Annotated in this window: 41 protein-coding genes and 1 pseudogene (2 of these 42 cut by a window edge); 14 read left to right on the top strand and 28 right to left on the bottom strand. The window is 71.0% G+C overall.

Annotated elements, in window-relative coordinates; translation table 11 throughout:
• Positions 1-174 carry the 3' end of a 3-hydroxyacyl-CoA dehydrogenase NAD-binding domain-containing protein gene (locus ACIODU_RS17160; RefSeq protein WP_401768263.1) on the top strand. It extends 1,953 nt beyond the left edge of the window, so 174 of the gene's 2,127 nt are visible here — the last part of the coding sequence; its start codon lies beyond the left edge, outside the window; its stop codon occupies positions 172-174.
• Positions 175-325: 151 nt separating this feature from the next.
• On the opposite strand, the gene ACIODU_RS17155 is transcribed toward ACIODU_RS17160, so the two are convergent.
• Entirely contained in the window at positions 326-1,366 is a 1,041-nt protein-coding gene (locus tag ACIODU_RS17155) for a hypothetical protein (RefSeq protein WP_401768261.1), read from the bottom strand.
• Positions 1,367-1,540: 174 nt separating this feature from the next.
• Here ACIODU_RS17155 and ACIODU_RS17150 point away from each other — a divergent pair, with 174 nt between their 5' ends.
• On the top strand, positions 1,541-1,975 hold the full coding sequence (locus ACIODU_RS17150; RefSeq protein ID WP_401768259.1) for an NTP pyrophosphohydrolase: 435 nt from the start codon (positions 1,541-1,543) through the stop codon (positions 1,973-1,975).
• On the opposite strand, the gene ACIODU_RS17145 is transcribed toward ACIODU_RS17150, so the two are convergent.
• From ACIODU_RS17145 to ngcE, 10 genes are all read right to left on the bottom strand, one after another.
• Positions 1,909-3,507, bottom strand: a complete 1,599-nt coding sequence (locus tag ACIODU_RS17145) for a glycosyltransferase family 39 protein (RefSeq protein WP_401768258.1) — start codon at positions 3,505-3,507, stop codon at positions 1,909-1,911. The two genes, ACIODU_RS17150 and ACIODU_RS17145, sit on opposite strands and share 67 nt — an antisense overlap.
• A 17-nt stretch (positions 3,508-3,524) precedes the next feature.
• Positions 3,525-5,045 (bottom strand): amino acid permease, encoded by a 1,521-nt coding sequence (locus ACIODU_RS17140; RefSeq protein WP_401768256.1) that lies wholly within the window; start codon positions 5,043-5,045, stop codon positions 3,525-3,527.
• A 176-nt stretch (positions 5,046-5,221) separates the two neighbouring features.
• Entirely contained in the window at positions 5,222-7,135 is a 1,914-nt protein-coding gene (gene dxs, locus ACIODU_RS17135) for a 1-deoxy-D-xylulose-5-phosphate synthase (protein ID WP_401768254.1), read from the bottom strand.
• A 197-nt stretch (positions 7,136-7,332) separates the two neighbouring features.
• Positions 7,333-8,616: an ABC transporter permease subunit gene (locus ACIODU_RS17130; RefSeq protein WP_356431053.1), complete on the bottom strand. Its 1,284-nt coding sequence runs from the start codon at positions 8,614-8,616 to the stop codon at positions 7,333-7,335.
• Positions 8,613-9,401, bottom strand: a complete 789-nt coding sequence (locus ACIODU_RS17125; protein ID WP_161311885.1) for an ATP-binding cassette domain-containing protein — start codon at positions 9,399-9,401, stop codon at positions 8,613-8,615. Before ACIODU_RS17125 ends, ACIODU_RS17130 begins: the two co-directional genes overlap by 4 nt.
• A 209-nt stretch (positions 9,402-9,610) precedes the next feature.
• Positions 9,611-10,711, bottom strand: a complete 1,101-nt coding sequence (locus ACIODU_RS17120) for a sugar ABC transporter substrate-binding protein (protein ID WP_356431100.1) — start codon at positions 10,709-10,711, stop codon at positions 9,611-9,613.
• Positions 10,712-10,844: 133 nt separating this feature from the next.
• The gene (locus ACIODU_RS17115; protein WP_356431055.1) at positions 10,845-12,044 is read right to left on the bottom strand and encodes an ROK family transcriptional regulator; all 1,200 of its coding nucleotides are present in this window, start codon (positions 12,042-12,044) and stop codon (positions 10,845-10,847) included.
• Positions 12,045-12,512: 468 nt separating this feature from the next.
• A complete protein-coding gene (locus ACIODU_RS17110; RefSeq protein WP_356431057.1) occupies positions 12,513-13,430 on the bottom strand; it encodes a carbohydrate ABC transporter permease in 918 nt (305 codons plus the stop codon).
• Positions 13,430-14,353, bottom strand: a complete 924-nt coding sequence (locus tag ACIODU_RS17105; protein ID WP_356431059.1) for a sugar ABC transporter permease — start codon at positions 14,351-14,353, stop codon at positions 13,430-13,432. Before ACIODU_RS17105 ends, ACIODU_RS17110 begins: the two co-directional genes overlap by 1 nt.
• An 86-nt stretch (positions 14,354-14,439) precedes the next feature.
• Positions 14,440-15,888, bottom strand: coding sequence for an N-acetylglucosamine/diacetylchitobiose ABC transporter substrate-binding protein (gene ngcE / locus ACIODU_RS17100; RefSeq protein ID WP_356431060.1), 1,449 nt, complete (start codon positions 15,886-15,888; stop codon positions 14,440-14,442).
• Positions 15,889-16,390: 502 nt separating this feature from the next.
• On the opposite strand from ngcE, the gene ACIODU_RS17095 reads away from it, so the two are divergent.
• Complete coding sequence (locus tag ACIODU_RS17095; RefSeq protein ID WP_401768250.1) at positions 16,391-20,230, top strand: GH92 family glycosyl hydrolase; 3,840 nt, start codon at positions 16,391-16,393, stop codon at positions 20,228-20,230.
• A gap of 194 nt (positions 20,231-20,424) precedes the next feature.
• Positions 20,425-21,471 carry an alcohol dehydrogenase catalytic domain-containing protein gene (locus ACIODU_RS17090; protein ID WP_401768248.1) on the top strand — a complete coding sequence of 349 codons (1,047 nt, stop codon included), beginning with the start codon at positions 20,425-20,427 and terminating at the stop codon, positions 21,469-21,471.
• Positions 21,472-21,584: 113 nt separating this feature from the next.
• Here ACIODU_RS17090 and acnA read toward each other — a convergent pair whose 3' ends face one another.
• From acnA to ACIODU_RS17075, 3 genes are all read right to left on the bottom strand, one after another.
• On the bottom strand, positions 21,585-24,299 hold the full coding sequence (acnA, locus tag ACIODU_RS17085; protein WP_356431066.1) for an aconitate hydratase AcnA: 2,715 nt from the start codon (positions 24,297-24,299) through the stop codon (positions 21,585-21,587).
• 245 nt (positions 24,300-24,544) lie between these two features.
• Positions 24,545-25,180 carry a histidine phosphatase family protein gene (locus ACIODU_RS17080; protein WP_401768246.1) on the bottom strand — a complete coding sequence of 212 codons (636 nt, stop codon included), beginning with the start codon at positions 25,178-25,180 and terminating at the stop codon, positions 24,545-24,547.
• Positions 25,177-26,685: an FGGY-family carbohydrate kinase gene (locus ACIODU_RS17075; RefSeq protein ID WP_401768244.1), complete on the bottom strand. Its 1,509-nt coding sequence runs from the start codon at positions 26,683-26,685 to the stop codon at positions 25,177-25,179. The genes ACIODU_RS17080 and ACIODU_RS17075 overlap by 4 nt, the downstream gene beginning before the upstream one ends.
• Before the next feature lie 190 nt (positions 26,686-26,875).
• Between ACIODU_RS17075 and ACIODU_RS17070 the strand changes: the two genes are divergently transcribed.
• The 3 genes from ACIODU_RS17070 (at position 26,876) to ACIODU_RS17060 (ending at position 30,344) form a co-directional block, all read left to right on the top strand.
• A complete protein-coding gene (locus ACIODU_RS17070) occupies positions 26,876-27,661 on the top strand; it encodes a DeoR/GlpR family DNA-binding transcription regulator (RefSeq protein WP_356431072.1) in 786 nt (261 codons plus the stop codon).
• 90 nt (positions 27,662-27,751) lie between these two features.
• A complete protein-coding gene (locus ACIODU_RS17065) occupies positions 27,752-28,768 on the top strand; it encodes a 2-hydroxyacid dehydrogenase (protein ID WP_401768242.1) in 1,017 nt (338 codons plus the stop codon).
• A 118-nt stretch (positions 28,769-28,886) separates the two neighbouring features.
• Positions 28,887-30,344, top strand: a complete 1,458-nt coding sequence (locus ACIODU_RS17060) for an FGGY family carbohydrate kinase (protein ID WP_401768240.1) — start codon at positions 28,887-28,889, stop codon at positions 30,342-30,344.
• A 104-nt stretch (positions 30,345-30,448) separates the two neighbouring features.
• Here ACIODU_RS17060 and ACIODU_RS17055 read toward each other — a convergent pair whose 3' ends face one another.
• The 5 genes from ACIODU_RS17055 to ACIODU_RS17035 are packed head-to-tail and all read right to left on the bottom strand — an operon-like array spanning position 30,449 to position 40,946.
• The gene (locus ACIODU_RS17055) at positions 30,449-34,843 is read right to left on the bottom strand and encodes a hypothetical protein (protein ID WP_401768238.1); all 4,395 of its coding nucleotides are present in this window, start codon (positions 34,841-34,843) and stop codon (positions 30,449-30,451) included.
• Positions 34,827-35,705, bottom strand: coding sequence for a carbohydrate ABC transporter permease (locus ACIODU_RS17050; RefSeq protein WP_356431079.1), 879 nt, complete (start codon positions 35,703-35,705; stop codon positions 34,827-34,829). The genes ACIODU_RS17055 and ACIODU_RS17050 overlap by 17 nt, the downstream gene beginning before the upstream one ends.
• Positions 35,702-36,691, bottom strand: a complete 990-nt coding sequence (locus ACIODU_RS17045) for a carbohydrate ABC transporter permease (RefSeq protein WP_401768236.1) — start codon at positions 36,689-36,691, stop codon at positions 35,702-35,704. The genes ACIODU_RS17050 and ACIODU_RS17045 overlap by 4 nt, the downstream gene beginning before the upstream one ends.
• Positions 36,688-37,986: an extracellular solute-binding protein gene (locus ACIODU_RS17040; protein ID WP_401768234.1), complete on the bottom strand. Its 1,299-nt coding sequence runs from the start codon at positions 37,984-37,986 to the stop codon at positions 36,688-36,690. Before ACIODU_RS17040 ends, ACIODU_RS17045 begins: the two co-directional genes overlap by 4 nt.
• On the bottom strand, positions 37,983-40,946 hold the full coding sequence (locus ACIODU_RS17035; protein ID WP_401768232.1) for a family 78 glycoside hydrolase catalytic domain: 2,964 nt from the start codon (positions 40,944-40,946) through the stop codon (positions 37,983-37,985). Before ACIODU_RS17035 ends, ACIODU_RS17040 begins: the two co-directional genes overlap by 4 nt.
• A 363-nt stretch (positions 40,947-41,309) precedes the next feature.
• On the opposite strand from ACIODU_RS17035, the gene ACIODU_RS17030 reads away from it, so the two are divergent.
• Both ACIODU_RS17030 and ACIODU_RS17025 read left to right on the top strand, forming a co-directional pair.
• The gene (locus ACIODU_RS17030) at positions 41,310-41,510 is read left to right on the top strand and encodes a DUF4236 domain-containing protein (RefSeq protein WP_356431086.1); all 201 of its coding nucleotides are present in this window, start codon (positions 41,310-41,312) and stop codon (positions 41,508-41,510) included.
• Between the two features lie 161 nt (positions 41,511-41,671).
• Positions 41,672-43,201 carry a UDP-N-acetylglucosamine 1-carboxyvinyltransferase gene (locus tag ACIODU_RS17025; RefSeq protein WP_356431088.1) on the top strand — a complete coding sequence of 510 codons (1,530 nt, stop codon included), beginning with the start codon at positions 41,672-41,674 and terminating at the stop codon, positions 43,199-43,201.
• A 12-nt stretch (positions 43,202-43,213) separates the two neighbouring features.
• Here the strand turns inward: ACIODU_RS17025 and ACIODU_RS17020 are convergent, their stop codons facing one another.
• Together ACIODU_RS17020 and ACIODU_RS17015 are read right to left on the bottom strand one after the other, a co-directional pair.
• Positions 43,214-43,837 carry a hypothetical protein gene (locus ACIODU_RS17020; RefSeq protein WP_401768230.1) on the bottom strand — a complete coding sequence of 208 codons (624 nt, stop codon included), beginning with the start codon at positions 43,835-43,837 and terminating at the stop codon, positions 43,214-43,216.
• A 120-nt stretch (positions 43,838-43,957) separates the two neighbouring features.
• Complete coding sequence (locus ACIODU_RS17015) at positions 43,958-44,296, bottom strand: MmcQ/YjbR family DNA-binding protein (protein ID WP_356423788.1); 339 nt, start codon at positions 44,294-44,296, stop codon at positions 43,958-43,960.
• Between the two features lie 444 nt (positions 44,297-44,740).
• Here ACIODU_RS17015 and ACIODU_RS17010 point away from each other — a divergent pair, with 444 nt between their 5' ends.
• Together ACIODU_RS17010 and ACIODU_RS17005 are read left to right on the top strand one after the other, a co-directional pair.
• The gene (locus ACIODU_RS17010; protein ID WP_401768228.1) at positions 44,741-46,846 is read left to right on the top strand and encodes a transglycosylase domain-containing protein; all 2,106 of its coding nucleotides are present in this window, start codon (positions 44,741-44,743) and stop codon (positions 46,844-46,846) included.
• A 55-nt stretch (positions 46,847-46,901) separates the two neighbouring features.
• Positions 46,902-48,275: a hypothetical protein gene (locus ACIODU_RS17005; RefSeq protein WP_401768226.1), complete on the top strand. Its 1,374-nt coding sequence runs from the start codon at positions 46,902-46,904 to the stop codon at positions 48,273-48,275.
• 57 nt (positions 48,276-48,332) lie between these two features.
• Here the strand turns inward: ACIODU_RS17005 and ACIODU_RS17000 are convergent, their stop codons facing one another.
• The 3 genes from ACIODU_RS17000 to ACIODU_RS16990 form a co-directional block, all read right to left on the bottom strand.
• Positions 48,333-50,714, bottom strand: coding sequence for a glycoside hydrolase family 65 protein (locus ACIODU_RS17000; RefSeq protein ID WP_401768224.1), 2,382 nt, complete (start codon positions 50,712-50,714; stop codon positions 48,333-48,335).
• Positions 50,711-51,469 (bottom strand): HAD family hydrolase, encoded by a 759-nt coding sequence (locus ACIODU_RS16995; protein ID WP_401768223.1) that lies wholly within the window; start codon positions 51,467-51,469, stop codon positions 50,711-50,713. Before ACIODU_RS16995 ends, ACIODU_RS17000 begins: the two co-directional genes overlap by 4 nt.
• 99 nt (positions 51,470-51,568) lie before the next feature.
• Positions 51,569-51,976 (bottom strand): VOC family protein, encoded by a 408-nt coding sequence (locus tag ACIODU_RS16990; protein WP_356423777.1) that lies wholly within the window; start codon positions 51,974-51,976, stop codon positions 51,569-51,571.
• A 123-nt stretch (positions 51,977-52,099) separates the two neighbouring features.
• On the opposite strand from ACIODU_RS16990, the gene htpX reads away from it, so the two are divergent.
• Together htpX and ACIODU_RS16980 are read left to right on the top strand one after the other, a co-directional pair.
• Positions 52,100-53,008, top strand: coding sequence for a zinc metalloprotease HtpX (gene htpX / locus ACIODU_RS16985; RefSeq protein WP_161313111.1), 909 nt, complete (start codon positions 52,100-52,102; stop codon positions 53,006-53,008).
• 114 nt (positions 53,009-53,122) lie between these two features.
• Complete coding sequence (locus tag ACIODU_RS16980; protein WP_356423771.1) at positions 53,123-53,740, top strand: hypothetical protein; 618 nt, start codon at positions 53,123-53,125, stop codon at positions 53,738-53,740.
• Here the strand turns inward: ACIODU_RS16980 and ACIODU_RS16975 are convergent.
• Positions 53,721-54,113, bottom strand: a complete 393-nt coding sequence (locus ACIODU_RS16975) for a hypothetical protein (RefSeq protein ID WP_356423768.1) — start codon at positions 54,111-54,113, stop codon at positions 53,721-53,723. The two genes, ACIODU_RS16980 and ACIODU_RS16975, sit on opposite strands and share 20 nt — an antisense overlap.
• 237 nt (positions 54,114-54,350) lie before the next feature.
• Between ACIODU_RS16975 and ACIODU_RS16970 the strand changes: the two are divergent.
• Positions 54,351-54,796 (top strand): annotated as a pseudogene (locus ACIODU_RS16970) (ATP-binding protein); the annotation flags it as partial.
• A 125-nt stretch (positions 54,797-54,921) separates the two neighbouring features.
• Here ACIODU_RS16970 and argF read toward each other — a convergent pair.
• The 3 genes from argF to ACIODU_RS16955 all read right to left on the bottom strand — a co-directional run.
• Positions 54,922-55,929, bottom strand: a complete 1,008-nt coding sequence (gene argF, locus ACIODU_RS16965; protein ID WP_161313114.1) for an ornithine carbamoyltransferase — start codon at positions 55,927-55,929, stop codon at positions 54,922-54,924.
• 136 nt (positions 55,930-56,065) lie between these two features.
• Positions 56,066-57,301: an arginine deiminase gene (locus tag ACIODU_RS16960; RefSeq protein ID WP_356423759.1), complete on the bottom strand. Its 1,236-nt coding sequence runs from the start codon at positions 57,299-57,301 to the stop codon at positions 56,066-56,068.
• Positions 57,302-57,390: 89 nt separating this feature from the next.
• A protein-coding gene (locus ACIODU_RS16955) for a polynucleotide kinase-phosphatase (RefSeq protein WP_401768220.1) crosses the window boundary here: on the bottom strand, positions 57,391-57,671 show its 3' portion. 2,017 nt of this gene lie beyond the right edge of the window; the window shows 281 of its 2,298 coding nt (coding positions 2,018-2,298); its start codon lies off the right edge, out of view; the stop codon is at positions 57,391-57,393.

Genomic DNA, 57,671 nt, shown 5'->3' with positions numbered 1-57,671 from the left:
CTGGCCGAGGGTGTCGTCGCGGAGCCCGAGGACATCGACCTGTGCCTGATCACGGGCGCGGGGTGGCCGTTCCATCTGGGCGGCATCACTCCGTACCTGGACCGTGAGGGTGTCTCGGAGCGGGTGAACGGCAAGCGGTTCCTGGCGCCGGGTGTGGCCAGCGTGCCGGTGTAGCGCCGACGCGAACGGGTGAGGGGGCGGGCCGGTACGGGACATCCGTACCGGCCCGCCCGCCGTTTCCCGTGCGGTCCCGCCCGGTGGTCGCTCGGACGGTGGTCGCTCGGACGGTGGTCGCTCGGACGGTGGTCGCTCGGACGGTGGTCGCTCAGACCTGCTTCCAGGCCTCCAGCGCCAGCCCCGGCTCGTCCTTCTGCCGGGTCACCCGCAGCGAGCCGTCCTCGCCCAGGGCCGCCAGGACCACCCGTCCCAGCCCGTCCAGCGCCAGGGCGGGGACGCCGGTGCACGGCTCGCCCGTCGGGGTCCAGTTGAGGCCGGCGTCCTCGGTCTCCGTGGGGTACGCGGCGACCTGCGGGCGGCCGTCCGTGCCCCGCCCGGCCAGGATGGTGCAGTCGAGGCCGTCGATCCGGGTGCGGAGCAGGGCCGGCAGTCCGGTGCCCGCGCCGCCGAGGTCCAGCGGGTCCGTGCCGGGCCGCCAGGCGAGGACCGTGCCGGTGCTGGTGTCGCGCCAGAAGTGGGTCAGCCGGCCGGGCGCCGTGCACAGGCCGGTGACCGCGTCCGCCGACGCCGCCGGCTCGCTGCCCTCCTCGGCCCGCTCCGGCTTCACGTCGAGTTTGGGCCTGCGCCAGTGCGTCATCAGGCCGGGGGCCGCCGCCAGTATCTCGATCTGTCCGTCGTCGGTGATGGCCGCGCCCGCCTCGCCCGTCAGCTTCTCGCCCGTCACCGGGGCGCCGCCCCAGCCGAGCCAGCGGCCGGTGGGCGACTGGTTGCGGTAGGAGAGGTTGCCGTTGCCGTTGCGTACGAACAGGTGCAGCGCGCCCCGCGCGTCGATGACCGCCGTCGGGCGGCCGATCCGCGCGGCGGCCTTCATGTCCTTGGTGTGCGGGGTGCCCAGGGACTGCCAGTCCCGCAGCGCGCGGCCCGTCTGGAACTGCACCGCGTGCACGACGTCCCGGTTCCTCGGCCCGTCGGGGCGCGGGCGTTCCCGTACCCCCAGCAGGTGCACATAGCCCTCGGCGGTCTGGGCGAACGCCAGATGGGGCAACAGGCCCGGGAAGGGCAGCAGTTCGGGACCGGTCCAGCCGGGGCCGCCCGGCAGGGTCTCCGTCCACCGCAGGACGCCGTCCGCCGTCGCGGCGTACGCCGTCAGCCTGTCGTCCTTGCCGCGCAGCAGCCAGCCGGTGGTCATGCCCCGCAGCCGCCTTCCTGGACGCCGATGACACGGATGGGAGCGTTCCGCGGTCGCGGAAAACTCAGTTGGCGACTTTACCCGCCGCCGTCCCCCCGTCCGCCCCCTGGCCCGCGCTCGCCGACGGGTGGTCCGTGACCCGGGCACGGCCCGCGCCTGTGCCAGGCTGCCCGGATGAGGATTCTGCTGGTTGTCGACGCGGCCAACGTGGTCGGTTCGGTCCCCGACGGGTGGTGGCGCGACCGGCGCGGGGCCAACGAACGGCTGCGCGACGCCCTGGTGCCGTACGGCGAGCGGGGGGTGGCCGGCCATCCGGGGCCGGTGGAGACCGTGCTCGTGGTCGAGGGCGCGGCCCGGGGCGTGGAGTCCGTGCCGAGGGTACGGGTCGAGCCGGCGCCGGGCAGCGGCGACGACCGGATCGTGGAGCTGGCGGCGGAGGCCGCGGCGGCGGGCCGCGGCTGTGTGGTCGCCACGGCCGACCGGGAGCTGCGCCGCCGGGTGACGGCGTACGGGGCGTCGTGCGTGGGACCTTCGGCCGTACGTCAGCGGCTTGGTGACGATCCGTCAGAACGCGGCGACGGTACACCGGAAGCCGGTGACGGTACGTAGATCACCGCGCCGTCGACCCGGTCCGGCAGCGGCTCGTAGTGGCGGGCCAGGAAGCGGCGCAGGGTGGGCAGCCGTTCCGGCGCGAAGGGCTTGCCGCGCGAGTCGTCGACGATCAGGGCCGGCGGGTGGGCGCGGAGTTCGGCGGTGAGCGCGGGCCAGGCGCCCGCGACGGCGTACGCCTCGCCGACCCGTGGTCCGTCGCGGCCCCCGCTGTAGTTGGTGAGCAGTCCCGCCGTCAGGTAGCGGCTGGCCGGGGCGCGGTCGGCGAACCAGTACGTCTCGGGGTGTATCCCCCACACCAGCACCCGCTCCGCGGGCGCCGTGCGGGCGCGTACGGCGTCCGCGAGGCGCTGGGCGTGGGCCAGTTCGGGGCGGGGCGCGAGGACGCCCCAGGCGAGGAACAGCGCGCAGGTGCAGGCCGCGGTGGTGAGCGTGGCGGTGAGGCGGTGGCGGGGCAGGAGGTGGAGTCCTTCGGTCGCCAGCAGGACCAGGGGCGGCAGGAGTTGGAGGAAGTAGTGGCCGAAGAAGTGGAAGCCGGTGAGGACGGCGACGGCCGAGGCCGCGAGCCACAGCCACAGGTCGCCGTCGGCGCGCGGGGCCGCCCTGCGCGCGAGGCGCAGCAGGGGCGGGAGCAGGCCCAGGCAGCCGAGGGCGAGGAGGGCGGTGTTGGCCACCGCCCGGAGGAGGACGTGGAGTTCGGAGCCGGTGGGGGTGGCGTACGAGCCGGATCCGGTGACGGTCCAGAAGAGGAGCCCGGACGGGGTGGTGAGCAGGGCGGCGGCGAGGAGGGGCAGGGTGAGTCCGGCCGCGAGGCGGGGCAGCCCGGTGCGGGCGCGCGGGGTGCGGGCGAGCAGCCACAGGACGGGCAGGAGGACGGCTCCGCCGGTCTGTTTCGTGAGCAGCGCCCCGGCGACCGCGAGTCCGGCGGCGCCCCAACGGGCCCTTCCCGCACACCACATGGCGGCCGCGGTGAACGGCAGTATGAAGACCTCGAAGGTGGCGGCCTGGGTGTCCTCGGGGTTGAGGCCGACGGAGACGAGCAGGTACAGCACCCCGGCGGTACGGCCGGCCCGGTCGCCACGGCGGTCGCGCGCGGTGGCGGCGAGGAGCGCGGCGGTGAGCAGGTGGGCGAGGACGGCGAGGGCGCGTACGCCGGTCAGGGTGGAGTCGCCGAGGACGGTGAAGGTGGCTTCGTACAGCCAGGGCAGCAGGGGTGGTTTCCGGTCGACGACGGTGTCGTACAGCACTCCCCCGTCGGCCAGCATCCGGGCCTGGACGGCCAGATAGCCCTCGTCGGGGCTCCACAGCGGGCGGCGGAAGGAGGGCAGCCGGGTGACGAGCGCCAGGAGGGCGAGGAGGGGGAGCAGCCGCCGCCAGTAGCCCGCGGCCCGGTCGCTGGGGTGGTCGGCGCGGGCGCGCGGGCGCGGGACGTTGGGGGTGGCGTCCGGGTCCTGGCCGGTGCGGGGCGGTGGGGGTACGGGGGCGGCGGGCCCCGGGGCTTCCAGGGCGGCGGGCGGCGGCTCGGCGAGCATGCGGGGGCGTACCGCCGTCAGCGGGAGGAGCGGCCGAGGCGGCTGTGCCCTCGTCCGTACACCAGGTAGACCGCGCAACCGACCAGCATCCAGATCCCGAACCGCAGCCACGTCTCGGCGGGCAGGTTGAGCATCAGCCAGAGCGAGGCGAGCACGGACGCGATCGGGACGAACGGCACGAGGGGGGTACGGAACGAGCGGGGCAGGTCGGGCCGTTGGCGGCGCAGCAGGACCACGCCGATCGCGACGACGATGAACGCGAAGAGCGTGCCGATGTTCACCAGGGAGGCCAGTTCGTCGATGGAGGTGAAGCCGGCGACGGCCGCGACGATCGACCCGAGGAGGAGGGTCGAGCGGTAGGGCGTGCCGAAGCGGGGGTGGACGCGGGAGAACGTCATCGGGAGCAGTCCGTCGCGGCTCATGGCGAAGAACACCCGGGTCTGGCCGAGCAGCAGGATCATGCAGACGGAGGTGAGCCCGACGGCGGCGCCGAAGCTGATCAGGCCGGCCCAGAAGGGGTGTCCGACGGATTTGAAGGCGTCGGCGAGGGGCGCGTCGACGGACAGTTCGGTGTACTTCTGCATTCCGGTGACGACGAGCGAGACGGCCACGTACAGCACGGTGCAGATGAGGAGGGAGCCGAGGATGCCGCGCGGGACGTCCCGCTGCGGGTTGCGGGTCTCCTCGGCGGCGGTGGCGACGACGTCGAAGCCGATGAAGGCGAAGAAGACGACGGCCGCGCCGGTGAAGACGCCGAGGACGCCGAAGTCGGTGGGGGTGTAGCCGAAGAGCAGCTGGACGAGGGGCGCCTGGAGGCCGCTGCCGCCACTGGTGCTCTCGGCCGGCGGGACGAACGGCTGGTAGTTGGCGCCCTTGACCAGGAACGCGCCCACGACGATCACGATGAGGACGACGGTGACCTTGACGGCGACGATGACGTTCGTGATGAGCGAGGAGAGCTTCATCCCGGCGACGAGGATGCCGGTCAGGGCGAGCACCAGCAGGCACGCGAGGAGGTCGAAGCCGAAGGTCCCGTCGTGGGTGCCGGACAGGGCGGCGGGGAGGTGGAATCCGGCGGTGTCGAGCAGGGAGCGCAGATAGCCGGACCAGCCGACGGCCACGACCGCGGAGCCCAGGGCCAGTTCGAGGACGAGGTCCCAGCCGATGATCCAGGCGGGCAGTTCGCCGAGGGAGGCGTAGGAGAAGGTGTACGCGGATCCGGCGACCGGCACGGTCGAGGCGAACTCGGCGTAGCAGAGGGCGGCGAGCGCGCACACGACCCCGGCGGTGACGAACGCGAGGGCGGTGGCGGGTCCCGCGGTGTCCCTGGCGACCTTGCCGGTGAGGACGAAGATGCCCGTACCGATGATCACACCGACACCGAAGACGGTGAGGTCCAGGGCGGAGAGGGACTTCTTGAGCGCGAACTCGGGGTCCTCGGTGTCGCGGAAGGACTGCTCGACGGATTTGGTACGGAACATGCCGCTGCCGGCCGGCAGGTCCTTGTTGCCATGCTCCAGATCCTGCTGCGTCCTCATCGGCGTACCTCCGTGCGCGCGTCGCCCCCGGACATGATCGACCCCGGGTACCCCGTAACGGCGTATTTCACACGGGTGGGCCGGTCGGACCGCCTGGATGAGGCGGTCCGACCGGCCCCGGGACCGTCGGATCCGGTACGCGCCCGGCCTGTACGGGCGGGTCCGGGCCGGGTCGCTCAGTCGCGGGCGACCTCGGTGGGCGAGTCCGCCAGCCGGCCGTCCAACTTCGCGACCAGGCCGGTGACCTGACGGGCGATGTCCGGGGCGGTCAGCCCGATCTCGGCGAGGACCTCCTTGCGGGACGCGTGGTCCAGGAAGCGCGGCGGGATGCCGAAGTCCCGCAGCGGTACGTCGACCCCGGCGTCGCGCAGTGCCTGGGCGATCGCCGAACCGACGCCGCCGACGCGGCTGTTGTCCTCGACCGTGACCACCACGCGGTGCTGCTCGGCGAGCGGCACGAGCGCCTCGTCGACGGGCTTGACCCAGCGCGGGTCGACGACCGTCGTCGTGATGCCCTGCTTGTCGAGGAGGCCGGCGATCTCCAGGCACATCGGGGCGAGCGCGCCGACGGAGACCAGCAGCACGTCGGCCGTGCCCTCGTCGGTCGTGCGCAGGAGGTCGATCCCGCCGACCCTGCCGACGGCGGCCACCGCGGGGCCGACCGCGCCCTTCGAGAAGCGGACCACGGTCGGCGCGTCGTCCACGGCGACGGCCTCGCGCAGCTGGGAGCGGACCTGGTCGGCGTCGCGCGGCGCGGCGATGCGCAGGCCGGGGACGCACTGGAGGATCGACATGTCCCACATGCCGTTGTGCGAGGCGCCGTCGGTGCCGGTGACGCCCGCCCGGTCCAGGACGAACGTCACACCGCAGCGGTGCAGGGCGACGTCCATCAGCACCTGGTCGAAGGCGCGGTTGAGGAAGGTCGCGTAGACGGCGAAGACGGGGTGCAGCCCGCCGGTGGCCAGGCCGGCCGCGGAGGTCGCTCCGTGCTGCTCGGCGATGCCGACGTCGTACACCCGGTCGGGGAACGTCTTGGCGAACGCGGCGAGGCCGACCGGCTGGAGCATCGCGGCGGTGATGGCGACGATGTCCTCCCGTTCCGTGCCGAGCTTGACCATCTCCTCGCCGAACACCGAGGTCCAGTCCATCCCCGCGGCGGCGATGGGCAGGCCGGTGTCGGGGTGGATGGGGCCGATGCCGTGGAACCGGTCCGCCTCGTCCTGCTCGGCCGGCTTGTAGCCGCGGCCCTTCTCGGTCAGGCAGTGCACGATGACGGGACCGCCGAAACGCTTCGCCCTCAGGAGCGCGGACTCCAGCGCCTCGATGTCGTGCCCGTCGATCGGGCCGACGTACTTGAGGCCGAGGTCCTCGAACATGCCCTGGGGGGCGATGAAGTCCTTGAGGCCCTTCTTCGCGCCGTGCAGGGTCTCGTACAGCGGCCTGCCGACGACGGGGGTGCGCTCCAGGAGGTCCTTGCCGCGGGCCAGGAAGCGCTCGTAGCCGTCGGTGGTCCGCAGGGTCGCGAGGTGGTTCGCGAGGCCGCCGATGGTCGGCGCGTACGAGCGCTCGTTGTCGTTCACCACGATGACGAGCGGGCGGTCCTTGGCGGCGGCGATGTTGTTCAGCGCCTCCCAGGCCATGCCGCCGGTGAGCGCGCCGTCCCCGATGACGGCGACGACGTGGTCGTCCTTCCTCAGCACCTGGTTGGCCTTGGCGAGTCCGTCCGCCCAGCCCAGCACGGTGGAGGCGTGCGAGTTCTCGATGACGTCGTGGTCGGACTCGGCGCGGGAGGGGTAGCCGGAGAGTCCGCCCTTGCTCTTGAGCCGGGAGAAGTCCTGGCGCCCTGTGAGCAGCTTGTGCACGTAGGACTGGTGGCCCGTGTCGAAGAGGACACGGTCCTTCGGGGACTCGAACACGCGGTGCAGGGCGATGGTCAGCTCGACCACACCGAGGTTGGGTCCGAGGTGGCCACCGGTCTTGGAGACCGCGTCCACGAGAAAGGACCGGATCTCTCCGGCCAACTGCTCCAGCTGCTCCGGGCCGAGCCGGTCCAGATCGCGCGGTCCCCTGATGTGGGTCAGCAACGCCACCCGTGCCTCCTTGGGTTTGAGCTGGTCGAGCTTGCCGATCCGCCGAGTCTAATGTTCCGCTCGCGCACTCCGTGGGCGGGCTGTGCGTTGTATGTCACCCGATCGGCTGTATGTACGTCATATCTGCGGCCCCCGGAACACGGCTGTGCCCGGCACCCAGGGTTCGGGTGCCGGGCACAGGCCCGCGGGAACCGCGGTCAGGCGCGACCCGCGCTCTTCTGGGTCTTACGGGTGACGGCGTCGATGACCACCGTCGCCAGCAGTACCGCGCCGGTGATCATGTACTGGATCGGCGAGGCGATGCCCTGGAGGGCCAGGCCGTACTGGATCGAGACGATGACCAGCACACCGAGCAGTGCGTTCCAGGTGCGGCCACGGCCTCCGAAGAGGCTGGTGCCGCCGATGACGGACGCCGCGATGGCGTTCATCAGGAGGTCGCCCGCGCCGGCGCCCTGGTTCGCCGCCTGGATCTTGGAGGCGAGGAAGAGACCGCCGACGGCCGCGAACGTACCGGCGATCGCGAAGACCGAGATCCGGATCGCCGCGACGTTGATACCGGCGCGCCGCGAGGCCTCGACGCTGCCGCCGAGGGCGAAGACCTTGCGGCCGTACGTGGTGCGGCGCAGGACGAAGTCGGTGACGACCAGCACCACGAGGAAGATCACGACCGCGAGGGGCAGGCCCTTGTTCTGGTTGTAGACGATCGCCACGCCGAAGGCCAGCACCGCGAGCAGCGCCGTACGCAGGACGATCTCGCCGACCGGCCGGGAGGGGACCCCGGCGGCCTCGCGGCGGCGGTTCTCCGTGAACGACGTGAGGAAGAACACCGCCACGGCGACGACGGCGAGGCCGTAGGAGGCCGCCACGTCCGTGAAGTAGTAGGTGGTCATCTTGGCCAGGACACCGTCGTTGGGCAGGTTGATCGTGCCGTCGCTGCCGAGGATCTGGAGCATGAAGCCGTTCCAGAACAGCAGACCGGCCAGCGTCACGGCGAAGGCGGGCACACCGATCTTCGCGAAGACGAAGCCGTGGAGCGCGCCGGCGACCGTACCGGTGACGATGGCGAGCACGAGTGCCAGCCATTCGTTCATGCCGTGGGTGACGCTGAGGACGGCGAAGGCGGCGCCCGCGACACCGCTGACCGAGCCGACCGACAGGTCGATCTCGCCGAGCAGCAGGACGAAGACGATACCGACGGCGATCATGCCCGTGCCGACCATGGCGACGGAGATGTCGGAGAGGTTGCCGGCCGTCAGGAAGTTCGAGTTGAGGCTGGTGAAGATCGCCCAGATGATGATCAGGCCGACGACGACGGGCATGGAGCCCAGGTCGCCCGCGCGGATCTTGCGCTTGAACTCGGAGACGTAACCGCCGAATCCCTGCTCGCGTACGAGGAGCCGCGGGTCGACGACGGTGGACGCGCCCGGCGCGGGCGCCGGGGCGTCGACGGGCGCCGGCGTGGAGGCCTTGTCGATACTCACTTCTGAACCTCCACATTGCGCGACGCACGGCGGGTCACGGCGTTGTCCGTGGCACCGGTGATGGCGGCGATGATCTCTTCCTGCGACGTGGTCTTGACGTCGAAGACGCCGTTGTTCCTGCCGAGCCTGAGCACGGCGACCTTGTCGGCGACGGCCTTGACGTCGGCCATGTTGTGGCTGATGAGGAGGACGGCGAGGCCGCGCTCCCGCAGCCGCTCGACCAGGTCGAGCACCTGGGCCGTCTGCTCGACGCCCAGGGCGGCGGTCGGCTCGTCGAGGATCACGAGCTTGGGCTCGCCGAGCATGGAGCGGGCGATCGCCACGGTCTGGCGCTGGCCGCCGGAGAGGGAGGCGATGGGGATGCGGACGCTGGGTATGCGGATCGACAGCGTGTCGAGGAGCTCGCGTGAGCGGCGCTCCATCTCGACCTCGTTGAGGATGCCCCAGCGGCGGAGTTCCCGGCCGAGGTACAGGTTGCCCACGACGTCGATGTTGTCGGCGAGCGAGAGGTCCTGGTAGACGGTCGCGATGCCCAGGTTCTGGGCGTCGTGCGGCCGGCCGATGGACACCGCGCCGCCTTCCCACTCGATGACGCCGTCATCGATGGGGTGCACACCGGCGATGGTCTTCACCAGCGTTGATTTTCCGGCGCCGTTGTCGCCCACGAGGGCGAGCACCTCACCGGAGTGGACCTCAAGCTCTACATCGGTGAGCGCCTGGACGGCACCGAATCGCTTGGAGACCCCTCGCAACGCCAACACGGGCGTAGCGGTCACATGAACCATCTCCTTCGCCGCCTGACCGGCGGGGATGCCGCACCTGGGGGAGGCGCGGAGGTCGAGCAGAAGAGAACAGACGAAGAGGGCCGCGGGAGCCGGCGGCCTGGGGTGAGGTTCCGTCCGGCACCCCGCCCCGGCTGCGGGGCTGTTGATGGGCGGGGTGCCGGACAGGCTTTTTCACCGGGAGCAGGTCACCGGGCGGACCCGGTACGGACCTACTTCACGCCGGCGGCGTCACAAGCGGCCTTGTACTGCGCGGTGCAGATCTCCTGGACCGAGTACAGGCCGTCCTTGATGACGGTGTCGTTGATGTTGGCCTTGGTCAGCGAGACGACCGGGACCAGCACCGACGGCACGCCCTTGGTGGTGGGGCTGTCGACCGTGGTCTTGGTGACCGAGTCGAGCTTCTCGCCCTTGGCCAGCGCGACCGCCATCTGCGCGGCGATGTCCGCTTCCTGGCCGTACGGCTTGTAGACACTCATGAACTGCGTGCCCGAGACGATGCGCTGCACGCCCGCGAGCTCGGCGTCCTGGCCGGTGACGGGGGGCAGCGGCTTGATGCCGGCGCCGGTGAGGGCGGTGATGATACCGCCGGCCATGCCGTCGTTGGCGGAGTAGACCCCGACGATGTTCTTCTTGCCGAGGGCCGAGATCGCCGCCTCCATGTTGGCGTTGGCGTTCTCCGGCTTCCACTCCTTGGTGTCGTACTCCTTGCCGATCTTCACCTTGCCGTCGAGCACCGAATGGGCGCCCTTCTTGAACAGGGCGGCGTTCGGGTCGGTGACGGCGCCGTTCATCATGACGATGTCGCCCTTGGAGGCCTTGTCGCCCAGCTCGTCCAGGAGCGCCTGGCCCTGGACCTTGCCGACCTCTTCGTTGTCGAAGGAGGTGTAGGCGTCGATCGGGCCCTCGGCCAGACGGTCGTAGGCGACGACGGGGATGCCGGCGTCCTTGGCCTTCTGGACCGAGCCGGCTATGGCCTTGGAGTCCACCGCGTCCACGATCAGCACGTTCACCTTGTTGGTGATCATCGCGTCGACCTGCTGGTTCTGCACCGACGCATCCTGCTTGGCGTTGGCGTAGACGATGCTGGCCTTGCCGTTGGTGAGTTCCTTGATCTTCTTCTCGATCAGCGGCCGGTCGAGCTTCTCGTACCGCGCGGTCTGGTTCTCCGGAAGGAGAAGCCCGACCTTGATCGCGTCCGTCTTGACGGTCTTGGGGGCGTCCGCCTTGTCGCCGGACTCCTTGGCACTACCACAGGCGGCGAGAGACACAGCCATCGCGGTGGCTGCTGCGGCCACGGCGGCACGACGCATATTCGCGTTCACTTCAGAAACCTCCCTGACGAGGCCGCGTCGTTGCGGCCGAGGTGGCTGGAAGTCAACTCGCCCCTGAGGCCGACGTCAAGGAGTAAATCCTTAACGAGATGACAACGGTGCCATTTGTTATCTAAGTGAAGGCAGGCGTGGCGACCGGCAAAGCGTTCTCAATTAGGGACGAATCGCCCATTTCGCTCAGGACCAGGGCCAGCGCGCCCAGCACTTCCGCCCGGCTGCCGAGCGCCCCCGGGAGCACCGAGAGCTGTCGCGCCGCGCTCGGGATCGCGTACCGGGAGACCGACTCCCTTATCGGCCCGAGCACCAGCTCCCCAGCCTCCGCCAGATCACCGCCGAGCACCACCCGGCTGGGGTTCAGGAGGTTGCAGAGATTGGCCACCCCGCTGCCGATGTGACGGCCCACGTCCCCCACCACCCGGCGGCAGCCAGGGTCGCCGTCCCTGGCGAGCTGGACCACCCGTTCCATGGTGAGGTCGGCGCCGTGGCTCGACTGGAGGAGGGGGAGTACGTAACGGGCCGCCGTGAAGGTCTCCAGGCAGCCCCGGTTCCCGCAGCGGCAGACCGGCCCCGACTCGTCCAGCGTGATGTGCCCGATCTCCCCCGCCGTACCGCCGGGCCCCCGGTAGATCTGGCCGTCTATGACCAGTCCCGCGCCGACCCCGCTGGCGACCTTGATGTACGCCAGGTCCCTGACCCCGCGCCCGCTCCCCCACACCAGCTCGCCCAGCGCGCCGAGGTTGGCGTCGTTGTCGACGTACACCGGCACCCCCAGGCGCGCGGCCAGTTCCTCGCTGGGGTTGATCCCCGTCCAGCCCGGCAGGATCGAGGTGGAGCCGAGCGTGCCCGACTCGACGTCGATGGGTCCCGGCACGCCGAGGCCCACGCCGATCACCTTCTGGCGGTTGACGCCGGTGGTCACGATCAGCCGCTCGACCAGTTCCTCGGCCCGGCCGAAACCCTGCGCCGAGGAGGCGTCCACGTCCAGTGGCTCGGACTCCTCCGCGAGCACCTGGTGCGCCAGATTCCCCACGGCCACCCGCAGATGGGTGTGTCCGAAGTCGACTCCGATGACGATGCCGGCGTCCCCGCTGAGCGAGACGCTGCGGGCCCGGCGGCCGCCCGCGGAGGTGGGCGTCACCTCGACGGTGCCGCCGTCCTTCAGCTCCCGGACGATGTTGGAGACGGTCGCCGCCGACAGGCCTGTGCTCCTGGCGATCTCCGCCTGGGTGAGCGCGCCCGCCATGCGTACCGCACGTACGACCCTTTCGAGGTTGGCCCGGTGCAGCGACGACTGCGACCCTGGAGTCTCCACGACTCATCCACTCCCGCCCTTGGCGGACGGCACGACGACCGTCCCCCGGCCGGGGTCGCGCCAATGAGACCCCGACGTATCTCCAACTTGTGAAGCCTAAGCTCAGCCTTTCGGGCGGTCCCCCGTCAAGACCTTGAACGGGGCGGGACCGTCGCCGAGTTCACGGAGCGACCGGGTCCGACCACCTCTGATCCGGCGTCGGATCATGCGGCGCCTGGGCCGCGTGACCTTGGGCCCCGGCCCGCCGGGGAGCGTTTCCCTTCTGTCCTTCCCGGCCCGGTGGCCGGTTCCAGCGGCGATATTCGGACACCGAAGGAGACATATCCCTCACGCGGGGCACGCCTGTACGGGGACAGCGGGAAGGGCCCCGGCGTCTGCCGGGGCCCTTCCACCGCGTCACGGGTACGGATGCTGTACGGATGCGGAACCGTTATCTCCGCCCTCGGAACCGTTACTTGAGCGTGACCGCTACTTGAGCGCGCCCGCCGTCAGCCCGGCCACCACCTGGCGCTGGAAGATGATGTAGGCCCCCAGCACCGGGAGCATCGCCATCACGAGGCCGGCGAAGAGACCGGACCAGTCCCCCTTGTAGCCCTGGCTGCTCGCGAGCTGGACGAGCCCCTGGGTGAGGACCTTCTTGTCCGGGTCGGTGTTGAGCACCGTCGGCAGCAGGTACTGGTTCCACTGGCCGAGGAAGTTGAAGATGCCGACGCTGATCAGGCCGGGCTTGGCCATCGGCAGCATCACCTGGAAGAACGTCCGCGTGTGCGAGGCCCCGTCGATGATCGCCGCTTCCGCGACCGACGTGGGCAGCGTCTTGAAGAACGACGTCAGGAAGAACACCGTGAACGGCAGCGAGTAGGCGATGTACACCAGGATCAGGCCGTGGATGGTGTTCAGCAGGCCCAGGTTGTTCATGACGTAGAACAGCGGCACGAGCGCCAGGATGACCGGGAAACTCATCCCGCCCACGAACAGGAAGTAGATGAAGCGGTTGCCCGGGAACTCGAAGCGTGCCAGGACGTACGCGGCCATCGAGCCGAGCAGCAGCGTGCCGACGAGCGAACCGGCCACCACCAGGATGGTGTTGAGGAAGTAGTCGCTCATGTGCGCCTGGGTCCAGGCCCGCGACCAGTTCTCGAAGTGCAGCTTGTCCGGCAGCGCCCACGGCGAGGTCAGGATCGACTTGTCGTCCTTGAAGGACGTCATCACCGCCCAGAGCAGCGGCAGCACGACCAGCACGGCCCAGATGACCAGGACGCCGTGCGAGAAGACGTTGAGGACGCCGCCGCTGCGGTCCTTGCCGGACGGGGCCGCCAGCTTCTTGACGACCGGCCGCGCCTCGACGGTCTCGGCGGGAGGAGGAGGGGTGTCAGTGGTCTTCATCAGAACTCCAGCCGCTCACGCCGACCCAGCCGCATCACGACGGCGGAGAAGATCAGTGTGACGATGAGAAGGGCGACGCCGATCGTGGTCGCGTATCCGGCCTGACCGTCACGGAACGCCTTCTGGTAGACGAGCAACGTCAGCACACTGGTGGAACCGTCCGGCCCGCCCGGGCCGACGGTGATGATCTGGACGACGGCGAACGACTCCGCGCCCAGGGCGAGGATGCCCATGTAGACCCAGCCCGACTGCACGGTGTCCCAGAGCAGCGGCAGGGTGATGCGGAAGAACGTGGTGACCCGGCTGGCGCCGTCCAGCAGCGCCGCCTCGTAGAAGTCCTTCGGGATGGAGGCCATGCCCGCGGAGAACAGGACGACGAAGAAGCCGACCTGGCTCCAGACCAGGACGGCCATCACGCACCACAGCGCGAGATCCGGGTCGCCCAGCCACTCCGGCTGGACACTGCCCAGGCCCACCCCGCTGAGGGCGGAGTTGATCAGGCCGCTGTTCGGGTTGTACGCGAACTGGAAGAGCAGCGCGACGATCGCGATCGAGAGCACCTGCGGGAAGAAGTAGACGATCTTGTAGAAGGCGGAGCCCTGGACCCCGGCGATCGCCGCTCCCTTTTTACGGCGTCCTCCCACGTTCAGCATGAACGAGAAGAACAGCGCGAGACCCAGCACGACGACGGGCAGCAGCAGCGCCAGGAGAACGCTGTGCTGCAACGACTTCCAGAAGGTGTCGTCGTCCAGCAGACGGGAATAGTTCCCGAAGCCGACCATCTTGAAGTCGGGGCTCAGACCGGTCCAGTCCGTGAACGAATAGTAGATGGACTGAATGAATGGCCAAATGACGAAAATGGTGTACATCGCCAAGGGGACCACCAAAAATCCCACGATGAACCGGTACTTGCCGTGTTGCATGTCTCCCGACCCCGAATCCTCGGCGGGTGCCGCCGTACTGCTTGGGGAACCGGAAGCCCCGGTGGGGCTTCCGGTCACGTCCGCTCCTACTGGTGCTTGTAGTGCTTGATCGAGGTGTCCTTGGCGGCTTCGTCGGCGAAGCCCTGGGCCTTCTTGACGGCCTCGGCCGGCGTGATGCGGCCGGCCATCAGCTCACCGAGGACGCCGGTACCGATCTTCTCCTTCTGGAGAGCCACGTACCAGTCCTGGAGCCGCGGGTTGAGCACGTTGTCACCCGCGAGCTTCAACGCGTCGACACCCGACTGCATCGCGGTCGAGAGGGTCAGCCCGTCCGTGCCGCCGTTGTACGCGCTCAGGGACTTCACCTTGGTGGTGAAGTTCTTCGACGCGGCCTCGCTCAGCATGACGCGCAGCTGCTCCATGCCACCCTGCGGGTTCGCGGCCTTCGCCGGTACGATGAACGGCTCACCGCCGCCCGCCCAGATGGTGCCGAACGGCAGCTTGTCCGAGCTGTCCAGGCTGGACGGCGCGGCCACCTTCATCTGGAAGTCCTTCGGCGTGGTCTTCGCCGCCTCGTTCTCCACCCAGGAGCCGTTCGGGATGAACAGCGCCTTGCCCTCGGTCCACGCGGTCTGCGACTGGATGTGGTCGATACCGGGGGTGCCCTTGAGGATGTAGCCCTTCTTGTACAGCTCGTAGTACGCCTCGAAGGCGGACTTCACGGCCGGGTTCTTCCAGGCGTTGGGCTCGAGGTTGTCGATCGCGTCGAGGACCTCGCGGCCACCGATCTTGCCGATGAACGGGTACAGCGAGAACGGGATGTAGTACGGGTACTTGCCCGCGTACGTCCAGCCGGCGATGCCCTTCTTCTTGGCCTTCGCGCAGAGGGCCAGCATCGCGTCCCAGTCCTGGGGGTACTCCGCGTCGAGGTTGTCGAGCGCGGTCTGCGAGTACCACACGCCGTACACGGTGTAGGCGTAGTTCATGATCCAGACGGGCTCGCCGTCGTACTGGCCCATCTCGACGATGCCGGGCCGCAGGGTGTCGCGGACCTTCTTCGCCGGGTCGTCGATCGACGGCGCGTCGAGCAGCGGCGTGAGGTCGGTCAGCTGCTTCTTGCCGACCAGGACGCCCATGTCCATCTGCTCGGCGCCCGAGTTGTCGATCAGGTCCGGCGGGGTGCCGCCGTTGAACCGGGGCGACAGCTCGGACTGGATCTTCTGCGTCGAAGAAAACTTGACCTTCGCCTTCGGGTACGCCTTCTCGAACAGCGCGACCGAGTCCTTCGCGTACTCCGTACCGAACCCTCCGTCGAACAGGACGAAGTCGAGCGGCGCCGTCTCGTTCACCCCGAGCGGGTTCTGCGCGGACGTCTTGCCCTTCTCGACCTTCTTGTCGGTCCCGCTGTCGCTGCTCGCGCACGAAGCCAGGAAGCCCATCGTCGGGACCGTGATCAGGCCGATCGCCGCGGATCGCTTGATCACGTCTCGACGGCCGAGGCCCTCGTTGGTGTGCTGAGCGGAGGTGGATCCCATGCTCAAGTCCTCGCCTTCTCCAGGACTCAGGCGGTGTACCGGTCGCCCGTCCTTCTCGTCTGAGGCGAAGGGCCCCGCCACCGCGGTCAAATGAAGCTGGGTCGTGCAGGATTGTGATGCTCGAATACAGAGAGAACGGCCTGAATGGCCGGTCGGATGCGGGCAGAGCCCTCCCCGCCGTCCCCGGTTCCCCCTGATCCGCCCGCCGCTTGAAACCTCGCGGGCCGGTGTCCGACAGGTATAGTCCACTTGCCGCCGGGGGAGCAAGATCGAAAGCAGGTTTGGACGGGAGTCTTTCCCTAGTTGAGACCTCGCGGATATGTGAGCCGGTGGTGTCCTCATTCGACCACGACGGCGTCTTCGAAATGACCGAGTCTCAGCCACTCCCGTCACCGACACACCTCCAACACCCTTGACACCACCCCGCAGTTGCCTCCTACTGGACCGCGCGCGTCTTGTTTGACAACGTTGTCCGGCATGGTTTCGCAGGAGGAAACTCGGTATGCAGGAGAGATCCGCCCCCCGGCGCAGGCGATGGCATGCGGCCGCCCTCGTGGCGACCGCGTCGCTGCTCGTCATGACGGCTCCGGCCGCCGCCACCGCCCAGACCGCCCGGCCGACTCCGGCGGAAAGGGAATTCACCTCCTCTTTCGAGGCGGACGAATCCCAGCCGGACTGGCGCAACACCGTAGAAGTCGGACCCGGCGGCGAGAAACGGGCATCGGGGGTCGACGGCGGCTTCAACGCCGGTATCCCCGGAAATGTCACGGACCAGGTGACCGAGGTCCGCGCCAGCGCCGAGAACACGGGCGGGGGCGAGACCAAGGAGAACCTGGTCGACGTCACCCCTGGCACGAAGTGGCTCGCCTTTGAGTCGACCGCCTGGCTCGAATTCGACCTGGCGGAACCGGTCAAGGTCGTCACGTACGCCCTGACCTCGGCGAACGACCACGCGGAGCGCGATCCCGCGGACTGGACGCTCCAGGGTTCGGCCGACGGCAAGGAGTGGAAGGACCTTGACGCCCGTACCGGCGAGACCTTCGCGGAACGCTTCCAGACCAAATCATACGAATTCGACAATCCCACCGCCTACGCGCACTACCGGCTGAACATCGCCGCGAACGACGGCGGTTCCGGCATCACCCAGCTGGCGGACGTCCAGTTCTCCGACGGGGACACCACCCCGCCGGCTCCCGCCGAGATGCGCACGCAGGTCGACCGCGGCCCGTCCGGCTCCCCGACCGCCAAGTCCGGCGCCGGGTTCACCGGCACCCGGGCGCTCAAGTACGCCGGTACGCACCAGCCCGAGGGCCGCGCGTACTCGTACAACAAGGTCTTCGACGTCAACACGGCGGTACGGCGCGACACCGCGCTCTCGTACCGGATCTACCCGTCCCTCCCGGAGACGGACCTCAACTACCCGGCGACCAACGTCGCCGTGGACCTGGCCTTCACGGACGGCACGTACCTCAGCGACCTCAAGGCGCTCGACTCGCACGGCGGGCTGCTGACGCCGCAGGGCCAGGGCGCCGCCAAACGCCTGTACGTCAACCAGTGGAACCAGGTCGACGCCCGGATCGGCTCGGTCGCCGCCGGCAAGACCGTCGACCGCGTGCTGGTGGCGTACGACGCCCCCAAGGGCCCCGGGAAGTTCCAGGGCTGGATCGACGACATCACCCTGGCGCCCAAGGCGCCGGAGAAGCGGCTCGCGCACCTGTCGGACTACGCGTCCACGGTCCGCGGGACCAACTCCAGCGGGTCGTTCTCGCGCGGCAACACCTTCCCGGCGACCGCCGTGCCCAACGGCTTCAACTTCTGGACGCCGGTGACCAACGCCGGTTCGGACAGCTGGCTGTACGAATACGCCCGCGCGAACAACGCCGACAACCTGCCCACGCTCCAGGCGTTCAGCGCCAGCCACGAGCCGAGCCCCTGGATGGGCGACCGGCAGACCTTCCAGCTGATGCCGTCCGTCGCGGCCGGCGTCCCGGACCCGGACCGCGCCGAGCGGGCGCTGCCCTTCCGGCACGAGAACGAGACCGCGAAGCCGCACTACTACGGCGTCACGTTCGAGAACGGCCTCAAGGCCGAGATGACCCCGACCGACCACGCGGCCATGATGCGCTTCACGTACCCCGGTGACGACGCCGGCATCGTGTTCGACAATATTTCGAACGCGGGTGGGCTGACCCTCGATCCGGCGACCGACTCCTTCACCGGCTTCTCGGACGTCAAGAGCGGTCTGTCGACCGGCGCCACCCGGCTTTTCGTATACGGCGTCTTCGACGCACCCGTCACGGCGAGCGGCAAGCTCACCGGCGGCGGGCGTGACGACGTCACCGGCTACCTGCGCTTCGACGCGGGAGCGGACCGTACCGTCGGACTGCGCCTCGCCACCTCGCTGATCAGCGTCGACCAGGCGAAGAAGAACCTCGCCGACGAGATCCCCGCCGGCACCCGCTTCGAGAAGGTCGAGAGCGGCGCACAGCGGGCGTGGGACTCCCTGCTGGGCCGGATCGAGGTGGAGGGCGCGGACCACGACCAGCTGACGTCCCTGTACTCCAGCCTCTACCGGCTCTACCTGTACCCGAACTCGGGCTTCGAGAACACCGGTACGAAGTCCCGGCCGAAGCAGCAGTACGCCAGCCCCTTCTCGCCGCAGACCGGTCCCGACACGCCGACGCAGACCGGCGCGAAGATCGTGGACGGCGAGGTCTACGTCAACAACGGCTTCTGGGACACCTACCGGACGACGTGGCCCGCGTACTCCTTCCTCACCCCGAAGAAGGCCGGGAAGCTGGTCGACGGCTTCGTCCAGCAGTACAAGGACGGCGGCTGGATCTCCCGCTGGTCCTCCCCCGGGTACGCCGACCTGATGACCGGCACCAGCTCGGACGTGGCCTTCGCCGACGCGTACGTCAAGGGCGTCGACTTCGACGCGGAGACGGCGTACGAGGCGGCGCTCAAGAACGCGACCGTGGCGCCCCCCATGTCGGGGGTGGGCCGCAAGGGCATGGAGACGTCGCCGTTCCTCGGCTACGCGTCCACGGAGACCCACGAGGGCCTGTCCTGGTCGCTGGAGGGCTACCTCAACGACTACGGCCTGGCGGAGATGGGCCAGGCGCTCTACAAGAAGACGAAGAAGGCGCGCTACAAGGAGGAGTCCGCGTACTTCCTCAACCGCGCCCAGAACTACGTCTCGCTCTTCGACACCCAGGCCGGCTTCTTCCAGGGCCGTAACCTCAAGGGCGACTGGCGGGTGCCGTCGGCCACCTACGACCCGCGGATCTGGGGGTACGACTACACCGAGACGAACGGCTGGGGCTACGCCTTCACCGCGCCGCAGGACAGCCGCGGTCTGGCCAACCTGTACGGCGGCCGGGCCGGGCTCGGCGAAAAGCTCGACACGTACTTCTCGACGCCGGAGACGGCCGGCGCCGAGTTCGTCGGCTCGTACGGCGGGGTCATCCACGAGATGACGGAGGCGCGCGACGTCCGGATGGGCATGTACGGCCACTCCAACCAGGTCGCCCACCACGTCACGTACATGTACAACGCGGCCTCGCAGCCGTGGAAGACGCAGGAGAAGGTCCGCGAGGTCCTTTCCCGGCTCTACACCGGCAGCGAGATCGGCCAGGGCTACCACGGCGACGAGGACAACGGCGAGCAGTCGGCGTGGTACCTCTTCTCCTCCCTCGGCTTCTACCCGCTGGTGATGGGCAGCGGGGAGTACGCGATCGGCTCGCCGCTCTTCACGAAGACGACGGTGCACCTGGACAACGGCCGCGACCTGGTCGTCAAGGCGCCGAAGAACAGCGCCAAGAACATCTACGTACAGGGGCTGAAGGTCAACGGCAAGACCTGGAACTCCACGTCCCTGCCGCACGACGTGCTGGAAAAGGGCGGCGTGCTGGAGTTCGCCATGGGCTCCAGGCCCTCCACGTGGGGCACGGGCGCGAACGCGGCGCCGGTCTCGATCACGAAGGACGACAAGGTGCCGGCGCCCCGCACGGACGCGCTGACCGCGTCGGGCCCGCTCTTCGACAACTCCTCCCGCACGGAGGCCCCCGTCGAGTCGGTGGACCTGCCGGTGGCCACGTCCACCCGGGCCGTGCAGTACACGCTGACCTCGGCGAAGGCCCGGACGGCGCCGACCGGCTGGCGGCTGGAGGGCTCGGCCGACGGCACGACGTGGACGACGCTGGACACGCGGGCGGGTGAGACCTTCACGTGGGACAAGCAGACGCGGGCGTTCACGGTGCCGCGTCCGGGGGCGTACGCGCACTACCGGCTGGTGACGGACGGCCAGGCGGCGCTGGCGGAGGTGGAGCTGCTGCGCTGACGCGCGGGAGGACGGAGCCTCCGGGCCAGGACGGGCCATCGGCACACGCCGGTGGCCCGTCCGGCGTTTTCGGGGGGGGCCTTGTCGTCGGCGGCCCTTCGGGTGGCGGGCGGCTCCCGTCCGGCGCAGGCTGGAAGTGGTGTGCTTCCACACAGAGCTGGAAGTCGTGTGCTTCCACGCAGAGGGGACTCGCGATGGCCCTCACCGGCCGGACTGTGAACCGTGTGGTGCTCGTGTCGGAGCCGGGCGGCCCGTTCAGCGTCACCGAGACCGCCGTACCCGAGCCCGGCCCGGGCGAGGTCCGGGTCGCCGTGGAGGCGTGCGGGATCTGCCACTCGGACGTGTCGATCATCGAGGGGTGGCTGCCGGGCACGGCCTTCCCCCTCACACCGGGCCACGAGATCGCCGGGCGGATCGAGGCGGTGGGTGACGGAGTCACCGGCGTACGGACGGGGCAGCGCGTCGCGTGCGGCTACATCGCGGGCACCTGCGGTCACTGCGAGGCGTGCCGGTCGGGGGACTCGGTGAACTGTGTGGAGGCGAAGACCCCGGGCCTCTCGTACCCCGGCGGTTTCGCCGACACGGTGGTGCTCCCGGTGAGCGCCCTCTCCGTGATCCCCGACGGGCTGGCGTCGGCGGACGCGGCCGCGCTGGCGTGCGCGGGCCTGAGCGCCTTCAACGCGCTGCGCAACAGCGCGGCCAGGCCGGGGGACCTGGTCGCGGTGCAGGGGCTCGGCGGGGTGGGACACCTGGCGGTGCAGATCGCCGCCCGGATGGGCTTCGAGACGGTGGCGGTCGCGCGGGGCAGGGAGAAGGCGCGGCTCGCGGTCGATCTGGGCTCCGACCACTACATCGACAGTACGGAACAGGACGTCGCGGAGACGCTGACGGAGTACGGCGGCGGGTACGGCGGCGCCAAGGTCGTCGTCTCGACGGTCACCGACGCGGCGGCCACGACGTCGGCCCTGGGCGGGCTGGGCCGCCGGGGCGAGCTGGTCCTCGTCGGGATCTCCGCGGACGAGCTGCGGATCAGCGGCTGGGAGCTGATCGGCGGGACGAAGAAGATCTACGGTCTGATCTCGGGGACGACGCTGGACCGCGAGGAGATGTTCCGCTTCGCGGTGAGGACGGGCATCAGGCCGTGGACGGAGCCGCTGCCCCTGGAAGAGGTGAGCACGGCGTACGCGCGGATGCTGGCGGGCGAGGCGCGCTTCCGCATGGTGCTGACGACCGGGAGCTGATCACCGGGATCTGATCACCGGCACCTGGAGACAGGACAGGGCCCCGGCGCCTCGGCGCGGGGGCCCTGCCTGGTCTTGCTGGTCCTGCTTGGTCCTGCCCGGACCGCCGCGTCCTACTTGCGGATCAGGCTGCGCAGCACGTACTGCATGATGCCGCCGTTGCGGTAGTAGTCCGCCTCGCCGGGGGTGTCGATACGGACGACCGCGTCGAACTCGACGCCCGTGTCCGTGGTGACCTTGACCGTGCGCGGGGTGGTGCCGTTGTTCAGCTCGGTCACGCCGGTGAAGGAGAAGGTCTCCTCACCGGTCAGCCCGAGGGTCAGCGCCGAGGCGCCCTCCGGGTACTGGAGCGGGAGCACGCCCATGCCGATCAGGTTCGAGCGGTGGATGCGCTCGTACGACTCGGCGATGACGGCCTTCACGCCGAGCAGCGCGGTGCCCTTCGCGGCCCAGTCGCGGGACGAGCCCGAGCCGTACTCCTTGCCCGCCAGGACGACCAGCGGAACGCCGGCGGCCTGGTAGTTCTGGGAGGCGTCGTAGATGAAGGAGACCGGGCCGCCCTCGGCGGTGAAGTCGCGGGTGTAGCCGCCCTCGGTGCCCGGCGCGATCTGGTTGCGCAGGCGGATGTTGGCGAACGTGCCGCGGATCATGACCTCGTGGTTGCCCCGTCGGGAGCCGTACGAGTTGAAGTCGCGGCGCTCGACGCTGTGTTCCGTGAGGTACTTGCCGGCCGGGGTGTCGGCCTTGATCGCGCCGGCCGGGGAGATGTGGTCGGTGGTGACCGAGTCGCCCAGCTTGGCGAGCACCCGCGCGCCCGCGATGTCGGCGACCGGGGTCGTCTCCATCGTCATGCCCTCGAAGTAGGGGGGCTTGCGGACGTACGTGGACTGCGGGTCCCACTCGAAGGTGTTGCCGGTGGGGATGGACAGTGCCTTCCACTGCTCGTCGCCCGCGAAGACGTCCTTGTACGAGTCGGTGAACATGTCCTGGCCGATCGCGGAGGCCACGACCTCGTTGACCTCGGCCTCGGTGGGCCAGATGTCCTCCAGGTGGACCGGCTTGCCGTCCTGGTCGGTGCCGATCGCGTCCCGGGTGATGTCCACCTTCATGGAGCCCGCGATGGCGTAGGCGACGACCAGCGGCGGGGAGGCCAGGTAGTTCATCTTCACGTCGGGGTTGATGCGCCCCTCGAAGTTGCGGTTGCCCGAGAGCACGGCCGCGACGGCGAGGTCGGCCTCGTTGACCGCCTTCGAGATCTCCTCGTCCAGCGGGCCCGAGTTGCCGATGCAGGTGGTGCAGCCGTAACCGACCAGGTTGAAGCCGAGCTTGTCGAGGTACGGCGTGAGGCCGGCCTTGTCGAAGTAGTCGGTGACGACCTTGGAGCCGGGGGCGAGGGTGGTCTTGACCCACGGCTTGCGGGTCAGGCCCTTCTCGACGGCCTTCTTGGCGACGAGCGCGGCGGCGACCATCACGTACGGGTTGGACGTGTTGGTGCAGGAGGTGATCGCGGCGACGGTGACCGCGCCGTGGTCGATCTCGTACGTCGAGCCGTCCGGGGTGGTGACCAGGGTCGGCTTGGTGGGCACGCCGTTGCTGCTGGCCGGGGAGTCGGAGGCCGGGAAGGACTCCTTGCCCGCCTCCTCGTCGTCCGTGACGTAGTTCTTCACGTCGTGGGCGAACTGCGCCTTGGCGTCGGCGAGGACGATGCGGTCCTGCGGACGCTTCGGGCCGGCGATCGAGGGGACGACCGTGGAGAGGTCGAGTTCAAGGCGCTCGGAGAAGTCGGGCTCGGCGGCCGGGTCCAGCCAGAGGCCCTGCTCCTTGGCGTACGCCTCGACCAGCGCGACCTGCTGGTCGGAACGGCCGGTGAGCTTCAGGTACTTGATGGTCTCGTCGTCGATCGGGAAGATCGCGGCGGTGGAGCCGAACTCCGGCGACATGTTGCCGATGGTGGCGCGGTTGGCCAGCGAGGTGGCGGCGACGCCCTCCCCGTAGAACTCGACGAACTTGCCGACCACGCCGTGCTTGCGCAGCATCTCGGTGATGGTGAGGACGAGGTCCGTGGCGGTGGTGCCCGGGGTCAGCTCGCCGGTCAGCTTGAAGCCGACGACACGCGGGATGAGCATCGAGACGGGCTGGCCGAGCATGGCCGCCTCGGCCTCGATCCCGCCGACGCCCCAGCCCAGCACACCGAGGCCGTTGACCATGGTGGTGTGCGAGTCGGTGCCGACGAGGGTGTCGGGGTACGCCTGGCCGCCCCGGACCATGACCGTACGGGCCAGGTGCTCGATGTTGACCTGGTGGACGATGCCGGTGCCGGGCGGGACGACCTTGAACTCGTCGAACGCGGTCTGGCCCCAGCGCAGGAACTGGTAGCGCTCCTTGTTGCGGCCGTACTCCAGCTCCACGTTCTGCGCGAACGAGTCCGGCGTACCGAACTTGTCGGCGATCACGGAGTGGTCGATGACCAGCTCGGCCGGGGCCAGCGGATTGATCTTCGCCGGGTCACCGCCCAGCTCCTTGACGGCCTCGCGCATGGTGGCGAGGTCGACCACGCAGGGCACTCCGGTGAAGTCCTGCATGATCACGCGGGCCGGCGTGAACTGGATCTCCTGGCTCGGCTGGGCCTGCGAGTCCCAGGCCCCGACGGAGCGGATGTGGTCGGCGGTGATGTTCGCGCCGTCCTCGGTGCGGAGCAGGTTCTCCAGCAGCACCTTCAGGCTGTACGGGAGGCGCTCGGAGCCCTCGACCTTGTCCAGCTTGAAGATCTCGTACGACTCGTCACCCACGCGCAGCGTGCTGCGGGCGTCGAAGCTGTTCGCCGACACGACAGTCTCCTTCATCAATGTGCGCGTTCTACCGCGCCGTACCTCAGGTGCGGCAACCGCCGCGTGATGCCGCCACGACCCCTCGCCGATCCGCTAAGGTAACTTACTAAGGTAACCCTCACCGATCGAGCGACTCCGGTACGTCTTCGGCATATATCTCGATGTCGAGATAACTCTAGTACATGAGCACGGCAGGGTCATGCCCGGACCCGCTGACGGCGGCTGTCTTCTCCGGTCGGCTGTCGTTACGTCGGGACGTTGTAGGAGATCAAGGACGTCTGGTCGGCTGTGACGCGGAGTTCGGTGACGGCGCAGTTGCGGAGGCCCGGGAGGGTTCGGCGGTAGTTCGTCTTCGGGATGGACAGCAGGTGGCAGAGGACCAGGCGGAAGAGCGTGTTGTGGGCCACCACCAGGATCCGGTCGCCCGGGTGGGTGGCCGCGAGGTGGAGGAGTGCTGTCGCGCCCCGGGTCGCGGCGGCCTCGGGGGCTTCTCCGCCCGGTAGCGGGTGCGCGGCCGGGTCGCGGCGGAAGGCCTCGACCTCGTGGGGGTGGGAGGCTTCCAGTTCGGTGAGGGTCCGGCCCTCCGCGATGCCGAAGTCGATTTCGGTGAGGGCCGCTTCGACTGCCGGTCGCAGTCCGGTCGTGCGGGCCGCCGGGGCCGCCGTGCGGCGGGCGCGGGAGAGCGGGGACGTGACGATCGCGTCGAGGCGCGCGTCGGCGGCCCAGCGGGCCAGGGCCTCGGCCTGCTCGGCCCCCAGAGGGGTCAGGTCGATGTCGCTGATCCCCGCGTAGCGGTTCTCCGCGTGCCAGACCGTCTCGCCGTGGCGGGACAGGAAGAGCGTGGTGGGGGTGGGGGTGTCCGTCGGTGCGTGGGGGGTCATCCCTCTGTCCTCGCGTACGTCGCCGTTTCGTGCGGGAGCCAGCCCCGGCGTTCCAGTTCGTCCACCAGCGTCACGAACGGGGCCGTGAAACGGTCGTGGTGGTCCTGGCGCGGCTCCAGCGTCGTACGGATACGGACCATGCCCCGGGGGGCCCGGCCGCCGCCCCGTACCCCGTACGCCGCCAGCACCGCCATGCCGAGCGCCGGGTCGGTGTGTTCGGGGATCGCGGCGGGGCGGCCGAGGACGTCCGCGCGCAGCTGGTTCCAGTAGGCGCTGCGGGTCGCGCCGCCGGTGAGGGTCACCGGGCCCTCGACCGGCGCGCCGAGCATCCGTACGTACGCGAGGCAGAGCCGTTCGGCCAGGGCGACGCCCTGGAGCAGCGCCGCGTGGTGGTCCGCCTCGTCGGCCGGCGTGCCGAGCACGAACGCCTCGGCGTCGGGCGCCACGAAGGGGAAGCGCTCACCGCGGGAGACCAGGGGGTACGCCACCGTGCTCGCCGGCTCGCGCACGGCGGCGCGCAGGTCGAGCCGCCCGAGGTCGGCGCCGGGGAACGTCCGGGTCAGGATGCCGGCCCCGACGCTGGAGGCGCCGCCGGGCAGCCAGTTCCCGTCCGGGGAGCGGTGGTTGTAGACGACGCCCGCGGGGTCGTGGAGAGGAGAGGCGGTGACGCCCTTGAGGACGAGGGTGGTGCCGAGGACGGAGTTCCACCGCCCGACCTCCCAGGCCCCGGAGCCCAGTTGGGCCGCGCAGCCGTCCGTCATCCCGGCGAGGACGGGCGTGCCCTCGGCGAGGCCCGTCGCCCCGGCCGCCTCGCGGCCCACCGTGCCGAGCGGGGTGCCGGGCGCCACGACATCGGGGAAGTCGAGGCCGGAGAGCCCGAGCCGGTCGTGGACGGCGGTGGGCCACGTACGGGAGTACAGGTCGTATCCGGTCTTGAGGGCGTGGCTGGAGTCGGTCGCCACGCGGTGGCCTACGAGCCGGCCGGTGACGAAGTCGGCCTGGTGGCAGACGCGGGCGCCGCGCAGCCGGGCGGGGGCGGCGGGTTCCGCGCCGGGCGCGCCGTCGTGGTGCGCGCCCGTGAGCCACAGGAGTTTGGCGAGGGCCCAGCTGGGCTGGATACGGATCCCCAGGTCGCGCCATACGTCGGCGCAGGTCTCCTGGGCGTACCGCGCCTCGGCCGCCGCCCGGCCGTCGTCGTACATGAGGGCGGCGGTGAGGGGGGTGCCGTGGGCGTCGGTGAGCAGGACGGTGCCCGACGTGCCGCACACGGCGATCCCCCGCACCCGGGTGGCGGGGACCGTGCGGAGGGTACGGCGGAGGGCGGCGGTCGCGGCCGTCCACCAGTCGGCGGGGAGCTGTTCGTGGCGGCCGCCGTGGCGGTGGCCGGTGAGGGGGGCGGAGCCCCGGCCCCGTACCCGCCCGTCGTCGGTGACGGCCAGGGCGCGGACGCCCTGCGTCCCGAGGTCGAGACCGAGCCACACGTCGTCGTGGTGTGCGTCCGTCACCCCTGCCTGCCTTCCTGCTCTGTTCGGGCCGCCGGTCTCCGGAGAGCAGCGTGCAGTGCGCTGTGTCTGTGCGCTGTGTCTGCGTCCTGTGTCCTCACCGACGCTTTTCACACCGCGACCACGGCGGACCTCAACAATCTATGTTATATCCTCAGAGCTTCATGTTATTGGTGAGGAACAGGACCGGGGTATGTCACAGGACAAGAGCCAGCTCGGCCCCGCACAGCGCCGCCGCGAGATCTCCGATCACGTACTGACCGAGGGATCGGCGTCCGCGGCGGACCTGGCGGAGCGGTTCGGCGTGAGTCCGATGACCATCTACCGCGACATCGACGAGCTGGAGCGGGAAGGGGTCCTGCGCAAGTTCCGCGGGGGTGTCACCGCCCAGCCCTCCGGGGTGTTCGAGAGCAACGTGGCGTACCGCAAGAAGTCCATGCGGCCGGAGAAGGAAGCCCTCGCCGCGAAGGCGGCCACCCTGGTCGAGCCCGGCATGTCGGTGATGATCGACGACTCGACCACCGCGCTGGAACTGGCGAGGCTCCTCCCCCGGTTCGAACCGCTCACCGTCGTCACCAACTTCCTGGAGGCGCTGAACCTCCTCTCCGGGGAGCGCGGGGTGCACCTGATGGCCCTGGGCGGCGACTACGACCCGCTGCACGACTCCTTCCTCGGCGTCCCGTGCGTCGAGGCCGTCGAGGCGCTGCGCGTCGATCTGTGTTTCGTGTCCACGTCGTCGGTGTTCGGCGACCACGCCTTCCACCAGGAACAGCGCATAGTCGCCGTCAAACGCGCGATGCTCGCGGCCTCCGGCCGTAAGGTGCTGATGATCGACCATTCCAAGATCGGCAGGACCGCGCTGTACCGGCTGGCGCCGCTCTCCGCGTTCGACCTCGTCCTGGTCGACGACCGCACCCCGCCGGACGTCCTGCGCTCGCTGGACGAGAGCGGGGTCCGGTACGAGATCGCCCCGACCTGAGCCGTCGTCAGAGCCGACCGTCCGACCGGTCACTTGAGCCCCGATCCGCCCCCGTTCCGACGGGACCGCCACGACCAGGGAGAGTCCACGATGAAGATCCTCGCCGCCGGCGACCATTTTGTCGCCCCCGACCTGTTCGCCCGGGAACTGACCGCCGAGATCGGTGACGGTCATACGATCGGCGAACTGCTCCTCCCCTGGCCCCTCACCCCCTTCGGCCCGGTCTCCGAGGTCGTCGAGGCGTCGGGCGACGAGGCCACGCTCCTGGCCGCGCTCAACGGCGTACGGATCTGTGTCACCCAGATGGCCCCGGTGACCAGGAAGGTGCTGGAGGGCGCCCCCGACCTGCGGCTGGTGGTCGTCGGCCGGGGCGGGCCCGTGAACGTCAACCTCGACGCGGCGAAGGAACGCGGCGTCCAGGTCTGCAACACCCCGGGACGCAACGCCGCCGCCACCGCCGAGTACACGGTCGGCCTGCTGCTGGCCACGATGCGCCGTATCCCCGAGACGTCCGCCGCGCTCGCCGCAGGCCGGTGGGCGGGTGAATTCTACACGTACGACAACTGCGGTCCCGGTCTGGACGGCGCGCGGGTCGGGCTCATCGGCTGCGGCGCGGTCGGCAGCCGGGTGGCGCGGGCGCTGGGCGCGTTCGGCGCGCGCGTCCAGGTGTACGACCCGTACGCGGACCCGGAGTCGCTGCGCGAGGTGGGCACGCCCGTCGCCGACCTGGACGAGCTGCTCCGTACCTCCGACGTGGTGTCGCTGCACGCCCGGCTCACCCCGGAGACCCGGGGGCTGCTCGGCGCCCGCGAACTGGCGCTGCTGCCCGAGGGCGCGGTGGTGGTGAACTGCGCGCGGGGCGCGCTGCTGGACGAGGACGCGCTGTGCGACGCGCTGGAGTCGGGGCGGCTGGCGGCGGCCGGGCTCGACGTGTTCGCGGTGGAGCCGCCGCCGGCCGGCTCGCGGCTGCGGTCGGCGCCCCGGCTGGTGATGACCCCTCACCTGGCGGGCGCGAACACGGCGGTCGCGCACAACGCGGCCAGGACGGCCGCCGCCGAAGTGGGCCGGTTCCTGCGCGGCGAGCCTCTCGCCCACCGCGTCGTCTGAGGCTTGACTGGTCATCAGGAGACAGGGACCTGACTGGTCGTCAGGGACACACGGACACAGGGGCCGGGGCGTCTCGGGACGGGCCTCGGGTTCCGCGGGTCACGACAGAGGAGGCACGGTGTTCGTCGGACTGGACATGGGAACCTCGGTCGCCAAGGCGGCGGCCTTCGCGGAGGACGGCACCGCGCTGCGGGTCGAGTCGGCACCGATCTCGCTCGGCGGCCGGGGCGAGCGGGTCGAGCAGGACCTCGAAGAGGTGGTACGGGCAGCCGCCCACGTCCTCGCGGCGGTGACCGACGGCGGGGCGCCGGAGCTGGTCGCGATGACCGGTCAGGGCGACGGCCTGTGGCTGGTGGACGCCGGGGGACGGGCCGTGCGCCCCGCGATGTCGTGGATGGACGGCCGGGCCGGTGACCTGGTGGCGGGGTGGATGGAGGACGGTACGGCGGAGCGGGTGTACCGGCGGACGGGGAACGTCCTGTTCCCCGGCTCCCCGGGACCGCTCCTGGCCTGGCTGGACCGCAACGAGCCGGAGTCCCTGGACGCGGCCACGACCGCCGCGTGCTGCAAGGACGTTCTCCACCTGCGGCTGACGGGCGAGCGCGGGACGGATCTCTCGGACGCGTCGGTCCCCTTCCTCGACCCGCGCACCCGCACGTACTCCCCGGAGGCGCTGGCGGCCCTGGGGGTGGCGCACCGCGCGGACCTGTTGCCGCCGATCGCGGCGACCCTGCCGTACGGGACGGCCGATGGCCGCACGCCGGGCCTGCCCGCCGGGACGCCGGTGACGTCGGGACCGTACGACCTGCCCGCGACCGCGATCGGCGCGGGGGTGACCGAGCCGGGTGACGGACTGCTGATCGTCGGTACGACGCTGGCGTGCCAAGTGGTCGTGGAGAGCGTCGCGTTCGACGCGGAGCCGGTGGGCTTCCACCTCGCCACGGCCCGGCCCGACCGCCACATGAGGGCCCTGCCCGCGATGACCGGGACGGTCGCGCTCGACTGGGTGCTGGGGCTGGTGGGCGCCACGCACGACCAGGTGTCGGGGATGCTGGACGAGTCGCCGCGCGGCGCGAACGGCGTGGCCGCGCTGCCGTACCTCTCGCCGTCCGGCGAGCGCGCCCCCTTCGTGGACCCCACCGCACGCGCGGAGTTCACCGGTCTCGACCTGCGGGCGTCCCGCGCGGATCTGGTACGGGGCATGTGCGAGGCGATCGCCCTCGCGGCGCGCCACTGCCTGGACGCGGCGGGGCTCACCGGCGAGCTGGCCATCTCCGGCGGCGGCACCCGCAGTCTGGCGTGGCTGCGGCTGTTCGCCGACGTCCTGGGCCGCCCGCTGCGGGTGGCCCGCGGCCCGGAACCGGGCGCGCGGGGCGCCGTCCTGGCCGGGGTCGCGGCGCGGGGAGGCGAGGGGGGCCACGCCCTCGACGTGGCGGCGTGGACGGCGCCGGAGCGGGTGGTGGACCCGGACCCGGCGGCTGTGGAGTTCTACGACATGGCGTACGTGGACTACCTGTTCCGGGTCGCGAACGCGCGGGAACGCTGGCGGGGACCGGCCGACGGGCGGCGGGGGTGAGGGTCGGGGGCTGAGCGTGCTCTTCGGCCGGCTCGTCCTCGCTCGGGCCGCTGACGGACGCTTGTTGTACGGGCCCCTGCCGGCCGCGCCGTCCCCATGCGTGGTCAGCGTGGCGAACGGAGGAGCCGGACCGGGCCCAGCAGGCCCGTGACGCGTTGGCCGGGGAAGACGAAGTGGGTGGGGCTGGTGGCGTCCAGGTGGGGGGCCAGGGTGCCGTAGACCGTGATCTCGATCGTGTGGGGGCCGGAGGCGGTCGCGTCCGGCACGTCGAACTCGTACGGGGAGCAGATCCGTACGCCCGCGGGCACACCGTCGATCCGGACCTCGGCCGTGCCCCGCACCCGTCCGAGGTCCAGGATCGTCCGGCCGTCCTTCGCACGGCCGGCGGGCAGGGTCACCTCGCGGGTGTAGCGCACACCGCCGCTGTACTCCGCGAGGCCCTGCGTCTCCCAGTCGCCGGTACGGATCAGGCCCGGGCCGACCGCGCAGCGTACGGGGCCGGCGAGCGCGGCGCCGCCCCGGTGGCCCGGGCGGGTTTCCAGGCGCAGGGCGAGGGTCCTGGGGTGGGGTGGTGCGGAGGCGGTGGGAGGTTGCCGGGTCAGGGCCACGGTCAGGGTGCGAACGCCGTCGGCGTCGGGGGCCGCCTCCTCCACCGGGTGCTCGCGGCCGTCGACAAAGACCCGCGTCCCGGGGGTGTGTACGGCGAGGGTCAACTTTGCCGCCCCGGAGGGTAGTTCGCACCACAGCCACTCCACCGCTCCCCGCTCGCCCGGGACTCCGAACCTGAGGGGTACGACCGTGCCGTCGTCCGCGTCCGGGTCCAGCCAGGCGGCGCCGGGCAGGGGGTGCGGGCGGCGGCGCAGGCACAGTGCGGCCGGGTCGCCCGACTGCTCGCGCCGTACCACGACCGGGAAGCGCGGACCGGCCGCGTGCCCGGACCACCAACCGGCGTGGCTGTAAAGGCCGGTGGTCCGGCCGTCACCGTGGTCGAGCGTCGCGTCCACCAGTACGGGGGAACCGGCGGCGGTCGATTCCACGACGACGGTGTTGTCGCCGACGCGCAGGGCCGGGGCGATGTCGTGCCGGCGCACCCTCGGGACGGTGTGATCGGTGTACGGGTCGAACCCGCCCTGCCTGCCGACCACGTGGCCGTTGACGCGCAGGACGCAGGAGCCGTGGGAGGCGATCTGGATCGTCGCCCGGGTGGGAACGGCGGTGAGGGTGAGGGTGGTTCCCACGCTGTTCCGGCCGGTGTGGGGGGCGATCCACTCGGGGCGGCGGTATCGGTCCGGGTCGCGGACCAGCGCGACGTGCGCCCGCAGGTCGGTTTCCCGGTCAGGTGTCAGGGTGAGTTCGAGGAGGTGCGGGCCCGGCCGCACGCGAACCGCTCCCAGGGCGAGGTGCCCCTCGTCGTCCAGGGCGACCGTCCGGCCGTCCAGGCGCGCGGACTTGGCCGCGGCGGCTCCCACCGCCAGGTGGCCGTCGAAGGCGTGGTCCAGGTGGAGTGCGGCCTCGACGCGGACGGCGGTGCCCGCCGCCGTCGCTCCGAGGTGCAGGAATTCCTCCGGGACATGGCCCTTGGGGCCGAGCACGGCACGGTGGACCGGATCCTTGTGGATGCCGAGGGTGTCGGACCAGACGAGCGGGGTACGGTCGCCGTCCGCGCCGACCAGGACGGCACGCGGCCCGAAGGTGGCGTGGGCGGTCGCCTCCGCCCCGCTGTCCGCGTCCGCACGCCGCGACCCGGCCCATCCGTCCCGTACGCCGTCCTCGCCCGGCCCTTCCACGCGGTGGCGGAAGGTGCGGTATGTCGTGACGTGGAGGGGAGGAGGGGTGGTGGTGGGGTACGGGCCCGTGGCCGGGCGGGCGAAGTCGCCCCAGGTGTTGTCGAGGGTCGGGACGAGCGTCATGTGCCACGGCGCGTCCTGCGGGATCTCCACTGACACGGCGGCCCCCCTGGCCGACCCGGTGGGCGGGTCGGCCGTCCCGGCGGTGGTCTCCGAACCCGCCGGGAAGACGAGCAGCGCCGCCGGTCCCGTGTCGAAGGGCACCTCGACCTCCCCGCACCGGACGTCGTCCTCGGCCGCGCGGACCGGCAGGGTGCGGGGCGCGCCGCCGAACGGATCGAGCAGGACGGCCGGGCCCGCGACGTCCCGTACCCGCACCCGGGCCGTACGGGCGTAGCGGGCCGGGTCGAAGTCATAACGGGCGTCGAGCCAGCCCAGAGCGGCGCCGCGCTCGTCGGGCGCGGCGACGGCGGCCTGGGTCGCGCGGGGCGCCCCGGCGGTCAGGAACACGACGGTGGCCCCGTCCACGCGCCGCCCGAGCACGGGGACGGTGGCCCGCACGGCGGGCACGAAGGCGGCCTCGGTCCCGGCCGGTACGGGCTGGTCCGGCTGGCCCGGCTGCTCACGCTGGTCCGACTGGCCCGACTGGCCCGACTGGCCCGGCTGGTCCGACTGGTCCGACTGACCCGACTGACCCGGCTGGCCCGGCTGGCCCGGCCGCTCCGACTGCTCCGGCTGGCCCGGCCGCTCCCGCCGCTCGGTGCTTGACGCGGGCAACTCCGGCAGCAGGCCGGTGAGTTCGGTCCGCAGGTCGTCCGTCGCGGGCAGGAACGTCGCCCGGCCGTCCTTGAAGCACGCCCTCATCTCCTCCAGCGCCGCCGCCCCCTCCGGCCCGAGGATCAGCTCCGGGACGGCCCCCAGCGCGATCAACCGCCCTCCCGCCGTGGCGAAATCGATCAGCCGGCGTGCCGTCTCCTCCTCCAGGACCGTGCACGCGGGCAGGACCACCGCCGCGTACGCCTCGTCCGCCATATGGAGGCGCGCGACCGTGGCGGCGGGGACCGGCCGCCGGACCTGGGCGCCCGCCAGCGACGCGTCGTCGACGACGTCCGCGTCCAGGCCCAGCCGGTCCAGGAGGCCGGGGCGGGTCCTGAACCAGGACATGTCGCCGACCAGTTCGAGGTACGTCGACTGCGCCCGTACCGCCTCCGCCGAGACGCCGTCCAGCGCGGAACCGGCCTGGGCGGTCGTCGTCGGCAGCAGGACCGCCACGTCGCAGAGGTGGCTGCCGAGGCTCAGGATCGCGCACAGCCGCGTCACGGCGTCGGCGAAGACGCGGTGGTGCCGCCAGTAGGGCTGACGCCAGTCGGTGCCGGGCGGCGCCCACTCCCACCAGCCGCCCTTGGTCGTGTAGTAGACGGCGTGCGGGTTGTAGAGGGTCACGCCGGCGCGGAGCCAGGGCAGGAGCCAGTCGTACGTCTCCTCCAGCGTGCCGCCCCAGCCGGTGGAGTGGAACGCCTCGATCCAGGTGCGCGCCCTGCCGTACAGGTGGGCGAGCGAGGAGTGGATACGGGCGTCGCCGTGGTGGTCGGAGCCGGGGGCGGAGAACCAGCGGTGGGTACGGGCGTAGTCGGCGTACAACTCGACCCCGGCGAGCGGGTGTCCGGCGCGGGCGGGGTCCTGCTGGTCGCAGCCGACGAGCAGGCCGTGGCGCTCGTGCCAGGCGGCGAGGGGCCGGAAGAAGGCCTCTTCGGCGAGTTCGGCGCGGGTCAGGTGGTAGTCGCGGCGGGTGGACAGGACGGCGGGGTCCGAGGTGCCGCCGCCCTCGTCGTCGTACAGCACGTCCAGCAGGGTGGTCAGGTCGTAGCCGCGCCGCCGCAGGAACGCGTCCGCGAAGCCGGCGGACCAGGTGGGCAGCGCGGGGAGTTCGTCCTGGAACGAGCCGACCACGACCGTGCCCAGCCGCTCCCCCAGGCGCCGTTCGAAGGAGCCGTGCACCGCGTCCAGGAGCGCGGCGCACGCGTCCGCGCCGAGGTAGTCGAAGCCCTGCGGCACGTGATGATGGATCGTCAGGAGCCAGCGGCCCGGACCGTCCGGGGCCCGGACGACCACCGCGCCGCCGGACCCGGGGGCCGGGTGGGAGAAGGACAGGGGGATCGGCGGGCCCGCGGCCCGGTCCTCCGCGTCCACGGGTCGCGCGGACGCCGCGAGCGGCTCGCCCGGTGGCGGCAGGCGCAGCTCTCCCCCGCCGTCGACCACGGCCCGTACGCGGGCGAGGCGGCGGCCGGCGAACGCGGGCCGTTCGTCCACCAGCCGGGCCTGGAGATCGGCCCCGGAGAAGCCCAGTTGGTCGTAGAACCAGAGGCTGACCCCGAGCGCGCGGGCGTCGTCGCAGACCCCTTCGAGCAGGGTCCACCAGGCGTCGGAGAGGAACGGCGGGTCGTCGGCGTCGGAGCCGAACAGCGGCCCCGTCGGGGCCAGGTTGAGCAGGACGAGCTGGAACACCCCGCCCTCGACGAAGCGTTCGAGCTGCGCCCGCAGCCGCGCCCGGTCGAGCGGTTCGCCGCTCCACCACCAGATGGCGGTGGGCGAGAAGGCGCGCGGCGGGTCGGCGAGGATGTCCGCGACCCGCGCGGGAAGCCCTGCGGGCGGACGCTCCCGCCCGGGCGGGCCGGGGAGCGGGCCGGCCGCCCCCTCAGCCCTTGAGGCCACCCGCGAACCCCTTGATCACAAAGCGCTGGAGGACGAGGAAGACCAGCAGGATCGGCAGCGCCGCCAGGACAAGGCCGGCGAAGACGAGCCCGTAGTCGGAGACGTACTGGCCCACGAAGGAGAAGACACCGACCGGCACGGTCTCCTTCCCCGAGCCGCCCAGGTAGAGCAGCGGGGTGAAGAAGTCGTTCCAGACGAACACCGCGTTCAGGATGATCACGGTCCCGGTGATGGGCCGCAGCAGCGGGAAGACGATCCGGGTGAACGCCTGCCGGTGATCGCAGCCGTCGATGAGCGCCGCCTGCGCGTAGTCCGCGGGCAGTGCGCGGATGAAACCGGTGTAGAGGAAGATCGTGAACGGCAGCTGGATGCCGGTGTAGAAGAGGACCATGCCGTGGTACGTCCCGAGCCAGCCCAGGTTGTCGACCAGCTTGTACAGCGGGATCATCCCGAGCTGGAAGGGCAGGACGATCCCCAGCAGGAACAGGACGTACAGCCCGTAGCCGAGTCCCTTCGCCGTGCGGGCCAGGTAGTAGGCGCCCGTGGAGCCGAGGACGATGAGCAGCAGCAGGCTGAACCCGGTGATGACCGCGCTGTTCACCAGGGCGGAGGCGAGGGACGCGGACGTCCAGGCGTCGCCGAAGTTGGCCAGGGTGGGCGGGGCCGGCAGGGACAGGGGCGAATCGGCGATCTGCTGCGGGTCCTTGAGGGCCAGGGTCAGCAGCGCGTACACCGGGAAGAGGAAGACGACGGCGGCGGCGGCCATGCCCAGTTCGAGGGCGTAACTCCCGTACCGGGGACGGCGTTTGCGCTTCTCCTCCGCCCGTCGTTCGGGCCTTCCCGCGAGCGTGGTGGCGCTCACGCGGTCACCTCCCGGGCGCGTAGGTAACGGAGTTGGACGAGGGAGACGGCGGCGACGAAGAGCGCGAGGACCAGGGCGACGGCGGTGCTGTAGCCGAACTTCCCGAACACGAAGGCTTCCTTGTACAGGACCGTCGACAGCGTCTCGCTCGACGTGCCGGGGCCGCCGTTGGTGGCCGCGTACACCTGGTCGAAGAGCTTCAGCCCGCCGATGGTCGACAGCATCAGGTTGATGGTCAGCGCCGGGGCGAGCAGCGGCCACGTGACGTACCGGAAGCGCTGCCACGTCCCCGCGCCGTCGATCCGGGCCGCCTCGTGGAGTTCGACGGGTACGCCCTGGAGCCCGGCGAGGAAGACGACCATCGAGTAGCCCGCGTACTGCCAGATCACCATCGCGGCGACGGACCACAGGGCGAGGGACGGGTTGCCGAGCCAGTCCTGGCGCAGCCCGCCGAGGCCGATCGCGCCGAGGACCCCGTTGATTCCGGCGCCGTTGTCCGGGTTGTAGACGTACTTCCAGAGGAACGCGACCATCACGGGGCTGACGACGGCGGGGGCGAAGAAGATGACCCGCAGCAGCGACCGGGAGTGGATGTTCGTGTTCACACCGAGCGCGAGGAGCAGGCCGATGGCGTTCTGGACCACCACCACCGCGACGGTGAGCATCAGTGTGTTCCCGACGGACTCCAGCGCGCGGTCGTCGTCCAGCAGGGTGCGGAAGTTGTCCAGCCCGATGAAGGAGAAGCCGCCGATGCCGGACCAGTCGGTGAAGGCGTACACGACCCCCGCGAGGCTCGGGTAGAGCACCACGACGGCGTACACGACGAGGGCCGGGACGACGAAGGCCCACGGCGGTACGGTCTGGTCGCGGCGGACCCGTCTGCGGCGGCCCGGGTCCGGGGTGCCGCGCCGGGCGGCCGTGCCGGAGGGGTCCGGGTCCTGCGGCCTGTTGCCGTCCGACGTGGTCGTCCCGGGAAGGGAGTTCACGAGTCCATCCCGTAGGCCTTGTCCATCTGGCCGAGCGCTCCCTTGACGTCGGTCTCCCCCGCGAGCAGGTCCTGTACGGCCGCGAAGTGGGCGGGCTGCACCTCGGCGTTGGGCCAGCGCTGGTCCATGAAGGGGACGGCGCGCTCGGCGTCGACGATGGGCAGGAAGTCGGCCAGTATCGGGTCGATCTTCGTGGTGGCGTCCCGGGTGAGGGGGATCGCCGAGACGGCGGCGGCCCAGCGGTTGAGGTTCCGCTGCTCGCCGAGGAACGCGATCAGCGACTTCGCCTTCTCCTTGTTGTCGGCGCGGGCGGCGACGCCGAGGCCGACGACGATCCCGGCGGGGATCCAGGCCCTCGCCGGGTCCTCGCCGCCGGGGAAGGGGAACATGCCGAGGTCCGCGGGTGTCCGGGTGGCCTCGCGGTACATGGCCAGCACGGCGGAGACCTGGACGGCCATGGCGGCCTTCCCGGCGGCGACCATCGCGGTCTGCTGCTCGAAGGTGGTGCCGTTGGGGTTGTCGTTGAAGAAGCCGCGGCGCTGGAGTTCCTGGTACTTGCCCATCGCGTCGGCCCAGCCCGACTCGGCGAAGGTCGTGCGCCCGGCGGCCATGTCGTCGTCGAAGCGCGGGTTGTCGGCGTAGACGGCGTCGGGCACCAGCGCGTAGGTGATCAGCTGGGTGACCCAGGGGGTCTGGGCACCGAGCGCCAGGGGGACGATGCCCTTCGCCTTCAACCTGGCGCAGACGGTCAGGAGTTCGCTCCAGGTACGGGGCGGGGACACCCCGGCCTTCGCGAAGGCCTTCTTGTTGTAGACGGCGCCGATGACACTGCTGCCCGCCGAGTACAGGTAGGTCTTGCCGTCGTGGCGGTACGCGGCGTCGAAGCTGTCCGGGATGCCCTTGGTCCACTCCTGGTCGGAGAGATCGGTGAGGAGTCCGCCCTTCGCCAGCTCGACCATGGACATGGCGCTGCCGCTGCCGGGGAACAGGACGTGCGCGTCGGGCGCGTTGCCGCCGGCGAGTTGGGTCCGTACGACGGTCTGCACCTGGTCGGTGGGGGCGTAGGAGGTGGAGAACTCCGTGTCCGGGTGGCTCTTGAGGTAGACGGGGAGGAGTTCGTCGAGGGGCTTCTGCTGGTCGGTGACCCCGACGATCCGTACGCGTCCGGAGCCGGAGCCCGAGCAGGCCGCGAGGCCGGGGAGCGCGGTGGCGGCGGCGGCCCCGCCGCCGATGCGGAGGAATCCCCGGCGGCTGACCGTACGCCGGGCGGGGCGGGCGCGGGAGCCGGTGCTCATGGTGTGTCCTCCTCGTGGGTGCCGGCGAACGAGGCCGCCGCCGGGCTCGGTCGGCGCCGGTCCTGGCGGAGCGCGTGCGGGAGCCGGGCCGTCGGGGACGTGTCGGCGTACACACTGGTGAAGCGGTACGCGCCGGAGGCGACCCGGTACAGGGCGTGGTCGCGGCCGGTGGTGAGCGGGGTGACGTGCGGGGCGTCGTCGGCCGGCGTGTCCGACTCGCGGACCGACGCGGGGTCGGTGGTGGGGACGCGGACGTCGGCGGTGGCGCCCGGGGGTACCTGGACCCGCAGTTCGAAGCGGTCGCCGTCCCGGGTCCAGCGGACCTCGACCGCGCCGCGTACGGATTCGTGCCGGGCGCCGGCGTGGGCGAGTCCGCCGGGGTGGGGCCGGACGCTCAGGTGCCGGTAGCCGGTGGAGTCCGGGTGCTGGCCGAGCCCGGCGACCCCGCGGTAGAGCCATTCGCCGACGGAGCCGAGCGCGTAGTGGTTGAAGGAGTTCATGGACGCCGCCTGGAAGCCGCCCTCGGGGGTCCAGCCGTCCCAGCGCTCCCACACGGTGGTGGCGCCGTGGCGCAGGGGGAAGAGCCAGGAGGGGTGGTCCGTACGGCGCAGGAGCGCGTGCGCGAGGTCGGCCCTGCCGTGCGCGTCCAGGACGGGGGCGGCGAGGGCGACGCCGAGGAAGCCGGTGGTGAGGGCGGGTCCGGCCTGTTCGACCAGTTCGGCGAGGCGGCGGGCGGCGGCGTCCGCGAGGTCGGCGGGGAGGAGTCCGAAGGCGAGGGCGACGAGGTAGCCGGTCTGGGTGTCGCCTTCGATGCGTACGGAGGTCTCGTCGGCGGTCCCGTTGGCGCTCGCGTCGGCGGTGACGTCGGTCGTGACGAACTGTTCGGCGAAGACGGCCTCGATGGCGTCGGCCAGCTTCCCGTACCGCCGCGCTGTCTCCCGCTCCCCCAGGACGTCCGCCGCCAGGGAGGTGATCCTGGCGCTGTGCGCGAAGTACGCGGTGGCGATGACGTCGCGCGGGGTGGGGGTGCCGGGTGCGAGCCAGTCGGAGAAGTGCGGTCCGACCCTCTTCCGCCAGACCAGGTCAGGGTTGTGACGGTGGATCAGGTCGACCCAGGCGCGCATTCCGTCCAGCGCGCGGGCGAGGAAGCGCGGGTCGTCGTACGTACGGTAGAGGTGCCACGGGATGATCACCCCGGCGTCGCCCCACCCGGGCGCCCCTTCGTCGTCCACCCCCGCGAGGCGGGGGGCGACGTTGGTGAAGCCGCCGTCGGGGGTGCGCGCGTCGTCCACGTCCCGCAGCCACTTGGTGAAGAACGCGGCGACGTCGGCGTTGAGGGCGGCGGTGGGCAGGAACACCTGGGCGTCGGCGAGCCAGCCGAGGCGTTCGTCGCGCTGCGGGCAGTCCGTCGGGACGCTGACGAAGTTGGAGCGCTGCCCCCAGGAGACGCAGTCGTGCAGGCGGCGGATGCCGGGGTCCGAGCAGTCGAACGCGCCGGCCCACGGGGTGTCGCTGTGCAGGACGACGGCGACGACGTCCGACGGGTCGACGTCGGGGAGGCCGCTGATCTCGGCGTAGCGGAAGCCGTGGTAGGTGAAGCGGGGTTCGAACATGACGTTCGCGCGTCCGTCGCCGACGAGGGTGTCGGTCGCGGCGGCCGTCCTGAGGTTGGCGGTGTACAACCGCTCGGTCCCGTCGAGGACTTCGGCGTGCCGGACGACCACCCGGCCACCCGCCGGGAGGGCGGGGACGCGCAGCCGTACCCGCCCCGCGAGGTTCTGGCCGAAGTCGACCAGGTGGACGTCGGGCGCGACGCGGGTGATCGTACGGGGCAGCAGGGTGGTGGTGGCCCGGACCGGCTCGTCGGGTGAGGCCACCAGCAGCCGGTGGTCGGTGTCCGTGACGACGGCGGGCGACCAGTGGGAATCGTCGAAGCCGGGCAGGTCCCAGCCGTCGGCCGCGTACCGCAGGTCGTGGCACTCGCCCATGAGCAGGTCGGCGTGGCGGGTCGCGCCGGTGGCGGTGCGCCAGGCGGGATCGGTGACGACCTTGGTCGTACGGCCGTCGGCGCCGGTGAGGTGCAGTTCGGCGATCAGCTGCGGGAACGTGCCGTAGTGGGCGCCGGCCCTGCGCGGCTCGAAGCCGACGAACCCGCTCCACCAGCCGTCGGCGAGGGTCGCGGCGAGGACGTTCTCGCCGGCCCGGAGGAGGTCGGTGACGTCGTACGTCTGGTACTGGACGCGGTGGTGGTAGTCGGTCCAGCCGGGGGCGAGTTCGGCGTCGCCGACGCGGGCGCCGTTGATCCTCACCTCGTACAGGCCCCGGGCGCTGACGTAGAGGCGGGCGCGCGCCGGGCGCGGCGCGGAGAAGGCCCGGCGCAGGAGGGGGCAGGGGGCGAGGCCGTGGTGGTCGAGGGCGACGACGCCGTCGGTGGGGGCGTCCACGACGTCGACGGGGCGGGGGTCGTGGGCGATCCAGGAGGCGCGCCACGGGTCGGCGCCGGTTGCCGTGCGGTCGGTCGTCGTGCTGTGGTTCGTCGTGCTGTCGTTCGCCCTGTTGCCGGTCATCCCGGTCTCGAACCACGACGTGGCCTCGGCGGGGCGCAGGGGCGAGGGTCCCGCGGGCCACACGGTGACACGCCAGTGGTAGCGCGTACGGGCCGTCAGGGCGGGCCCGCCGTAGACCACCCTGACGGCGTCCGGGTCCGCGACCCGCCCGGTGTCCCAGAGCGGCCGTCCCCCGCCCGCCAGGTCCCGGGGATCCTCGGCGACCCTGACCCGGTAGGCGACGGGGTCGTCGCCGCGCCGGTCCGACTCCAGCCGCCAGGAGAGCAGGGGCGCGGGCTCGTCCGTACCGAGGGGGGTGGTGCGGTGGTCGCACCGCAGCGCGTAGGGCCGCGGGCCCGGCGGCGGGGCGGTGGGTCTCGGGGTCCGTGCGTCCGCTGCCGGGGATCCGGACACGAGCACGTCCTTCCTTGGCGCCGCGACAGCGCACACGACCACGTCGAATGTGAAATCTGACGTGAATCTAACGTGAATTCCGTGGCGTGGAGACTATGAGCCGCCCACAGGGGTGTCAAGAGTGCCGACCGGGTGTCAACTCGGCGGCAGATAAAGGGTCCAAACGCCTCATACGGACACGCACCTCAGGGCGTGGCGCGCCGCCCCACGGGATATGCGGTGTGATTACCACATGAGAGAGCGTTAAAACGATGGTCGACAGGTGACGCGATGTCATCCTCCCCGCGGCCGGAACGCGTTGGGTGGCATGGATCGGCGCGGACGGGACACCCGTACGCCAGACAGAGACAGAGGAGGCGCACGATGCCGATCACGTTCCGCAAGAGTTTCCGGATCCTGCCTGGGGTGCGGCTCAACATCAACCGCCGCTCCTGGTCCGTCACCACGGGCGGCGGCAAGCACGGGCCGCGCCACACGTCGAGCAGCACGGGACGCCAGACGACGTCGATGGACCTGCCGGGTCCGTTCGGCTGGCGCAAGACCACCAGGACCAAGAAGAGCTGACACGCGGGGCGGCGCGGAGACGCGGCGGAGACACACCCGTACGGCGGACCCCGGTGGCGGGGCGGGGCCGGGGCGGCGACCATCGGACATGCACCTGGTGCATCACTCCAACGGCCCACCCCGGCCCCGTTCCTATCTCACAGCTGATATAGCCTGCCTCTATGGCAGACGACTACCTCGCACGCATCGGCAAGCTCATCCGCGTCGCCCGGCAGCACAGGGGCTGGACCCAGACCCAGCTCGCCGAGGCACTGGCCACCAGCCAGAGCGCCGTGAACCGCATCGAGCGCGGCAACCAGAACATCAGCCTTGAGATGATCGCGCGCATCGGTGAGGCGCTCGACAGCGAGATCGTGTCGCTCGGGTACGCCGGACCGATGCATCTGCGGGTCGTCGGCGGGCGCCGGCTGTCCGGTGCCATCGACGTCAAGACGAGCAAGAACGCGTGTGTGGCGCTGCTCTGCGGTTCGCTGCTCAACAAGGGGCGTACGGTCCTGCGCCGGGTGGCCAGGATCGAGGAGGTCTTCCGGCTGCTGGAGGTGCTGAACTCCATCGGGGTGCGCACCCGCTGGATCAACGACGGCGTGGACCTGGAGATCGTGCCGGCCGCCGAGCTGGACATGGAGGCGATCGACGCCGAGGCGGCCCGCCGTACCCGCTCCATCATCATGTTCCTCGGCCCGCTGCTGCACCGCCTGGACACCTTCCGGCTGCCGTACGCCGGCGGCTGCGACCTCGGTACGCGCACGATCGAGCCGCACATGATCGCGCTGCGCCGCTTCGGCCTCGACATCGCCGCGACCGAGGGGCTCTACCACGCGCAGGTGGACCGTACGGTGGCGCCGGACCGCCCGATCGTCCTGACCGAGCGCGGTGACACGGTGACCGAGAACGCGCTGCTGGCCGCCGCCCGCCACGACGGCACGACCGTCATCCGCAACGCCTCGTCCAACTACATGGTCCAGGACCTGTGCTTCTTCCTGGAGGCGCTGGGGGTACGGGTAGACGGCATCGGTACGACGACCCTCACCGTGCACGGCACGCCGAACATCGACGTGGACGTCGACTACTCCCCCTCCGAGGACCCGGTCGAGGCGATGAGCCTGATCGCGGCGGCGGTGGTCACCGAGTCGCGGCTGACGATCCGCCGGGTGCCGATCGAGTTCCTGGAGATCGAGCTGGCGGTGCTGGAGGAGATGGGGCTCGACCACGACCGTACGACGGAGTACGCGGCGGACAACGGCCGTACCCGCCTGGTCGACCTGACCGTACGGCCTTCCAAGCTGGAGGCGCCGATCGACAAGATCCACCCGATGCCCTTCCCCGGCCTGAACATCGACAACGTGCCGTTCTTCGCGGCGATCGCGGCGGTGGCCCAGGGCAAGACGCTGATCCACGACTGGGTGTACGACAACCGCGCGATCTACCTCACGGACCTCAACCGCCTGGGCGGCCGCCTCCAACTCCTCGACCCGCACCGGGTCCTGGTAGAGGGCCCCACCCGCTGGCGCGCCGCAGAAATGATGTGCCCCCCGGCCCTGCGCCCCGCGGTGGTGGTCCTGCTGGCGATGATGGCGGCGGAGGGCACGTCGGTCCTGCGCAACGTCTACGTCATCAACCGGGGCTACGAGGACCTGGCGGAACGCCTCAACTCGGTGGGCGCGCAGATCGAGATCTTCAGGGACATCTGAGAAGTAACCCGTCTACTGTGCTGAGACGAGGAAGTAGTTGATGGCCACGTCGATGCCGAAGGCCGTCCCTGCCGGGAGTGTGCCGTCCGTCACTGACCCCATCGTGTTCAGGCGGCTGCACACGATCTCGCGTGCGGTGTCGGCCAGGTCGGTGGCGCTTCGCCCGCACAAGGAACGGGCTATCTCTGGGCCGTACTTGACCACTGGTGTGAGCTGGACGGGTGCGCTCGCCGGATGGGTCAGCAGCAGGAGAGCGAAGACTCGCGTGCGGCTGCCGCCGGCGGCACGAGCCTTGGCCAGGTCATCTGCCACGTATCGCATGTATTTGTCGACCGTTTGCCGGCCCTCCTGCGCAAAGTCGAAGGTGTAGGCGGCCTTCGTCTCCACCAGCGCCAGTGCTTCATGGGTGCTTTCGTCGAGGATCGCGAGGTCAGTGCGTGCGCGGTCCCCGTGGGGACTCCACTCGCGGGCAGCGATGCATCCCGGTAGGCCGGTGTGCAGGACCCACGCCATGCGGTCGCGGAGCGGGTGCTCCGGTTTCGACGTGAGAGCGAGGTAGGCGAGCTCGTTGGGAGCGAAGGACTCGCCTGCCTTGTGGAGCGCCCGCGTGAGCAGCTGGGCGGTGATGTCGACCATCCAAGTAGTGTCGCAACACAGCGCGGTCACGTCTGTCGGTCAGGCGAAGTCGGCCGTACGAGCGACCGGCGGCCCTGGTCGGTTCGGCCACCGTCGCCTTCTCCGGCCCGGCGGACGGGGTCAGGGGCGGAAGGTTTCCCGTAGGCGGTCGGGGGCTGCCTGTTTCCAGGAGTCGGTCAGGATGTCGCGCAGTTCGTCCGCGTCGTCCAGTGCGCCGAGTCGTACCCGTACCCACGCCGAACTCGCCTCGTGCGGCGGCACCCAGAACTTCTCCGGTTCGGCCGCGATCAGTTCCGTGCGCTCGTGCCGCGGGCAGCGGACCGCGAACGACGACTGGTCGTCGGGGATGGTGACGAACATCTTCCCCGCCACCCGGAACGTGGGCATGCGCCACGCCTCCTTCTCCACCGTTTCCGGGAGGGAGAGGGCGATACGGCGGACATCGTCGGCGTCGGTCACGGCGACCACTCTAGACGGACGGGACGGGCGGCGCGGCCGCCGGAAATTCACAGCTTCTTCGCGGAACGCGCGGACGCGCGCACGCGTCTTCCCCCTCGGCGCGGGGCCCTGGTGAAACATCGGGCCGGGTCCGGCGCGTCAATGAGCTGAGGGCCGGCGCAGAGAAGGGCTGTTCATGACCACGACCGGGGCCTGTCGTCCCGGCCGCGCCGCGAGCCGCGCGAAGCGCGGCCGTCGCGGGGCCATCGTCGGACCGCACGCGCCAACCCGACCGCACGCGTCAACCCGGCGGCCCGGCACGCCGGTTGCCCGGCCACGTACTCCCGTGAGGAATCCCGCAGGTATGCAGCACATACTCCGCCACGCCTGTCGCACGCCGCTCCCCGCCGGGGAGGTGGCAGCCAGATCTCGCGGTCGCTCCGGCGGACGCGAAGGAGCCCGCGCGTGACGTCGGAGCCGGAGGACGCGAAGGGCCGGCGCGGGGGCGCGCGCCGGAGACCGGCGGCGGGGCGGAGAGCGGGGCGGGGAGCGGGGCGGGGAGCGGGGCGGGCCGCGACCGCCGGGGCGTGGCAGCTCCTGTGGCGGATCGGTGAACGGGCCGCGCGGCTCCGGCGCCCCGACTATCCGCGGACGGGCCGCTCCGGGGTCCGCCGATGGCTGCCGTCGTGGCGTCAGTCCCTCTCCCTGTTCGGGTTGGCCCTCGCCGGCCTCAGTGGTTTTGTCGCCTACGCGTACGCCGAGACGCGCATCCCGGAGAAGCTCAACTCCTTCGCCACCCAGCAGGACAACGTCTACTACTGGGCGGACGGCACGGAGTTGGCGCGCAGCGGGTGGGTCCAGCGGCAGGAGATGCCGCTGTCGAAGGTTCCCGACCACGTCCGGGGAGCCGTACTGGCCGCCGAGAACGCGAACTTCTACTCGGACCCCGGGGTGTCCCTCTCGGGAATGGCCCGCGCCGTGGGCCGGATGATCACGGGCGGGGAGACCCAGGGCGGCTCGACCATCACCCAGCAGTACGTGAAGAACGCCTATCTGACTCATGATCAGACCGCGTCGAGGAAGTTCGACGAGCTGCTGCTCGCGGTCAAGGTCGACAACCGGCTGAGCAAGGACCAGATCCTGGAGGGCTACCTCAACACCAGTTGGTTCGGGCGGGGAACGTACGGCATCCAGCGCGCCGCCCAGGCCTATTACGGCAAGGAGGTGAGCGAACTCGACCCGAGCGAGGCGGCGTTCCTCGCCTCGCTCCTCAAGGGTGCTTCCCTGTACGACCCGGCGCTGGGCGCGAAGAGCCGGGCGCGGGCGCTGGACCGGTGGAGCTGGATCCTCGACCGCATGGTGACGACGGGGGTGCTCTCGGCGGAGCAGCGGGCCGCCTACACGCACTTCCCCGAACCCAAGGCCCCGCCCCGCACCTCCACCGAGAGCGGGCAGCCGGGCTATCTGGTCGGGCTGGCGAAGACGTACCTCCAGAAGGCCGGGAAGATCTCCGACGCCGCCTTCGACCTGGGCGGCTACCAGATCTACACCACGTTCGACCGGCGGCGCACGACGGCCCTCGCGAGCGCGGTGGGCGAGGTCCGGAAGGGCTTCGACCCGAAGAAGCCCAAGGACAGATACGCCCGCACCGGCGCCGCGTCCGTCGCGCCCGACGGGCGGATCCTCGCGGTGTACGGGGGTCCCGACTTCCTCACCCAGGGGTTCAACGAGGCCAACGCCGTGACGGTGCGGGCGGGTTCGGCGTTCACGCCGTTCGTGTACGCCGCCGCGCTGCGGGACGGGATACGGCGTGAGCGCGGCGCGCCCCGTACGCCGGTGTCCCCCGACTCCGTGTACGACGCCGACAACGATCTGCCCGTCCTCACCCCCGAGGGCCCGTACTGGGACCGCAACGGCAAGGTGGTGAAGGGGAAGAACGACGGCGGCCTGTCGTGGGGGCGGTTGAGTCTGCACGACGCGATGGCCCGGTCCGCGAACACCCCCTTCCTCCAGCTGGGGATGGACGTCGGACTCGACCGGGTGGCGCGGGCCGCCCAGGACGCCGGGCTGCTCGGCGCCGGTCTGGGACCGCGCGTCCCGGCCTTCTCCCTCGGCAACTCCACCCCGAGCGCGATCCGGATGGCGAGCGCGTACGGCACCTTCGCCGCGGGCGGTGTGCACGCGGAGCCGTACTCGGTGGTACGGGTGACCCGCAACGGCGAGCCGGTGAAGCTGGCCTCCCCCCGGAAGGACCGGGTGTTCGGCGCCGAGGTGAGCGGGCAGGTCACGGACGCCCTGCGGGCCGCGTACCAGAGGACCGCGGCCGCGTCCGGCGAGGAACCGGTGCCGGACACCGCCGGCAAGGTGGGCACCACCGAGGACCGCACGGCGGGCTGGTTCACCGGCTACACCGCCCGGGAGGCGACGGCCGTCGTCGTCTACCGGATGGATCTGAGGAATGTCACCCCGCTGCCCGTCACGGGCCTCGGCGGGGCCGAGGACGCCGATCTGACGTACCCGGGCCTGATCTGGTCCGACTACCTGAAGTCCGTTGCCGGGCGCGGGGAATGACGGGACGCCGTCCCCCGCGCAGCCGTGCCGAATCCCCCAGGAAGTGAAGGCCGCCGTGAGCCGCACCGACCGTAGCGACCGAACCGAGAGCCCGGACAACTCCGGGAGCCGCGGGAGCCGCCGGAGCCGTGACCGCGCCGCCCGGCGCGCGGCGCGGCCCCGCACCGCCTTCCGCGCCAAGGTGTTCCTCGGTGTGGTCCTGGCCTGCGCGGCGGCCGCCGCGGCGGCCCCGCTCGTCAGCGGTGGCTCCGCCGACTCCCCCGCCGCGCGGGCCGACGACGCCTCGCGCGCCGGGGCCCAGGCCGGTTCCGCGCCGGAGAACGGCAGGGGGAAGAAGGCCGGGGACGAGGACGAGTGGGACGGGAAGACCGAGGTGCTCGGGGACGGTTCCACCTCCTACACCGGCCCCCAGCCGGGCCAGTTGAAGCCCGAGCGCCTGGAACCCGGTGAAAAACCGCCCCAGTTCGTGGTGTTCTCCTGGGACGGCGCGCTCCAGGGCGACGACAAGCTGTTCTCCCGCTTCCGCCAGGTCGCGAAGGAGAGCGACGCGCACATGACCCTCTTCCTCACCGGCATCTACCTGCTGCCGGAGTCCAAGAGGCAGCTCTACAAGCCGCCGCGGCACGCGACGGGCGCGTCCGCCATCTCGTACCCGACCCCCCAGCACATCCGCGACACCCTGGACCAGCTCGGGAAGGCGTGGACCGAGGGCAACGAGATCGGCTCGCACTTCAACGGGCACTTCTGCGGCACGAAGGGCGGCGGCGACTGGTCGAGCGCCGAGTGGACGAGCGAGATCGACCAGGCGGTGTCCTTCGTCAAGAAGTGGAAGACGAACACCGGCTTCACCGATCTGCCACCCCTGCCCTTCGACCCGGACCGGGAGTTCACGGGCGGGCGCGCGCCGTGCCTGGAGGGGCAGAAGACCCTGCTGCCCGCCGCGAAGGGCGCCGGCTGGCGCTACGACGCCAGTTCGGCCGGGGACTTCCAGATCTGGCCCGCCAAGAAGAACGGGGTCTGGGACTTCCCGCTCCAGCTCCTGCCGTGGCCCCAGGGCGACTTCCAGGTGCTGTCCATGGACTTCAACCTGCTCTACAACCAGTCGGACGGCAGCACCGACGGCGATCCGGCGCAGTGGGCCACCTGGCGCCAGCAGGCCCAGGACGCCTATAAGAACGGCTTCGAGCGGGTCTACAACGGCAGCCGGGCCCCGCTGTTCATCGGCAACCACTTCGAGGAGTGGAACGGCGGCATCTACATGGACGCCGTGGAGAACGTCATGCGTGACGTGTGCCCGCGCGAGGGGGTGCGGTGTGTGTCCTTCCGTGAGCTGGCGGACTGGATGGACGCCCAGGACCCCGCTGTCCTGGCCCAGTTGAGGAATCTGGACCCGGCGCAGGAGCCGCTGTGGAAGTCGATCGTCCGCTGAGGCGGGTGAGGCGGGCGAGGCGGGTGAGGGGCGCCGCGAACGGACAGGCGCCCCGGGTCAGTCGGCGACCGGCCTGGGCTCGGGCCGCCCGCCGCGCGGGGCGGGCCGCCGGCCGGCCGGCTGCTGCGGCTCGGGGCGCTCCACCCGTTTCGGCACGTCCCGCGTCTGCGGTGACGTGGGCGAGACCGTCAGAGGCGTGCCGTAGTGGCTGATCTCCAGGGCCTCGCCGTCGGACTCCGGCATCGAGTACACCGCTTTCGACCCGCTGATCTCCACCCGCAGATGGCGTTTCTGGATCTGTACGTTGAAGGCGAGGCGGCTGAGCTGTTCGGGCAGCCGGGGGGCGAACGCGAGGGTGTCGCCGTGGTGGCGCATCCCGCCGAAGCCGGAGACGAGCGCGATCCAGGTGCCGGCCAGGGACGCGATGTGCAGACCGTCCCGGGTGTTGTGTTCCAGGTCGGCGAGGTCCATCAGCGCGGCCTCCCCCAAGTAGTCGTAGGCCAGCTGCACATGACCCGTCTCGGCGGCCATGACGGCCTGCGTGCAGGCCGACAGTGACGAGTCCCGTACGGTGATCGCCTCGTAGTAGGCGAAGTTGCGGGCCTTCTCCTCGGCGGTGAAGGCGGCGCCGCGCACGTGCAGGGCGAGCACCAGGTCCGCCTGCTTCACCACCTGCTTGCGGTAGAGGTCGAAGTACGGGAAGCGCAGCAGGAGGGGGTAGTCGTCCTCCCCCGTCGAGGCGAAGTCCCACATCTGGTGGGCGGTGAAGCCCGCCGACTGTTCGTGGACGCCCAGGTCCTGGTTGTACGGGAGGGCCATGCGGGTCGCCGCGTCGCGCCACGAGGCGCTCTCCTCGGTGTCCACGGAGAGCCGTACGGCGTCCTCCGGATACCGGTCGCAGGCGTCGGCGGCGGCGCGCAGGTTCTCCTGCGCCATCAGGTTCGTGTACGTGTTGTCGTCCGCGACGGCGCTGTACTCGTCGGGTCCCGTGACCCCGTCGATGTGGAACACGCCGGTGTGGTCGTGGTGGCCGAGCGAGCGCCACAACCGGGCGGTCTCGACCAGCAGTTCCACCCCGACCTCCCGGTCGAACATCTCGTCGTGGGAGGCGGCGGAGTAGCGCGCGACGGCGTCGGCGATGTCGGCGTTGATGTGGAAGGCGGCGGTCCCGGCCGGCCAGTAGCCCGAGCACTCACCGCCGTTGATGGTCCGCCAGGGGAACGCCGCCCCCTTCAGGCCCAGTTGGGCGGCCCGTTCCCGCGCGGCGGGCAGGGTGGAGAACCGCCATCTGAGGGCCTGGTCGACGGCCTTGGGGGCGGTGTAGGTCAGCGAGGGGAGGACGAAGCTCTCGGTGTCCCAGAAGCTGTGGCCGTCGTAGCCGGGGCCGGTCAGCCCCTTGGCGGGGATGGCCCGGCTCTCCGCGCGGGCGCCGGCCTGGAGCGTGTGGAACATCCCGAACCGTACGGCCTGCTGGATCTCGGTGTCCCCCTCCACCACGACGTCCGCCTGCCGCCAGAACCGGTCAAGGTAGGCGCGCTGCTCGGCGACCAGGCCCGCCCAGCCGGTCCCCATGGCGGCGGCGAGGGCGCCGTCCACCTGGTCGTGCACGGCGGGCAGCGAGCGGTTGCCCGACCAGCCGTACGCCACGAACTTCTCCAGCCGCAGCCGCTCGCCGGGGCCCACGTCGCCGGTGAAGGTGACCCGGCTCAGGTTGTCGCCGCTCTCGCAGAAGACACCGGTCTCGCGGGGCCCCTCCACGACGTGGTCGGCGGACGCGGCCACCCGCAGCCCGCTGCGCTCGGTGCGGTGCACCAGCCGCAGCCGCCGCCCGTCCGAGTAGTGCTCCTCGGGGACGAGGGGTGACTCCAGGGCGGCCGCCGCCCGGGGGTCCCCGCCGGCCGCCGGCAGCTGTTCGTTGGCGACCAGTTCCGACTGGAGGACGATGCTGACCTCGGCGCCGACCGCCTCGACCTCGAAGGCGATCGCGGCGATGGCCCGCTGGGTGAACGAGACGAGGCGCGTGGACCGTACCCGTACGGTACGGCCCGCCGGGGACGTCCACTCGACCGTGCGGTGCAGCAGCCCCGACCGCAGGTCGAGAACCCGTTCGTGGTGGCCCAGGCGGCCGTAGCGCAGGTCGAAGGGCTCGTCGTCCACCAACAGCCGGATGATCTTGCCGTTGATGGTGTTGATGACGGTCTGGCTGGACTCCGGGTAGCCGTAGCCGGCCTCCGCGTACGGCAGCGGGCGCAGCTCGTACACCCCGTTCAGGTACGTCCCCGGCAGGCCGTGCGGTTCGCCCTCGTCCAGGTTCCCGCGCCAGCCGACGTGCCCGTTGGAGAGGGCGAAGAGGGACTCGCTCTGCGGCAGGGCGTCCAGGTCGAGGGCCGTCTCGCGCAGGCACCACGGCTCGACGGCGTACAGCGGATGACTGATCACGCCCGCTCTCCCAACAGGTCGGCGAGGTCGTCCACGACGACGCTCGCGCCATGGCTCTTGAGGGCTTCGGCCTGGCCGGTGCGGTTCACGCCGATGACGAAGCCGAAGCCGCCGGTGCGGCCGGCGTCCATGCCGGCCAGGGCGTCCTCGAAGACGGCCGCGTGTTCCGGGGCGACGCCGAGGGCGCGGGCGGCGGCGAGGAAGGTGTCGGGGTGGGGCTTGCCCGCGAGGTGCTGCTCCTGGGCGACGCCCGCGTCGATCCGTACCTCGAACAGGTCCTCGATGCCGGCGCCGATCAGGACGTCACGGCAGTTGGCGCTGGACGAGACGACGGCGCGGTGGATCCCGGCGTCCTTGACGGCGCGGACGAACCGGACCGAGCCCGGGTACGCCTCGACGCCCTTGGTCCTGATGTCCTGGAGGAGGAGGTCGTTCTTCCGCTCGCCGAGACTGCGGACGGTGTCGCGGTCCGGCGGGTCGTCCGCGCTCCCCTCGGGCAGTTCGATCCCGCGCGAGGCGAGGAAGGAGCGGACCCCGTCGGCCCTGGGGAGGCCGTCCACGTACTCGTCGTAGTCGGCGACCTTGTCGAAGGGCCGGTAACCGGGCCCGTCCCGCCGTTCCAGGAAGCCGTCGAACGTGGTCTTCCAGGCGGTCGCGTGCAGGGCCGCGGTGGGTGTCAGGACGCCGTCGAGGTCGAAGAGGCACGCCTGGATGTGCGCGGGGATTCCGAGGTCGGGGGATTCTTCTCCGGTCATGGTCCTGCCCTTCACACGAATCACACGGATCATATGAATCACACGAAGCGATCACCCGCCGCGTCACCAGCCGGATCACCAGCCGTGTCACCAGTGAGGTCACCAGGCGTAAATGCGGGTGATGATCTCCTGCCGGGGCACCTCGTCGGGGCCCGGGTGGCTGACCATCACCGGTACGTCGCTGGGATCACGCCCTTCCACCCAGTCGAACCCCTCGGCGTGCCCTGTGGTCACGTGGGCCTCCCGCTTCCTGAGGACCTCCTCGCAGCGCCGCAGCTCCCCGGCGTCGGACGCCGTCCAGATCATGCACTGGAGCCCGATACCGCCGAGCGTGTGAGGAGCGTTGGATCCGAGGGCCCGCAGATACAGCTGACAGCCCGACGACGCGTCGACCATCAGGGCCGCCGTGGTGGTCCGCAGGGAGACCTCGAGCCCCAGCAGGTCGCGGTAGAAGCTCGCGGACTCGTCGAGGTCGAACACGTACAGCACGCAGGACGCCAGCTTCATGAGAACCAAGCTACGCCGGGCCCACCGGTCCCGCTCGACCCTTGCACCCGCTTATGCGCCCCTTATTCGGTTTCGGCGCGGAAGGAGCAGAATGAGGAGAGGACAGCCCCTTGGAGGCGCACGATGACCCGTACCCGCTCCCGCTACTCTCCGGACCGCGGGCTGACCACGCGCATGGTGACGACCATGTTCCTGATCGGTCTGCTCTATGTGGTCCTCGTGGGGGTCCTGATCGCGCTGCTGAAGGGCGCGTGGCCGATCATCCTGATCGTCGCGGGCGCCCTGTTCGTCGCGCAGTTCTGGTTCAGCGACCGCATAGCCGCCTTCGGGATGGGGGCGCACGAGGTCACCCCCGAGGAGGCTCCCGAGCTGCACGGTGCCATCGACCGGATCTGCGCGCTGGCCGACATGCCGAAGCCCCGGGTGGCCATCTCGCGCAGCGACATCCCGAACGCCTTCGCCACCGGCCGCAGCGAGCGCACGGCACTGGTGTGCGCCACCACCGGGCTGCTGCGCAGGCTGGAGCCCGAGGAGCTGGAGGGGGTGCTGGCGCACGAGATGTCGCACGTGGCGCACCGCGACGTGGCCGTCATGACCATCGCCTCGTTCCTGGGGGTGCTGGCCGGTGTCATCACCCGGATCGCGCTGTGGAGCGGGGTGAGCCGGAGCAGCCGTGACGCCGGCCCGGCCGGCCTGGCGATCATGCTGATCCCGCTGGCCAGCGCGGTGGTGTACGTGCTCGGCTTCCTGCTGACCCGGATGCTGTCCCGCTACCGCGAGCTGTCCGCCGACCGTACGGCCGCACTGCTCACCGGACGTCCCTCGGCCCTGGCCTCCGCCCTCACGAAGGTGAGCGGCACCATGGCGCGGATCCCGACGGAGGACCTGCGAAAGGCGGAGCCGTACAACGCGTTCTTCTTCGCTCCCGCCTTCTCCTCCAAGGCCAGCCTGGGGCGGCTGTTCTCGTCGCACCCGACGCTGGAACAGCGCCTGGAGCAGCTGGCCAGGATCTCGACCGAGCTGGCGCGGTGACTCCCGTACGCCGGTAGCTCGACCCCGGCAGCTCTCGTACGCCGGCAGCTTCTCGTACGCCGGTGGCTCTCGTATCCCCGCCGCCCGCACCCTTTGCCCGGAGGAGTTGGTCCCGTGGGTCTGCTCGACACCATCCTCGGCCGCAGCAAGCCGGTCCGCCCCGATCTCGACCAGCTCTTCGCCCTGCCGTCCGCCGCGATCACCCTCCAGGCGGGCGCCGGATTCACCCCCACCGGCCTCGGCTCCGTGTGTTTCGCGGGGGTCGAGGGCGGGAGCTTCGCCCGGGTCAGGGAGGACGTACGGGAGCTGCTGGACGCGGACGCCGGGCGGGACACCGGGCAGGGCGGCCACCCGGTGGAGTTCAGCCAGGACGGGTACGGCTACACGTGGCTGCTCGCCCGGCAGCCGGCCGACGACCTCGGCGCCCTGGTGAACGACCTCCACGCGGTGAACACGCTGCTCCAGGACGGCGGCTTCGGGCCGCAGCTGCTCTGTTCGCTGGTCGGCTTCAAGGACGCCGAGCAGCGGCCTCTCGCGCTGGTCTACCTGTACAAGCGCGGCACGTTCTACCCGTTCGCGCCGGTGCCCGGCGGCTCCGAGAAACGGGACAGCCAGCGGGAACTCCAGGTCAAGGCCGTGATCGGCGACGACCTGCGGATGGAGTCCGACCTGAGCCGGTGGTTCCCGGTCTGGGGCGCGCCGGGACTGGCCGTCAGCCCGTCCGGCGAGTGAGGACCAGAGGGGTGGTACGGGGGTGGGCGCGGGCGCCCGTGTCGGCGGCGGTCAGCGCCCGGTCCAGGAACCGCAGCCGGCTGCGGTTGCGCCGCCGCTCGCAGGTCGCCCAGCTGCCGAAGACGACCCCGAACAGCAGCATGAGCAGCGCCGTGGACCACAGCCCCTGGAGCGCCCACAGCGCCGGGGGCACCGCGAGGGCGGGGACGAGGACGGCGAACAGCCAGGGGTGACTCTCCAGCCTGTGCCGCCGGTGGGCCACCAGCCGGCGCAGGGCCGCGCGTTCGCGCGGGTCCCCGGGGATCCTGCCGCGTACCAGGTTGCGCTCGGCGTTTCTGCGCTCCAGCCACCGCTGTGTTCCGTACACGTCCACGCACTCCCCTCCGGGCACCGGTATGGATCGTGTCCTGCGGGTACCCCCGAAAAGCGCGGGTAGGCCCGGGTATGGGCCCGCGGTCCGCCGGCCCGGCGGCGGGGCGTCCGCCAAAGGTCCCGTCGCGGAAGAGCCGCAGGTCCCGCTCGCTGCGGCCCGGGGCCCCTTGTCCGGGCCTTCACGCTCCGTAAGGGTGGAACCAGAAGTGTTCCATGTCCCTCGATCGGACCTGTTGTCGTGTTCGAACCCACCGGCTCCACCTCGTGGCACATCGCGCTGCCGCACAGCGCGGCGGCCGTGCCCATGGCCCGTGCCCTGATCCGTACGGCACTTCTGGATCTGCGCGCCCCGGCCGACAGCGACGTGGCGGAACTGCTGACCGCGGAACTGGTCGCCAACGCGGTGAAGCACACGGAGGGTGACGGGATCGAACTGGTGGTGGAGCTGCTGCCGACCGGCTGCCAGGTGGAGGTGCACGACCGCGATCCCGCGCCGCCGTGCGACGACTCGCTGCCCTGGCCGCCCGTCGACCCCGATCCGTGGCCCGACCTGTGGTCGGAGAACGGGCGCGGCCTGCTGCTGATCAGCACGCTCAGCTCGGACTGCGGGCACCGCGTCACCGAGCGGGGCAAGGCGGTCTGGTTCACCCTGCCCGTGGACCAGCAGCCGGAGGTCCAGGTCCACGGGGCGGGCGGGCCGCGGGGGACGCCGGAGTGCCTGGAGCGGACAGCGGAGTGCCTGGCGGCGTGCGAGGAACCGACCTGCTCGGGCCGGTGAACCGTGCCGGGTCAGGACGATTCGTCCCCTCTCAGGACGCGTCCGCCAGCGTGGCGACCAGGACCGCCTTGATCGTGTGCAGCCGGTTCTCCGCCTCGTCGAAGACCACCGAGTGCTCCGATTCGAACACCTCGTCCGTCACCTCCAGCTCGGTGAGCCCGTGCCGCTCGTGGATCTCCTGCGCGATGCTCGTGCCCAGGTCGTGGAAGGCCGGGAGGCAGTGGAGGAACTTCACGTCCGGGTTGCCGGTCGCGCGCAGCACGTCCATGGTCACCGCGTACGGGCGCAGGGCCGTGATCCGTACGTCCCACACCTCCTTCGGCTCCCCCATCGACACCCATACGTCCGTGGCCACGAAGTCCGCGCCCGGCAGCCCCTCCGTGACGTCCTCGGTGAGGGTGAGCCGGGCTCCGCTGACCTCCGCGGCCTGCCGGGCGAGGGTGAGGATCTCGTCGGCCGGCCAGTACTCGCGGGGCGCGACGATCCGTACGTCCATCCCCAGCAGCGCGCCGGTGACGAGGTACGAGTTGCCCATGTTGAAGCGGGCGTCGCCGAGGTAGGCGAAGGCGATCTCGTGCAGGGGCTTGTCGCTGTGCTCGGTCATCGTGAGCACGTCCGCGAGCATCTGGGTGGGGTGCCAGTCGTCGGTGAGCCCGTTCAGGACGGGGACGCCCGCGTGCGCGGCCAGCTCCTCGACCGTCGCCTGGGCGTCCCCGCGGAACTCGATGGCGTCGTACATGCGGCCGAGGACCCGCGCGGTGTCCTTCGCCGACTCCTTCTGCCCGATGTGCGAGCCGGCCGGGTCGATGTACGTGGTGGAGGCGCCCTGGTCGGCCGCCGCCACCTCGAAGGCGCACCGGGTGCGCGTCGAGGACTTCTCGAAGATCAGCGCGATGTTCTTCCCGCGCAGGCGCTGGACCTCGGCACCCGCCTTCTTCGCGGCCTTCAGCTCGGCGGCGAGGGCGACCAGGCCGCGGAACTCGTCCGCCGTGAAGTCCAGCTCCTTGATGAAGTGGCGGCCTGCGAGGTGTATCGCCATGGGACTGCTCCTGAACGAGAAACGGGACGAGGCTGGAACACTAGAAGCTGGAACTATATACGAGGGGCCGTATTGCTATACGGCGGCTTGTTCGGGACCGCCTGGTCGGGACCGCCTGTTCGGGACCGCCCCGGACTCAGCCGACGGCGTCGCGCTGGATCGGGCAGCTCATGCAGCGCGGCCCGCCCCGCCCCCGCCCCAGCTCGCTGCCACGGATCTCGATCACCTCGATGCCCTCACGCCGCAGATAACTGTTGGTGGTGACGTTGCGTTCGTACGCGACCACCACACCCGGCTCGACCGCGAGCACGTTGCACCCGTCGTCCCACTGCTCGCGCGCCGCCGCGTGCACGTCCTGCACCGCCGTCAGCACCCGGATCCGGTCCAGCCCCAGCGCCGCCGCGATCGCCCGGTGCATGTGCTCCGGCGGATGGTCGGTGACCTTGAGCTCGTTGCCGCCGCTGCCCGGCTCGATGGTGTACGAGCGCAGCATGCCGAGGCCCGCGTACTGGGTGAAGGTGTCGGCGTCGACCATCGTCATCACCGTGTCGAGGTGCATGAACGCCCGGTGCTTGGGCATGTCCAGCGCCACGATCGTGGTGGCGGAGCCGGCCGCGAACAGGCCCCGGGCCAGCATCTCCACGGCCTGCGGGGTGGTGCGCTCGCTCATCCCGATCAGGACGGCTCCGTGGCCGAGGACCAGGACGTCCCCGCCCTCGATCGTGGACGGGTAGTCGTCCTGACCCTCCGACCAGTGGTGGAAGGGCCCTGCCGCCGGGTCGGTGAAGAGCGGATGGTGCTTGTAGATCGCTTCAAAGTGCACGGTCTCGCGCTGCCGGGCCGGCCAGCGCATGGCGTTGATGGACACCCCGTCGTAGATCCAGGCCGAGGTGTCCCGGGTGAACAGGTGGTTGGGCAGCGGGTCGAGGAGGAAGTCGTCCGGCTCCATGACATGGAACCGGACCGACGTCGGCTCGGCGTGCCGCTCCAGGAACTCCCGCTTGGTCATCCCGCCGACCAGCGCCTCCACCAGCTCCGGCGTCGGCAGCCCGTCGAAGACCGCCCGGAGGTGGTCGGTGGCGAGCGGGCCGTACTCCTTCTCGTCGAAGACCCGGTCCAGGACGAGCCGCCGGGCGGGCGGCAGCTCCAGGGACTCGCGGAGCAGGTCCCCGAAGAGGTGCACCTCCACCCCGCGCTCGCGCAGCACCGCCGCGAAACCGTCGTGCTCCTCCTGGGCCCGGCGGACCCACAGGACGTCGTCGAAGAGCAGCGCGTCCTTGTTGCCCGGGGTCAGGCGCTTCAGCTCCAGATCGGGGCGGTGCAGTATGACGCGGCGCAGCCGCCCGGTTTCGGAGTCGACGTGGAATCCCATGTCCCCATCCTCACCGCACGACGCGCCGTTCACGCGAAGAACGCACCACCGTCCGCCGAATCGCGGGCCATGTCACAACCCCGGCCAGGTCACAACCGGGGGTCCACCGGTTCCGACTCCAGTGCCAGTACGGCGAAGACCGCTTCGTGGACGCGCCACAGCGGCTCCCCCTCGGCGAGCCGGTCCAGGGCCTCCAGACCGAGGGCGTACTCCCGCAGCGCCAGCGACCGCTTGTGGCCGAGGAACCGGTTCCGCAGCCGGGCCAGGTTCTCCGGGCGCGTGTACTCGGGGCCGTAGATGATCCGCAGGTACTCCCGGCCGCGCACCTTGATGCCCGGCTGGACGACCCGCCCCTTGTCGTCCCTGGCGA

The organism is Streptomyces sp. NPDC088261 (assembly GCF_044740805.1).
GTDB lineage: Bacteria > Actinomycetota > Actinomycetes > Streptomycetales > Streptomycetaceae > Streptomyces.
Note: the sequence above shows the minus strand (reverse complement) of the source record. Positions and strands in the feature narration are given on the sequence as shown.

What these genes read in the sequence shown, in the direction of transcription:
- ACIODU_RS17040 (WP_401768234.1), bottom strand. Translation starts at nt 37,986, where the DNA reads ATGAGCACCGGCTCCCGCGCCCGCCCCGCCCGGCGTACGGTCAGCCGC.
- ACIODU_RS16960 (WP_356423759.1), bottom strand. Translation starts at nt 57,301, where the DNA reads ATGGGATTCCACGTCGACTCCGAAACCGGGCGGCTGCGCCGCGTCATA.
- ACIODU_RS17125 (WP_161311885.1), bottom strand. Translation starts at nt 9,401, where the DNA reads ATGGTTCATGTGACCGCTACGCCCGTGTTGGCGTTGCGAGGGGTCTCC.
- ACIODU_RS17140 (WP_401768256.1), bottom strand. Translation starts at nt 5,045, where the DNA reads ATGAGGACGCAGCAGGATCTGGAGCATGGCAACAAGGACCTGCCGGCC.
- ACIODU_RS17145 (WP_401768258.1), bottom strand. Translation starts at nt 3,507, where the DNA reads ATGCTCGCCGAGCCGCCGCCCGCCGCCCTGGAAGCCCCGGGGCCCGCC.
- ACIODU_RS17150 (WP_401768259.1), top strand. Translation starts at nt 1,541, where the DNA reads ATGAGGATTCTGCTGGTTGTCGACGCGGCCAACGTGGTCGGTTCGGTC.
- ACIODU_RS16995 (WP_401768223.1), bottom strand. Translation starts at nt 51,469, where the DNA reads ATGACCGGAGAAGAATCCCCCGACCTCGGAATCCCCGCGCACATCCAG.
- ACIODU_RS17155 (WP_401768261.1), bottom strand. Translation starts at nt 1,366, where the DNA reads ATGACCACCGGCTGGCTGCTGCGCGGCAAGGACGACAGGCTGACGGCG.
- ACIODU_RS17095 (WP_401768250.1), top strand. Translation starts at nt 16,391, where the DNA reads ATGCAGGAGAGATCCGCCCCCCGGCGCAGGCGATGGCATGCGGCCGCC.
- ACIODU_RS17030 (WP_356431086.1), top strand. Translation starts at nt 41,310, where the DNA reads ATGCCGATCACGTTCCGCAAGAGTTTCCGGATCCTGCCTGGGGTGCGG.
- ngcE (WP_356431060.1), bottom strand. Translation starts at nt 15,888, where the DNA reads ATGGGATCCACCTCCGCTCAGCACACCAACGAGGGCCTCGGCCGTCGA.
- ACIODU_RS17020 (WP_401768230.1), bottom strand. Translation starts at nt 43,837, where the DNA reads ATGGTCGACATCACCGCCCAGCTGCTCACGCGGGCGCTCCACAAGGCA.
- ACIODU_RS16990 (WP_356423777.1), bottom strand. Translation starts at nt 51,976, where the DNA reads ATGAAGCTGGCGTCCTGCGTGCTGTACGTGTTCGACCTCGACGAGTCC.
- ACIODU_RS17110 (WP_356431057.1), bottom strand. Translation starts at nt 13,430, where the DNA reads ATGAAGACCACTGACACCCCTCCTCCTCCCGCCGAGACCGTCGAGGCG.
- ACIODU_RS17120 (WP_356431100.1), bottom strand. Translation starts at nt 10,711, where the DNA reads ATGCGTCGTGCCGCCGTGGCCGCAGCAGCCACCGCGATGGCTGTGTCT.
- ACIODU_RS17025 (WP_356431088.1), top strand. Translation starts at nt 41,672, where the DNA reads ATGGCAGACGACTACCTCGCACGCATCGGCAAGCTCATCCGCGTCGCC.
- ACIODU_RS17065 (WP_401768242.1), top strand. Translation starts at nt 27,752, where the DNA reads ATGAAGATCCTCGCCGCCGGCGACCATTTTGTCGCCCCCGACCTGTTC.
- ACIODU_RS17105 (WP_356431059.1), bottom strand. Translation starts at nt 14,353, where the DNA reads ATGCAACACGGCAAGTACCGGTTCATCGTGGGATTTTTGGTGGTCCCC.
- ACIODU_RS17070 (WP_356431072.1), top strand. Translation starts at nt 26,876, where the DNA reads ATGTCACAGGACAAGAGCCAGCTCGGCCCCGCACAGCGCCGCCGCGAG.
- ACIODU_RS17090 (WP_401768248.1), top strand. Translation starts at nt 20,425, where the DNA reads ATGGCCCTCACCGGCCGGACTGTGAACCGTGTGGTGCTCGTGTCGGAG.
- htpX (WP_161313111.1), top strand. Translation starts at nt 52,100, where the DNA reads ATGACCCGTACCCGCTCCCGCTACTCTCCGGACCGCGGGCTGACCACG.
- ACIODU_RS17080 (WP_401768246.1), bottom strand. Translation starts at nt 25,180, where the DNA reads ATGACCCCCCACGCACCGACGGACACCCCCACCCCCACCACGCTCTTC.
- argF (WP_161313114.1), bottom strand. Translation starts at nt 55,929, where the DNA reads ATGGCGATACACCTCGCAGGCCGCCACTTCATCAAGGAGCTGGACTTC.